Genomic DNA, 57,671 nt, shown 5'->3' with positions numbered 1-57,671 from the left:
TCGTAACTTACTCAAAGTCAGTGAGTCCCAATACAGTGCTGGAAAAGGCAATCAATCCGATGTATTACAGGTACAAGTTGAATTATCTCGCCTGGCTAATCAAGCATTGCAAATCGAACAACAAATTGATTTATTACGAGCTCAGTTGGGGCGCTTCATTGGACAAGAACAAGCGCAACGCAATTTATCGGAATCGTTACCTTCCTGGCTAAAACCGCCTTCACGCTTTGTTTTACAACAGCGTTTAAAAAAACATCCTTTAATATTGATTGATGGGGCAACTATTGATGCTGCACGTCAAGAGGTTGCTTTAGCCAAAGAGCAATATAAGCCAAGCTGGTTATTAGGTGCTAGCTATGGTTATCGTCAGGGGCAGATGTCCGATGGTATGCCGCGCTCAGATATGTTAACTGCCCAGGTTACAGTAGATTTGCCTCTTTTTCCTGGTAAACGCCAAGACAGGCAATACCAGGCAAGTGTTTATAAATTACATGCTTCTCATATGGATCGCGTGATTCATTATCGAGATTTACTAAAAGAGCTTCAAGCGCAGTATGCTATTTGGGAAAAATTGTCACAAAGAGAGCGTATTTATCAGCGGCAATTAATCCCTGAAGCAAAGCAAAATGCAAAGGCTTCCTTGCTGGCTTATCAAAATGCCAGTGTTGAGATGAACACTGTATTGCGTGCTTACAGTAATGAATTGGATATTCGGCAAGAGCAATTACAAGTGATGATTGAGAAAATGAAAGCTCGTGTGATCTTGCTGTATTTAGAAGGATTAACCTCATGAATACAAATAAATTGCTTATTGCTGGATTCATTTTAATTTCACTAATCCTTGGAGTATTTATCGGGCGATATTTACTCGTACCTGGTATAGCTCAAAAACAACCTTTGTATTGGATTGATCCTATGGAGCCGCAAGTTCACTATTCAAGGCCAGGTAAATCGCATATGGGAATGGATCTTGTACCTGTCTTTAGCGATGAAAGTAAAGATATAAAGGAAACAGGAATTAGTATTTCGCCAACAGTGGTCAACAATTTAGGAGTCAGGACTGCTCTGGTTGTGGAGGGTCCATTTAGCAGGCACATTGAAACTGTGGGCTACGTGACACCTAATGAGAATGAAATCAGTCACATTCACACTTACGCCAATGGGTGGATTAAAAAATTGTTTGTTAAAGCCGTTGGGGATGTGGTTAATGATCACCAAGTCGTGATGCAATTATACTCTCCTCAAATGATTAATGCTCAGGAAGAATTTTTAATCGCTTTAGACAGTGGCAATAAGTCTCTTATTGATGCTTCTTATAAAAAATTACAGACCTATCATATTCCTGAAGAGCAAATTCAACAATTAAAAGTCAAGCATAAGGCCAATCAATTGATTAATATCTATTCGCATCAAGGAGGTGTGGTTGTAGACCTGAATGTCAGAGAAGGCATGTATGTGACCCCTGATACGGAGATGATGAATATAGTTGATCTGTCTAATGTGTGGATTATTGCGGAGGTTTTTGAGGAGGAAGCTGATAGTGTGCAGATAGGAGGAAGTGCAGTAGCAAAACTGCCAGCATTTCCAGGAACATCATGGAAAGGTCAAGTACAATACATTTATCCTCAAGTTGACCCAACAACTCGAACGCTTAAAGTACGCTTTCTTTTTGCTAATCCAAACACCCAATTAAAGCCTAATATGTACGCTACTGTATCAATACATGTTAATTCAAAACCTAAAGTTATTAGTATTCCTATTGAAGCACTAATTCGCAGCTCTAAAGAGGATCGCGTAATTGTTTCTTTAGGGCAAGGACGATTTCAGGTTCGTCAGGTAAGGGTGGGAATCGAATCAGATGGACGTATTGAAGTGTTATCTGGACTTAAAGTAGGTGAGCGTGTTGTTACCTCAGGACAATTTTTACTTGATTCAGAAAGTAATTTGCGAGCAGATTTGGAACGTCTTAACAGTAAAAATGAGGCAAAATCTCAACAAGAAAATATAATTCAAGGACGAGGGGAGATTCAATCTATAGAACTTACCAAAGGAGTGATTACCTTGAGTCACGAAGCCATCGCTGAATTGGGGTGGCCTGCGATGAGTATGGATTTTATAGTCAGTAAAGAAATTCATCTACAACACTTTAAAGTTAAGGATAAAGTGCTCTTTTCTCTTAAAAAAGAGGGACAACAATTTGTCATTGTTAACATGAGCAAAATGAACTAGGGAAATGAGATGATCGCAGGAATTATTCGTTGGTCCATCAATAATAGATTTTTGGTTCTTTTAACTACTGGACTGATTCTTTTGTTCAGCTCATATATTATTAAAAATACACCTGTGGACGCTATTCCAGATTTGTCTGATGTGCAAGTGATTATTAAAACAGATTATCTAGGTCAGGCACCGCAGGTGGTCGAAGATCAAGTAACCTATCCTTTAACAACGGCCATGCTTGCTGTTCCTGGCGCGCTCACGGTGCGTGGGGAGTCTGGTTTTGGGGTTTCTTATGTGTACGTTATCTTTAAAGACGGGACTGATTTATATTGGGCACGTTCTCGCGTTTTGGAATATTTAAGCCAAATTTCTAACCGCTTGCCTACCGGTGCACAAACAGCCTTGGGGCCAGACGCTACCGGGGTTGGTTGGGTATACGAATATGCATTGGTGGATAAAACAGGTCAACACGATTTAGCACAATTAACCAGTTTGCAAAACTGGTTTTTAAAATATGAATTACAAAAAGTGCCTGGTGTTTCTGAAGTCGCAACGGCTGGTGGGATGGTAAAACAGTATCAAATCATATTAGACCCTAATCGGTTGCGCGCTTTTGGATTAACTCTAGAACAAGTAAAAAAGGCAATTCAACAAGGTAATAGGGAATCGGGTGGTTCTGCAATTGAAATGGGCGAAGCTGAATACATGATTAGATCTAAAGGATACATTCAATCAATAAAAGACATTGAAGCAATACCTGTTGGTTTAGGAAAAAAAGGTATTCCCATTTTATTAAAAGATGTTGCTTTTGTGCAGTTAGGGCCACAAATGCGTCGAGGATTGACCGAATTAAATGGTGAAGGAGAGGTGGTCGGTGGCATTATTGTGATGCGCCAGGGGCAAAATGCCATGAATACTATTGCAGAGGTGAAGAAGAAACTTGCGCAATTGAAATCGAGTTTGCCCAAAGGGGTTGAGTTTGTTACGACTTATGATCGCTCAAGCCTTATCATGCGGGCTATCCACACGCTCTACGATAAATTAATTGAAGAATTTATCGTTGTTTCACTTATTTGCATTGTATTTTTATTTCATTTTCGCTCCTCTCTTATCATCATTGTGAGTTTGCCTATTGGTATTTTGATTGCCTTTTCTGTGATGTATTTACAAGGGATTAATGCCAATATCATGTCCTTAGGAGGAATTGCCATTGCAATTGGTGCAATGGTTGATGCGGCCATTGTCATGATCGAGAATGCCCATAAGCATTTAGAGCAACAAAGTAATACGGACAATCAAACACGTTGGCAGATTATTGAAAAAGCCGCGCTGGAAGTAGGGCCCCCTTTATTTTTCTCTTTACTGATTATCACTTTTAGTTTCTTACCGGTATTTACTTTGCAAGCACAAGAAGGGCGTTTATTTACTCCCCTTGCCTACACAAAAACATATGCCATGGCCGCATCTGCTCTCTTATCCATAACTTTAGTTCCTGTTTTAATGGGATATTTGATTCGTGGCAAGATCAAAAAAGAAGAAGAAAACCCCTTAAATAGGCTTTTAGCTGCAGTGTATCGTCCTGCGATTCATGCAGTTCTTGAACGGCCTAAAACTATTTTAGCAATCGCTTTTTTGGTGCTACTCGTAGGATTCTGGCCGATTAACCGTTTAGGCGGGGAGTTTATGCCGGATTTAGATGAAGGCGATTTGTTGTATATGCCGACAACCTTTCCAGGTATTTCTATTGGTAAGGCACAAGAATTATTGCAGCAAACCGATAAACTAATACGCAGCGTCCCTGAAGTGGATACTGTACTTGGTAAAATAGGGCGAGCAGAGACCGCAACTGACCCTGCTCCTTTGTCTATGGTTGAAACCATCATTCAATTTAAACCAAAAACGGCATGGCGAGCGGGTATGACCCTTGAAAAAATTAAGGAGGAGTTAAAGAATCGCTTGGAATTGCCAGGATTATCTAATGCTTGGGTGATGCCGATTAGAACACGTATTGATATGTTAGCCACTGGTATTAAAACCCCTGTGGGAATAAAGATTGCAGGGCCTGATTTAAATACCATTCAGAAGTTGGGAGAGCAAGTAGAGTATATTCTAAAAACAATTCCAGGTACGGCCTCAGTATTTGCTGAGCGAGTTTCCTCCAGTCGATATGTGACTATTGATATTAATCGACTAAAAGCAGCGCGATATGGATTAAATATTGCCGACGTGCAAGAACTTATAGAAACTGCGGTAGGGGGGCTCAACGTGTCGCAAACAGTGGAAGGGCGTGAACGGTATCCCATTAATTTACGTTATCCAAGAGATATTCGCGATTCATTACAAAAATTACGCATGCTACCTATTGTGACTGCTACCGGAGCAACGATACCGCTCAGTGAGATTGCACGTGTAGATGTTACAGAAGGGCCTGACATGATACGCAGCGAAAATGCCCGTTTAAATGGTTGGATTTATGTTGATATCACTGGAACAGATTTAACTTCCTATGTGAATGAGGCACAAGTAGTTTTAGCAAATAAACTTAAATTACCGGCAGGTTATTCATTAAGTTTCGCAGGGCAGTATGAATATTTGGAAAGAGCCAAGGAGCGCTTGCAACTGGTTGCACCAGTGACCCTGTTTATCATTGCTTTGTTACTTTATTTAAATTTTAGACGTATGGCCGAGGTCCTGATAATCCTTGCAACTTTGCCTTTTGCCCTAATTGGTGGGGTGTGGTTGCTGTACTTGTTGGGGTACCACTTATCTGTGGCTGTAGGTGTTGGATTTATTGCTCTTGCGGGGGTTGCAGCAGAAACAGCCGTAGTGATGCTTGTTTTTCTTAATCAAGCTTTAAGGCGTCATGAGGAGTTAGCAGCTCAGGAACAACGACAATTCAGTATCAAAGATCTGCATGAAGCAGTGATTGAAGGAGCGTTATTACGATTGCGCCCCAAACTGATGACTGTTGCTGCAATTATCGGTGGGTTATTACCAATTATGATGTTTGGAGGAACGGGATCTGAAGTCATGCGCCGGATTGCTGCGCCAATGATTGGAGGTATGGTTAGTGCGACCATACTGACTTTAATTCTTATTCCTGCTGTTTATTTATTATGGCAAGGATATCGATTTTCAAAAATCATTGACTAGATGAAACATTATTGATGCATGGTTGAGAATTATCTAAATAAAAAAATAGTCTATATAACTAAGGCAAATTAAGCTTGCCAAAAGCTGCCCCCTTAAATGGGAAAGAACCCCATTTTGAGGAATTTTCTATACGATGCAGAAACTTGCACTTGGATGGCCATGAATGGTTTCGTAATAGACAATCTGAAGCAGAGGACCAATAGCCCGTTAACTCAAAAGTAAATAATTGATTTTATTATAATTTTAATATCAGAAAACCACTACAACTGTCGTAGGAAGTATAACAGAGTCCTACTCAAATACGCAAATTCGCCACAATGGGTTTTTGCGGAGTTATTTTAATATTGAAACCCATTTGACGTTATTGGGTTTTGATATTAAAATTATAAGTATGAAACTAAATAATGAAATGACATTGAAAGATCTGTTTGCAAGACCAGTCTTTTACGCCGCAGAGGCACGTGAAGCAGGTATCCATCCTAGCCGGCTCAGCTATTATGTAAAAACTAATAGGATTGAACGTATTGGTCACGGTGTTTATCGAGGTGTAGAATCCTCTATTGATGCGGATTTTCAATGGGAAGATCTGATTATCATTGCCAAAAGTATTCCACAAGGTGTGGTCTGTTTAGTCTCCGCTTTGGCTTTGTATGGGTTGACGGATGAAATGCCACGAGAGCATTGGATAGCCGTTCCTCATTCTACGACGGCACCAAAACGAGATCATACTCGTATTGTTAGAATGCGTGATATAGAAACAGGTAAAATACTGTACCCAATAGGGCAGGAAACAGTTGTCATTTTTGACAGAGAAAGAACGATAATCGACGCTTTTCGCTATCTCAGTAAAGAAATTGCCATTAAAGCGCTTAAAGCAGCTGCGAGTGGTAGAGCGACAAAAAAATTGGATATTAAAAAGCTTCAGCAGTATGCGAGACAATTTGGACTTAATCTTGAGCCTTATATTTTGACGGTGACAACATGAATGAACAAGCCTTAAAAGCACGCTTAAAACATATTGGTAAAGAAAAAGGTAAGAGTTTTAATGAAGTCTGGAAGCTATTAGTTCTAGAGCGATTTTTAGCAAGACTTTCTCGTTCAAAATATTCTGATAAATTCATATTCAAAGGCGGTTTGCTATTATCCTATTACTTGACTATTGGCAGAGAAACCATTGATATTGATCTATTAGCTAGGCGGCTAAATGCAGAAAAATCCAATGTAGAATTAATCATGCAAGAAATCTGTGTACTCAATCTGGATGATGGGTTTCGGATGCAATTCATCAATCTTGATGATTTAGATCACCAACATATGAATTACCCTGGGTTTCAAATAGGAATTGCCGTTCAATTTGGAGTGATGAGCGATAAATTTTTTGTGGACATTGGTGTGGGTGATGTTGTTGATCCAGTATTACTAGAGTGGCCATCCTTTAATTACAAAGAAAAACCATTGTTTGAAGATCCTATCTCGCTGGAAGTATATCCAGTTGAAACTATTTTTGCCGAAAAACTGGAAACTCTCATTTCTCGTGGGGCAGCCAACAGCCGTATGAAAGACTACCATGATTTACTATTATTATGTCGAGAGAGTAAGCTCATTGATAAAGTCCGATTAAAAGATAATATCATCGAAACATTTCAAAATCGGGGAACATTATTTTCTCTTCCAGTGCAATTTCAGCCCGATGAATTGGAACGGATGCAGCTTCTTTGGTCTGGGCATTTACGTGTTTAGGGGCTCATAGAGTTCAGATGCTTGGTTTGCCAGAGGGGATAGTATCAATCATTGATGAACTCAATAATTGGTTATCAGTAATTTGACAGCATTTTATAAAAAAAGATTGTCGTGCCTTGAATTTCGAGTTTGGTTTCAATTCAAATTTAAGATCTCCTATAGTTTGTTATGATAATTGATGTGAAGATTTACCACGCACTGCGTGATGAATTTCAATGTTAGGATAAACAAGATAGAACAATATGATCCACTTAGTTCAGTATCTCCTCCTGCACAACACATTGATTAATTTTGATACTAATTCAAAAGGTAATCCAGATTTATTTAATCTAATAATTATTTAGTATTTGGGAGAGACGGATTGATTGACCGTAATAAAAAGAATAATACCTCTACGTTATCAGAAATTTTCTTGATTTTTTTAAAACTGGGATGTATCAGCTTTGGTGGGCCTATTGCTCATCTCGGTTATTTCCGTGAGGAGTTTGTCAATCGGCTTAAATGGTTAAGCGATCAAGCATATGCTGACTTAGTCGCATTGTGTCAGTTTTTGCCTGGGCCTGTTAGCAGTCAAGTTGGAATGGCTCTTGGTTTGTCACGTGGAGGGATTAGCGGTGCAATAGTAGCGTGGCTTGGATTTACCCTACCTTCCGCGTTGATAATGATATTATTTGGACTTATCCTTCTCAATGCAGGGGTTCATGATAACCTGCCCTGGCTACATGGATTGAAAGTTGTTGCAGTGGCTGTTGTTGCCCAAGCCCTATGGGGAATGAGTAGTACCTTATGCCCAGATAAAACAAGAGCAAGTCTTGCAGTGTTAGCTTGTATTGGAGCGAGTTTAATACCTAACGCAGCGAGTCAGATTTTGATCATATTGTTAGGCGGTATTTTTGGCCTGTTCTTTCTTTCATCAGACAAAGCGCTCCCTACCAGTGAATTAACTTTTCAGCTTAAAAAACGCTCAGGCATTAGTGTTTTACTTTTATTTTTTATCTTATTGACGCTATTACCTCTACTGTCTCTTTATACTAGGAGTTATCCGTTACAGCTATTTGATGCCTTCTATCGCGTTGGTGCTTTGGTTTTTGGTGGTGGTCATGTCGTTTTGCCTTTACTTCAGGCAAAAGTAGTTCCGACTGGATGGGTTGATAATTCTCTTTTTCTTGCTGGATATGGAGCCGCACAAACGCTTCCTGGGCCATTATTTACTTTTGCAGCATTTCTTGGTGCAGTATCAACGAATACCCCGAATGAATGGCTTGGAGGAATCATTGCATTATTTGCAATTTTTCTACCTTCATTTTTATTAATTATAGGAGTATTGCCGTTGTGGGAAAATCTACGGCAGCACCCATCGATGCAGCGGGCTATATTGGGGGTTAATGCATCAGTTGTTGGCTTATTATTGGCGGCGTTTTATCAACCGGTTTGGACAAGCGCCATTTTTTCATTAAATGATTATTTACTAGCGATGATGGCGTTTTTATTGTTGCAATTTTGGCGTGTTCAAACATGGATCGTTGTATTCTTATGCGCTTTAGTCACTGGGTTGGGATGGCATTAAGGATTTAAGGCCTCAGTTGCGGGTCTGAACGTTTATATTTAAGATTGAAGCATATCCAGCCATGCCTCAACGATCATAACCATGGCTAATGTATCTAATTCGCAGTATCTCAATAAAGCATTTCTAAGTTCATCTCGTTCAAAATCACTCATATTTGTAAACTGTAATTTTGCATAAGCTATTGTTGCGGCACCACCTTCTTTTAAGTCTTCAATATCAAATAAAAGTTGAGCATCTTCATCAGAGATATCCTTATTAATTGGTGGTAACAAATGATAGGGGTCTTTTATTCGATTATTTTCTTTAACTATCCAGCATTGATTTATAAAGTTATGGCTTTGAATTTCATTTACAGCTCCATAGATTGGTTGGCTATATTTTTCTTGTAGAAAATCTGATCGATTTAAAATAGCAGGAAATACTTGTTTAATTGAATTAGAACCATTGGTTAGAGGATCATAATAAAAACGTTTAACTAATTCCAAAATATCAACCATACAACGCGGTCCTTCCCATTTTACCTTGCTATCAGATGGTGACTTTGTGATGGAGCGTATAAAAGAGCATAAATCTTCTTTATCATTAGGAGGTTCAATCATTTGTTCTAGTCGTTCAAGAATAGAGTTGAGATAGGTGTTTTCATGGTTACTATATCGAAATATTGTCCCATCATCATTTTCTAATTCCTTTTTTAGATGGCGAGCAAATTCGATGCTTGGATCAACTCCAGGCTCAGAATTCAGATACTGACCAACATGAGAAACTTGACCATTTTCATTAAGTGTATGATGTGAGAATTGAAAGGCGATACCTTGATAAGGGTGCGAACCCTTATTAAAAGGAATTGGCAGCATAGCTGTTTCAAAGTCTATAAAGTGGAAGGGATATCGCCATGAGTCCATCTCCGTTTTTAGGTTTTCTTTATCAATCCAGACACTATTATCTTGAGTTTTAACTTTTTCTATCTGAAGCCATTGCCTTTCTGTCCTGGAAATACCAGGTTTATCTGATTCGGTAATTTTGAATTCTGTTTTGTCAATGTCTTTTAGCTTGATCAGCCCTTGCTGAAAGTATTTCGGTTTGTCTCGGCAATCCCATAAAGTGAGAATGGTCGGCTCATTAAAATCCGCTTCTTTGTACCCTAATGACTCACTCCAACATTCTTTAAAACCAGATGAAAGTTTGTCTGATTCATTTGTATTAAACTGGCAATCACCACATTCGCCTTTTGCTTTAGGTGGGAACTTCTGTCCACTGGAATAGATTTTGCAGAAATGTTGAAACTGGTCTTTTACTGTTTGTCCTTCGTCATTTTTTTCTTGCCAAAATAATTCGATATGATGGTCAACATTTACTTCTTTTAGGATTTTTATCGATAAATCTTCGTCAGATAATTGTGATGTTAATGCGACAATAGCTTTACCATTGCTATCCCTTTGAACTAGAAACTTTTGATTTAAGCCGTCAGTCGGACAAATAGCATCGGAATCGACAAGCATTAAATAACTACTTATGCTGAAGGATGGATATAACTGCTCAAGCACCCATTTTTGAAAAGCGATATCAGCAATATATGGACGCCATTTCTTAGTTGTCATTTTGGCTTCTTTTTCTTTGCTGATTGATTTTGCTTTAACTTCGATTATTTTGATATGCCCTGGTCTTTTCTGCAGGATATCAGCACGCATGTAATAATTTTGATATTGAAAGGAGGCTTCAAATATAGTTATTGAATCCCTTTGAATTAACTCTTGAGTTTTGTCTAGTGCCTCCTTTGTACTGGAGGCCTCAATTGATATACCTTCTGGAAAATAACATTTTGCCAAGGCTTCTACTTGGGCTCCTCCTTCAGCCAATGCTTTTAGGAATGAGTCTTCATCCTGTTTGTTTATATATTCATCAGGTCGATCATAATACCAGAGCTTTGTTGGGCATTCTAAAGCCATCTTAAACTTTGATTTAGTTAGTAGCATTGCCATCCCTGTCTCTACAAGTATCAGTTTAAAATATCTATGCTATTAATTTTAGTTGATAAAAATAAGAAGCCCCAATCTGGGGCTTAATAACAGAAGAAGCTCATTTACAAAACAATATGAGAATCATACAAGAGGCAGCAAACAATGTGGCTGAAGATACCAATGCAAATCGACTGAATTTATATGTCTTTTGTGTGAAGGAGTGAGCCTCAATCAATGAATCAGAGATCAATTTCTGCATAGCTTGAACCGATTCTTTAGTAGATTCATGCAGCAATCTGGTTATAGCTTCTTTACTACTAGCTAATGCCGCATTGAGAACCTTTTCAGCTTTTTCTTTGGCATCATCTTTCCATTGTGAGGAAATGCTTTCTATTTCCTCTCGGAACTGTACTAGCAAATCCTGTTGGGCTTTTCGATTTTCCTCAATCAGTTGTTCATTCATAGTCTGAAGCATGAGGATGGGATCGTCTTTACCCAAAAGAACACCATGTTTGACGGTGATGTTTTGAACGATTTTATCGAGTTTCTCCGACATTAGATCACCCTGGCGCTATCCAGCTGTCCAAACAATTGATCGCGAACGATTTTTAAGCGTTGGCGGGTCATAATGCTTTTCTCTGGTGTACCCAAAACTTCATCGAAGGTCAGTTTCTGTTGAAGCATCTCGGTTAGATCCCGGCCATAGGTTTCTTTTTTCAGATCGGGGATATGAATTAAGGCTGATATTCTGTCTTTGTTATCTCGATAGGCTTTCAGTTGCTCAAATGCTTTGCCTTCATGTTCAATGGCTCCCCAATAGGGATTGAGCCAGACTACAAACTGAGCTTCATTTGCAAACTGGTCAATCAGCTGTGCAAAGCCATTAATGGTATCGAATAAGGCCTGCCCACCGGTGATGACAGTATGAATCACCATTTCATGGCCTAGTTCCTTTAACAACGCGGGAACTTGGTTGCTGATGAGGTAATGAGATAGCGGTACAAAAGAACTGGCACCGTTGTCAATGACTACATCATTGGTTGTGGAGGCAATTTTTTCAATGAGGGCATCAAAAAGACGGGGGTTAATTTCATCACCACTCATAACTTGAATATGATCGACGTTTAGAGCCTTAAAGCCATGAAAGGTCGAATTGATGGGGTCGGTGTCAATACACAGCGGAGTGTGGCCTTTGTGTTGTTTGTATTGAGCTGTGGTTGCTGAAATAAATGATTTGCCGACACCGCCTTTTCCCTGCAGTGTGATATGTATTTTTGCCATTACAAGAGTTCCTCCAAGTTGGGTTTGGGATTAAAAGTAAAGCCGCGAATTTCAGTTTTTGCCTTACTTTTAGCCTTTTCATCATCCTTGGTGTTTTCCTGCATAGATGGCTTTTTTTCTGCAGCAATCAAACGTGCTACATAGCCACAAAAAGTTTTATATGAAAATGAAATTTTGCCTTCCTCAACTAAGGTTTCCCAGACAAGCTTTATAGACCAGCCGTCAGCTAGCGCTGAAGCGATATCATTTTTTAATGCAAGAAATGCGGCTTTATTTACAGATTTAGCAGAGGCTTTTCTTAACATTTGCTTTGCTGCGATTCGTTCGCTGAGGGAGTTTCCCATGTCATACCATCAACTTATTATTGTTCTCTTTCTGATGGTACAAACTATTTTGTTGCTGTGCAATGAGTTGAGTTATTTTATTTCCTTTTGGCGTAATTAAACCTTCTCTAAAACGCATAAATATGTAATTTATCGTAATTATTGGTAATTATTAGAAATTAATTTGGTTTCAAAACAAATAGCCTTGAAATTACATAAAATTACCTGATAGTATGCTATTAGATGAACTTAAAACGCAGGGCAAGATAGGTGAAGTTAGCTAACCAGCAAGCTGGCTACCAAACCTCACAAGTCTTATTCGCACCTTCGGTACTCAACGAAAAACCAGTGTTTTGAGATCAACTTAATACCCAAAGGATTGCATAACCACTTAATTAAGAGGTCAGCATCCTTATGGACGATAAGCTTAAAGCACTCACCAGAAAAAATGGTCGCCACCTTCGCGTTCCCGTTTTGCCTTCCGAAGAAATTCAGATTAAATCGAATGCAGCCACAGCTGGGCTTTCAATTGCCGAGTATTTAAGAAGGATTAGTCTCGGTTATCAAATTCAAAGTAATGTTGATAAGGATCAGATACTGCAGTTAGTCAAGATTAATGGAGACTTAGGACGGCTTGGTGGACTGTTAAAACTATGGTTGACTCAGGATAAACGTGTTGCACACTTTGACCTCCAAACAATAAAATCATTGTTAGCTCGTATTCAAACTACTCAGGATGCGATGTTTGAAGTGGTGAAAAAACTATGATTATTCGCCATATTCCTATGAAGAAAACAAGGCTCAGTAGTTTTTCAGGTCTTGTTCAATATCTATGTAATCAACAAAACAAACAGGAGCGAGTGGGTAAGATCAGATTATCAAACTGTAATAGTCTCGATCCCATTTGGGCTGTTCAGGAAGTATTGGCAACACAAGCTAAAAATCAAAGAGCAACAGGCGATAAAACTTACCACATGCTTATTTCTTTTGCTCCAGGAGAAAACCCTTCAGCTCAAGTTTTACAGGAAATTGAAGATACGGTGGCATTATCGATTGGATTTAAAGAGCACCAAAGAATCTCAGTTGTTCATCATGATACAGACAATCTTCATATTCATGTTGCGATTAATAAAATTCATCCTCAATCCTTTAATATGATTGAACCTTTCAGAGCGTATAAGACTTTTGCCGAGGTCGCATCCAAGCTAGAAATTGAATTAGGTCTTCAAATAACTAATCATCAAACCCGTAAAAACCATTCAGAGAATCTTGCTGACGATATGGAACATCATTCTGGTATTGAAAGCTTAATTAATTGGACGAAGCGTTATTGTAAAGAAAAAATCGAGGCTGCCAGTAGCTGGAAGGAGATTCATAGTATTTTGGCAGAACATGGGTTGATAATTCGTATTAAAGCTAATGGTTTTGTGTTCTGCAATGGCCAAGGGCTTACTGTTAAAGCAAGTTCAATTTCCAGAACTTTTTCTAAAAAAAATTTCGAATCCAAGCTAGGTTCATTCGTACCATCTTACCCAGAAGACGATAGACCTGCATCAAATGTTTATCATTATGAGCCATTAAATAAAAAGATACTTGGTTCCGCGCTCTATGCTAAATATCAGCACGATAAATCACACAATAAATGTTTTGTTTCAGACAAACTTAAAAAGTTGCGTGAGGCCAGAATAAAACTTATTGAAAAGGCGAAAAAACGAGGACGAATTAAACGAGCGGCTTTGAAGTTAATGAGCCTTTCTAAAGCACAGAAAAAGTACCTCTATCAGCACATAAACAAAACGCTGCTTAATGAGATTGAGAACATAAGGAAAAGTTATGTAAAAGAACGTAGTCAGTTATTAGATTCTCATCAAAACAAAACCTGGGCTGATTGGCTGAAACAAAAAGCACAAGGCGGTGACCAGGATGCTTTAATGGCAATGAGGTATCGTAATCGTAAAAATAAGTATGACTACACCATATCAGGATCAGGTTCTTCTTCATTAAATTTTGGGCAAATCGACTCTGTTACTAAAGAAGGTACGGAGATTTATAAAAAAGATAACAGTGTTATTAGGGACAATGGAAAGGAAATTATCATTTCTAAAGGCGGGTCTATTTCTGCGCTTAAAAGAGCCTTGGAAATGGCAAGCCAGCGCTATGGTGACTGTATTTGTGTGAATGGGTCTCCATTATTTAAAAAGATTATCTTGCAGATTGTTATTCAATATCAAATGCCAATCACTTTTGCTGATTTGGATTTAGAAAATCAACGTCAAAAACTAAATTTTGAACAGGAGAAATCCCATGATCAATCAAGAGCAAACCGACAAATCCATCGAGGAAGAGCTTCAGGAGGCTATGAGGCTGCTGGAGCAGCCACTGGAAAGAGAAGGGGAAGTACAAAGCCCAACTCTTTCAGCATTAGACAAGGCTCGCCAGCCAAAGATCACGACAGCTTGCGAAACTTGTCCAAATGCGATTTGGTTCAGCTCACCGGAGGAGGTCAAATGCTATTGCCGGATAATGCACATGATCACGTGGAGCGGGAAGGATTCAAACCTAATCACCATGTGCGACGGAAAATTTCTCGATTAGAGAAGAAGGGGAAGGGTTATAAGAATTGAAATCCTTACCGAGAATTTGGTACCAGCAACTCCCTCTATTGCGACGATCATTTCCTGCATAAATAAGTATTCCTATTTTGCCGAGATGGTTAAAATATTCCCTCAGTGTTTTCCATGATGAGGGAATATTTATTGAAATTTCAGTGGGAACAAGTTTGGGAAAGCGCCTGCCGTATTTCCCTACAATTTGAGCACAGAGAGGAACTTTACACTTAGCTGTATTTTGAAGCCAATCATCAACCTGTTTAATAGAGAAATAATTTCTGTTGTTCTTATTGTGAATGATGAAATTATAATAAACAGCTGATTGCCATATACGTTTATCGCAACCGAAAATCCAATCTCCGTCAGGGACATCTACATTAAGATAATTCGGTAGTTCACTAGCTGAAAGCTGAAGATATTTGATATAAAAATTCCATGCAGGATGCATTTCCGCTTCCTGTTCAAGCTGCTCTCCATATTTCTTAGTACGAATTATCTTTAACTCTTCAAGAGCCTTTTCCAGCACTGGCTTTGCTTCTTGCTCCTGTTTTAATTTCTTAATTTCTTCCTGCTTATACTTTTCTTCTATTTCCTGAACCTTTTCGCTCAATTGTTTTTCAAGTTCTACACTCTCATAAGGCGCTCTGGCGTTATAAAGCCATTGAGCACGATTTGGATCGTTGATACAGAGCCAAAAAGTTTCCCAGTCCTTCACATCGTCCGGTGTAAGGTCAGAGAGATCAATTTCAATAGTAGATATATTAGCTGTCTTAATTTTCTCAATTTTTCGATCATCTACTTTATGACGATAAAGTATCTCTATTATTAGTTTCTGGTTGTTTGCTATAGCGAGAATATCGGCTCGCATTTCATTAATCTCTTGCTCTTCTTGCACAGAGTCAAAGGAAATAGTCCTTCCTTTCTCGACAAGAGTTTTTGATTTGAAGTGCATTTTTTCTTTCGAATCTGATATTGTTTTGTTGATGGTATATTCAGGAGGCTTAATTTGTTTTCGCTCCTTTATAATCTGCTTGGCGGCCATATGGATGGCGCTTTCCAATCCTCCTTCACATTCAATGGTAGTGGCATGCTTAAAGTGGTGCTGATTTTTTGTACCTTTGGCTGCGATTAGGGGAGAGCGACAAGACGGGCAAATACAATTGCAACTCTTACCACTTTCAACATTAGCAATGTGAACAATGATGTTATTTTCATTTAATCCGAAAGGAAGTTTTATTTTTAAAGATTTCACTATGTCTCCTAATTTAAAGAACTGGCTGACTAGAAATATCAAATTAAGGAGATTTCTGGTTTTGCATAACCAAAATGGCCAGCAATACGCTGCAGTTTGATTGTTAGGACAACATCGATAGGTTGAAAATTTACATGGCTTGAACCGTAGTATCTGTTAGATACTGTTATTTTTACACCGTTATCAGTAGTTTCTATACTAGGATTAAAGTCATATAGTGGTTTGTTAAAAATATTTCGTGCCTTTTCAAAAGGACCAAAATTTCTTGGTAATATTAAATGGCCATTCTTTTGCAAATATTCTTTGGTGAGTGATTCAGAAAGATGTATCCATGACGGAAACGAATTAGCTACAAGCATTTTTTGAGCTACTAGGAAAGTAAACATTTCCTCGCCTAATATATAGGTGTCTGGAAGGTCAGATGGTAAATCCACAAGACATTTCCGACGCTCTTCTATAAAAGCGGATGGAATTAGAACAAAAGTTTGTGCTTGCCCAATATTCTCTATGGATGCGAGGGTATCTGATAACAAGGCAGCTTTTGATTTATACCCAAAAAATGCAGCGACAAGCTCATGAGCATGGCTTGATTTTAGTTTAACACCATAATTATTGGAAATAACACGAAGTTGATCTGCACATAGTTTTGCAATGGACATTTATAGTTTCCTTATTAAATACGCTGGGCTTAATTTTGTTTTCATGAGTGTTTAAGGAAAACTGCCAGCAGTTAATAAAGATTAACTACAATAACAGATTACGTTTTTTTGAAAATCGTTTTTTGGCCACTCATAACCAGGGATGTCGAGAAACCTGATAGGAGTATATAGTACGTAATTTAGAAATAGAAGTTGGGAACAAGAAAGTAAAAATTTTTTGAGGTTCAGGTCATTGTTATTCTAGATTCTTCTGCATTGTTTACTTTCCGAAAAATACTCTTCGAGCAACATCTTCATGCAAATCAAATTTGGCTATATGGTAGCTTGAATTTTCAACAGATTCAGAGAACAGCTTAAATGGCAGTTCATCAATGCATATTTCAGCAATAACCGCTGAAAAATCCTTTTCATAACAATCTTGTAGAATTTTCAGGTTAGTAGATGGAAAGCTATTTTTAAATTCTTTATTAAATTGTGGAGAAAAATACCTAATGAGTGCTGCCTCATATAAAGATACTCGCTCTTGTTCAGTAGTTTCATATAATTTATCAATACCTGATTTAATTCGATACTGACCCTCTTCTTTATTTTTCGCATGTGGATTAAATAACGTAAATAGTAAATTATTTGGCTGAACCTCAAGTAAAAGAAGCGTTAACTAATATCCATCTGGAAGGCCTTGTAGGGAAATTTTTTGTAACGTTTCATGCCTTAGTAGTCTATCCAGAACATTCCTTGAACCATCTTTACCAAATGCTTGGCCAATATATTTAACCTCAAAATTGACGGCATTTGACTCACGAGATAAATGATTCTGAATTGCTGAACTATCTAAGTAATACTTTTTGCCTTGCTCGTCAGTAAGATATAACTCTTTGTCTTGATTAATCTTCATTCCTTCCGGCACATTATTTTCTATTGTATATTCATTTCCAAGTATGGAAAATGTAAGGGATATTTTAGTGAAATGTTGTTTTGCCCCCAAAAAATCTATTTTTGGCTGAAATCCAATGATGTAAATATGGCATTTATCAATAACCCTCATTAAAGGTTTCAATGCTTCTTTGTTATATAAAAACTCAGCAGGCATTGTACTATAGCTAGTTGCGTACATGCCAAGTGCGTGTTCTACATCGAACAAACCATTTTCAAATAAATTTGGTGGGTTCATCCTTAATCTCAGTTAGCTTGCTCTATTTTGCTTATCGACACTCACAATTTTTCCTGTAGTTTTCTCGGCCATTAAAAATGTACCTCATGGCCGAGTGGTTTTAAGCAATGTATGTAACTTTATTGCGTATGGTTTGATAGCTTAGGTTGTTTATTTTTGCAATTTTTTCTAGCTGGGGCTTTAGTTGGCGTTTTACACCATTCATACCTAGTTTGCTATGATTTGCCAGGTCGTTAAAATCACTAAATTTTTTAGGGTTTAATAATTGCTCTTTTGGCGCAAAAGTAGGGAATAAAACAATGCCATTAACTACATTTGCAGCTTCAATCGCTTTTTCCTTGCCAGGATTTATACCTTGCGTTAACTCAAGGTGCTTGTCATCATCAGAGGCCATAGCAATGAGTTTATGCGGGTATTTCTCATGTAACGCTAGAGCGACTGCTTTGAGATTACCAGAGTCAAGTGCAGAAACGACAGCTGGTAATTCAATGGCTTCTTTTATTGTTGCAGCTGTAGCATAACCTTCAGCAATTATAATTACAGGTGTATCAGCAAGCTTTTCCAACCCACCCAAAACATGAAAACAACCTTCCTTTCTGGAATCTTTAGCAAATCGCTTAGTTCCATCTTCGGCAATGTACTGAACAGTCCAAAGTGTTCCTTCGCAATCTGTTGCTGGAATACAGGTTAGTTTTCTTTCTTCATCAGTATATACGCCAGAATGAACCTCAATACCCTTGGCCTGCATATAAGGTGTGGGTTCCACAATCTCTGCCATCATAGATAATTTTTGTTTGAGTCTTAATGCAGTACTTTTTTGTTTGGCTTCAAGCTCAAGTTGGCGAGTCTGTTGATGCTCAAGTGCCTCTGCTTTGAGTGTTGCCTTTTGTTCATCAGTTAAAATGTAACCCTTACATTTCCAATTAAGCTCAGCACCAGTTCGATTATTTTTCATATATCCAGCCGGAATACCATCTAAATGGGCTACATAAAATCCTGCCTTTTCACCGTTTTTATCACCCTCTGTAGCTATGCGATGAGGTTTACCATCCATAATTGGATGCCCACCTGAAACAATAGCACCAAGGTTTATCAATGCTGCTTTAAATTCATCGGCAGGTATAAGCGCTTTATCCTGAGACATTTCTTGATTTTCAGGAAGCCAGGCTTTGATTTTCTCAACAGGAACACCAGGATTTGCATACCAACATTTTTGAACTTTATCCCAGGCAATACCTGGTGTTCCATCAGGGAGTTTTCCTATTGTGGATTTGGCTATCTCTTTTTGTTTGAAGGGGATGCTTAACCAGACCTTTTCAGAAGTGATGTTTTCAGACGTCATAACGGCTACCTCTTTAAGTTTCTCATCCTTGATTTTAATAGGTTCTGCTAGTTGAATGTCTTGGGTTTGCTCTAAAGCACACAGGTGATTAACTATTTTTTCTGCATCTGCAGATGCTCTGAATATTTCTAACGGCTCATCTTCCAGAACTTGAATCCAAGATTTGATATATGCGGTGTGTTGAGAGGGGTCATGACCAATACCAAGCTCAGCACCTAAAAGCATACTTGCAATTTCTGCTCTCAATTCTTCTTTGGCGTAGGCATCTGAACCAAAGGGATGACCTAAATCTCTATCCAGTCTTGAAGGATGACCGCTCCAATGTCCAAGCTCATGCAGGGCAGTGGCATAATAGTTTGCTGCAGATTTAAATTGCTCTTTTGGTGGAAGATGAATGCTATCAGTCGATAATCTGTAAAATGCTCTGTCCGCTTCAGAATGAGTAATGGTGGCGCCAGAGTTAAGCAGTAGTTTTTCTGCTCTTTCAATTAAGGACCAGTCCGGCTCTTTTGTAATGAGTTCGGGCATATTATCAATTTGTGATGCATGAAATACTGTTGCATAAAACACCTTGGGTCGTTCAAGATTCACCTGCACTTTTAATGGATTACCTTGCTCATCAAGCACAGGTTTACCAGCAGCATCTTGTTTGATTTGTTCTTCATGAAACTTCCAATACTGAATCGTCGTGCCTTTTTCTCCCTTGCGCACTTGCGCATCCATGCTTTGTGCTTGTTTGTAAGTTAACCAGCGATTGTCATCACTTTGGTTCAGCATTAAATACAATGCATTAATCCCGCGATAACGTTTTCCTGTTATCGGATTATAAGGAACTTGACCATTACCTGTACCTGGCTCCCATGGTTTTAGCCAGGGTGCTGTTCCTGCTTTCAAGCTTTCAATAATTTGGTTGGCGACGACCTGATGATAAGGCATTTTAGTCATAAATAGCCTCCATCGCATCTTCTTCATTGAGTGCATCTTCAAAAAATGCGCCCATGATGTCTGCCTCTATCGGACTGACTTCGACAAGAAAGCCGGGGATTACCAAATCCTCGAACTTTTCTGAAATCACATCCATTAACTCGGTTTCATGACTCATGCGGTTTTCTCCCGTTTATTAATTACCCATATGGGTGTGATCATTCCCTTGATTTGTCTTGTATGAACAAGACCATAATATCGACCATCGAATGACCATTCGCTCTGATTGGTCATCGTCATGATTTCATTTACTTTAAGTTGATAATTCATTATCTGCCATTGAGGTAACGCGCGATTCATCCCATCCTGTAATTTTGGTTTTGAATAGGGGATTATCACTTGATTCACAAAAACCCCTTCATTTGTCACTGAGAGGATATCGCCAGAAACAGCCACCACTTTTTTCATTAAATATCCATATCCATTACAATAAAGACCATGGTCTATATAACCTCTGTTCTTGGCTAATCTGAAAGTTTGCCTATCATCTGGGCAAAAAATCACATAAGCATTTTTTAGCGGCTCTGCACCGGTGATGCGATATAAGCCTACAGGAATGGATTCAGTAAGATTTATTCTAAAGCCCATAGAATGGAATAATGAGCCTGCAGCAATAGTACTTATCAAAACAATAGCGATGATGATGGACAGTTTTTTCATAACCGGATCACCTCATCTTCACTTAAACGAACACGTAAAATATCTGAGTGAATAGGTGCCTCTACAGAGGCTCTAGCCATGAAGACTGGATCTTTAAAATAAAGTGGTTGTTTACCATAAATTGCAGGAAAGCCCGCTGCATAAACAACCATGTCGCCTGCTTCAACAATTAAACCATTTGAATCCTTTTTAGGCCCAGGCATACGTAGACACTCATCAACGGTTAAAAGTGGTCTCGATATTTCCTGAATGGTTTTTGATATTTGATTTAAGAACGTAGAAAAACGTTTACCGCTGGTGGTGATGTGTTCTTTAACAATCGTCGTTTGACCTGTCAGCTTGGAAAGATGTTCTGCCGTTTCAACTCGGTTGGGTGGATAAGCATTTTGGATGTGGCAATTAGAAGTAATGGTCTCATCAGGGCCATAGCCACGTTCACGACTTTTAAGCTGATTAATGTCCTGGCAAATTAAGTAAAACTTTAAACCATAACCTGCAACAAAGGCTAATGACTCTTGTAGAATATCGAGTTTTCCAAGGCTAGGAAATTCATCAATCATGCAAAGCAGTCGATGTTTATACGTTTTTTTAGCGCTCACATAAGATAATCCTTTGTCATCGGATACACGCTCAAATTCCATTTTGTCTGCCAATAGTCTCACTATCATATTAATCATTACTCTAACCAGAGGTTGAAGCCTGGCCTTGTCATTAGGTTGAGTAACAATATAGAGACTCACAGGATTTTCATGGTTCATCAAATCTCGAATACAAAAATCGGAAGACGAGACGTTATGTGCTACCACCGGATCTCGGTATAACGCCAAATAAGATTTTAAAGTAGATAATACAGAGCCTGCTTCTTCTTCGGGTCGGTCTATCATGTCACGCGCAGAGGCTGAAATAACAGGATGGGTTTTGCCTTCAATATGCGGGTATTGCGTCATTTCAATGAGCAGGTCGGCAATATTAATATTGGGATCAACCAGCATACGGTCAATATTGGGAAATGTGGCTGGTTCTCCCTGGTTGTTCAGTTTATAAATCGCATGCAGAATAAAACCAACCAAAAGGGCTTGAGAGGTCTTCTGCCAATGCGTTTCCAATCCTTTACCATCGGGATCAACTACAAGTGTTGCCAAATTTTGCACGTCACCGACCTCTGATTCCGTCCCTACTCTGATTTCATTTAGTGGGTTCCAGCGTGCACTTCCTTTTAATGTTGCCGGCTCAAATCGAATGACTTTGTTGTTAGCATGTTTCTGACGCCATCCAGCAGTCATTGCCCAAAGCTCACCTTTTAAATCGGTAATGACGCAAGATTGTTTCCAGGATAGAAGGGAAGGGATCACTAGACCAACTCCCTTCCCTGAGCGTGTTGGTGCATAGGTTAAAACATGCTCAGGCCCATTGTGGCGCAAATAATGAATCTCTCCTTGGTCATCTTCAAATGCCCCAACATAAACTCCTTCATCATTTCCAATGAGGCTCGCATTGTTTAAATCCTCCCAATTAGCCCATCTGGCTGAACCATGGAGGTAATCACTCACATTGTTCTTTTTAAAATATTTGGAAGACAACACGATCATCATTAAAAAGAGACAGCTAATCATGACAATCAGACCAAAGGCGGCATTAAAAGAATCTGGGTAATAGGATTGATATTTAATAGCCCAAATAAAAATCTGCCAAGGCATATAAATATGAGCGAATGAAGTCCCTAAGACATCAGCATAGTGAAATTGATGTGCGAAAAACTGCGTGCCAATTTGCATGCTGATTAAAAATGAAGAAATCACTAACCAGACTATGGTTTTATTTATCTTGCCAGGATTTTTTTCTCTGACTTGAGGGCCTATGGCTTTATTAAGTTTGTTTAGGCTCATTTGCTCTCTCCAGATGCCTTCTGGTTCACAAACTGACTGACTTCATCTGATGTCTCAGTAGCTGAACTAAAGCTACCTCCAGGAGTACCCATAGACAGAATATTTTTTGCGTTGGATTCTTGCGATTCAGAAGCAGATGAATCTACCTTGTTCTGAATTGCCTCAGCAATTTTTCCACCTGTTGTGTCAGCAATTTTTTCAGCAATGGCCTCTTTAACCGAGTTTGCTTTTTCACGAGCCACATCCATAGTACCTGATGCTAAATGGGAACCAAAAGAACCTGCAAATTTGGCAGCTGTTCCCATGGCTTCGGCTAAACCACCGGTTTTAGAGCCTTTATCCATTCCTGACAGAGAACTTGTATCGCCAGAGTTGGTTGATTGGCTGGCTGCTTTAAATGCCGCATTGAGTGCGGATACTCCACCACCGCTTTGGGCAAGTACACTACCTGCAGCCCCCGCCATGGCAGCCCCAGCTATTCCAGCAGCTCCCATAGCACCACCCAGACCGAGCCCACCGCCACCACCAGAACCACCTCCTGATACAATGCCTGCTAAAGCAGGTGGAATTTTATCAATAAGAACCAGTAACAGTACGGCAACTACCAGCATGACAAACATTTCTTTAAGCATGATGTTTTCAGACATTGCAGCGTAATATTGATCTACAAAGGATTTACCAATACCAATAATTAAAATCATGGCAAAAGCTTGTAATGCAATCCCCAACACAGTTTTGTAGTAGTTAATTGCAATGTCCTGAGTCCAACGGCCACCGCCAAACCCTAATAAAACAATGCCACCATAGGTTAAAATCCATGCGGTGATTAAGATAATGAGCATATTGATACTGACTAAAGCCAATATAATCAGAATAACGCCTGCAACGAGCAATCCTACTGTAGTTGCTGCAGGAGACCAGATGGATGAGCTGTCAATCGCTTTTGAGACAATATCAAACCCAACATCTACAATATCAGAAGGAGAGACATGCTCATTAATCCCAGAAGCCTTGGCTGCAAGTTGCCGCATGGAATCTATTATCGCTTTTGCAATTGCAGGTCCATTGTCTAAAATCCAATAGAAAAAACCGATAACCACAAAAAACCGTACTGTTTCAGCTAAGAATTCTTGAATGTCTGCTCTTCGCAATGCCATCAAGCCGTAAGTCCACACCATACTGATTGAGGCCAAAGACCAGAACAAATATCTTGCGTAACTCAACATGGTTTTGCTCCATAGCGCGGATGTGCTGGCAAACCGTTGTAAAATATTATCCAGTAAGTCACGACTATCCATGCCATGCCCCTGAGCATGGCAGCAAGCAGAAAACCCAAGTAAACAGAAAAGGATAAAATAAGGAGTTATTTTTTTATTCATACTATCACCACTTCTTACCAGAGCTTTTGGAATAACTACCTCCTCGGAAGCACGCATCACTAATCACTTGGAGTTCTTCTTTAGTTCGACCTTCTCTTGAACTGTCGCATCTTAGCGAAGCCAAATGTTCAGCCTTTTTTTGAGCTGCGGTTTCAGCGCTGTCGCAACCTGACAGGACACAAGTAAGAACCAAAATTGATAAACATATAACTTTCATTTCCTCTCCTTTTTATGATGGATTACCATTTTTTTCCTGAGCTTTTATGGTATGCCCCTGATCTGAAATGCTCATCTCCCGCAGTCTGTATTGCTTCTTTGTTGGCATTCGCCGCATCTTTGACTGCCTGGGCATTCTGTTGCGCCAATAACACGCCTCTGATTTGAAGCAATTGATGGGATTGATTACTTGCTAATTGAGAAGCGGCTTGGAGAGCCTGTTTTTGGCCTGCAGCACTTTGTGCTTGAGATTGCAACGTACGCAGCTTTGCAGAATCATTTTTTAAGCTCTGTTGTTGTTTATCAATCCCTTTGAGCATGGCATCATTGGAGCGTTTTTCAGCAACAGAAGCCGCTAATCTGCTTTGTTTGATTTTTCTAAGTTCTTCAGCAGAACATTGACCCGTGCCATTAAAACACGGGGTCTTTTGGTAGTATTCCTGACTTTGGAATCGGTCAAGATACCCTTGGAGGCTGCCAGCTTCCTGCTTGTAGTAATCAATGGTATCAGTCGACTCAAGCAAATTATTAATAACCGAGTTGGCATTATCCCATTCAAAGGAAGTCAGTGATTTGGTGTTGTCTAACATGTTTTGATATTGATCCATCTGATTTTTGTATTGATCGACTTGCGTTTTATACTCGCTAAGCTGAGTTGCAATCATTTTTCCATTTTGAATCCAGTTCGCAATGTCAAACACAGGCGCACCACCCGCAAAGACTGGTAAAGCAAAGCAATAAATAATCATGGATTTAAATTTCATAATGCTCTCCTTCATTGATAAGCAAATTGCCTATAAGGCTGTTTAAACGTTAAATCTTTCACTACGATGATATTGAAACGATAACCTGGACGGACATTGATGGTCGGAGACACATTCAGGTTTTTTGAAACCAGTTGCGAAGTAACCTCGCCCAACTGTTGCCCTAAAGCCTGACTCATGACACTGCCTGCTGTGGGTTGAGCGTAACCGAATTGGTTAGACTGGTTGGTATTTTGGCTATAAGTAATACCCGCAATAATGCCTGACATTAAAAGCGCTGAACCATAAATTCTTGCATAATGATGATCTACCTGATCGCGAAAACCACCATATCCAGCACTATCAGCACCGGGCATAGAGCCTATATCCAGAGCTTTACTGTCTGGAAACACCAGGCGTTGCCAAGCCACTAATACGGAAGACTGACCAAAAGGGACATCACTGGAATAAAGCCCCAATATTTTGGTGCCTTGGGGTATCAAAAGATATTTTCCGGTAGCGGTGTCATATACGTTTTGTGATACTTGAGCGATAATTTGACCTGGTAATTCTGAAGAAATACCACTAATCATTACCCCTGGAATCACGCTGCCAGCTCTTAGTTCGTATCGACTGTTTGGATTTTGCAGCGTTGAATTTAAATGCCAGCGCATTTCATTTTCTTCACCACCTAATGTTTGTGGCATAGGTTTGGCCTGTCTTACTTGTAATAATGCGAGCTGCTCTTTAAACGTTGATGAAGGGTCGATGTTTAATGTCATCTCATTGCTATTCATGGACGTTTTGGTAGTGTCGCGATTATTCAATCGTGGGTTATCTACCATTACGGATGACTTAGCTTTTACAGCCTCTTCAAATTCTTGAGTTTTTTCCTGACGAATACGTTCGATTTCAGCTTCAGATACCTCTTGTGTCAGAGTATCTTCTTGATGAGGAAGTTGTTCAGGAATGGGCAAAGGAGCTGCTTCATTATTAGCTATCGTGCCACTCTGGGGCGGAATTACTGCCGTTTTATGATTTCCTACCACATCATTGGCAAGGCTCATGGTATTTTTCTTAGGATTTTTAACCTTTACTATTTCTGGTGGCTGGTTTTGCGCATTAGCTCGTTTATTGGCAACCAATGCGATAAGCACCACAAAAAGAGTTAAAATACCAACTGCAATCATGAGTGGCACATTATTTACACGTTTTACACCTGTGGTTTGAAGCTTTTGCGGTGAATTGTCTGGTGACAAATAATCATTATTTTTATTCATCGTTCTTATTCCTTATGAGTCCATGCGCTGACAGGAAAGATATTTTCGTGGCTTTTTGAATACAGACGGCTCAATGTTTGCGTTCCTACAAAAAGGCTTACTCTGTAACTTTGAGGTTTAAGTTCATCAAGGACGTAGAAAAAATTAGCTTTATTCTTAGGGCATTGATTTTCATTGATGCCATAACCCTTTTTTCTCAAGTTTTGAATAAGACTTAAGCCAAAGCCATCGTTGACTGCCTGACCAATACAAAATGTATTTTGAGCAGGTGGATATACTCGCGTTAATTGAGTAGCTGCATCTGCCGCCAGAAAAGCATCTTTGCCCTGAGGCATTTGGGTGAAATTGCCATAACGCATGCTGGCACAGCTTGATAACAAGACGGCAGCCAATAAAACACTTAATTCTTTCATCTTCAGCACCTTGTAATCGTAATTTTTTCTTGAGAGGAACCGCTGCCGATAACCAATATGGCTTTATCAAAAATCCCGTCCACGATGTAACGACAACCCTGAAGACGATAATTGACCATGACCGACTCTGATTTTTTAAATAGTCCTCGACTTCTTAAAACCAGCAGCGCAGGCGCTTCACTTTGAGCCATGGTTCTTGGCATCTCAATAATCGTTTTGACGCCATTGTTATAAACTCTAACTGGTTTAAATCGGGCATTGCCTTGAATTCGATAATTGAAGTTAAGATCGCCTAGATATTCATTGGTTTCTGGTAAGGTATCTACTTTTCGTCTTTCAGCCTGGATGCTTTGCAGTAACTGCCATTTGGCTTTTGCCTCATCAGGATAAGTAAATGAAATGTAAGGCATAAATTCGGTTCTATCTGACTTTAATCTAAAGTGATACGTTCTTCTGTCCGTGGTGACTACCAAAGAAGAATCAAGCCCTACATCTTTAGGTTTTATGAGCAGATGGATTTGTTGCATAGCCCCAGAGCCTGTGATGGATGGTTCAACGACAAAGCGTGGGTCACCAACGTTCATGTCATTAAATTGCTCTCCTGGTTGGAGGGCAATATCACACACTTGTAAAGGCGCACAAACAACCCTGATTTGATCTGATCCATAAATAAAACTGACTGAACCATCGCTTGATGCAAAGGGTATACTTGTTTTTTCTCCTTGTTGTGTACGCTCTGCAATATCTAAACCTTGTTTTTCCTGACTCGATAGCTTGGGTACAGTATCCGAAAAATAATGCTCGGCTAGAATAGTGTTATCCAATGCAAAGCTTGTGATCGGTGTTAATAAACAAAATAGCTGCATTATTCTTTTCATTGTTGTTCTCCATGCTTTAATTCATAGGACCAGTTAAAATCTCGTACATAAATCAGGTGGGGATTTTTTAAAATGGACTCACTGGTGACATCATTGATTTCATTCTCCTGATACATCGTAACCATTGCTTTCATCATGCGAGGCTTTTCTTTAAGCGATCCATCACGATTTCTCACCGTTTCAATCCAGTCTACTTGCCAAGTCTCATCCGACTCTTGAAGTACTGAGCGAATGTCTATGCTCACAATCTCAAACGCAGCTCTTTCAAAGGGATTAGATTGTTGTTTGTCACTGTAGAACTCTTGAATCTTAGCTAAAGCCGCATCATTGGCATTTAAATAGGAATACACTTGAAAAACTGCTTTCTTTTGCAGTTCCGTATCAAGGCTTACCATGCGAACGTTTTCAATAAAATGGGCAGCTGCAGCACGATAATCATCAATGCTTGCGTCACCAACCTTATCAGCACGGGTAACCGATAAGGTATTGCCATTGGCATCTTGTTGAAACACCAAAGGGATAAATTTGGATTGGCTACCTATCACGATAAGTCCACCAACCGCCGCCAATGCGATTAACAGGCTACCTAATCCCACCAATTGCCAAACTTGTAGTGATTTCATAAGACCTGCGGTATGAACATTCCAGGCGCGCCTGGCGTTGAGGTAGGGATTATTCGTTATACTTTTTTTCATGCTGCTTCTCCGTACTGAGCCAAAGGAATACCTTTTTCTGAAAGCCATTGAGAGACCCACTCATCTTCATACTTCGATTCTAATTGCTTCATACGCGCAATCGAATCGGGATCTGTTGCACCCACAAACGCTAAGGCATAAGGACCTAATGCCAATTGATAAAGTCGCTGTCCTTTTTCACTGACATAGTAGTAATCACGTTTGGGAACGGCTGCGGCTATGATGTCTATCTGACGTGGATTTAAGCCCATGCGCTCATAAATGAGGCGGGTTTCAGGATCTCTTGCATACAGATTGGGTAAAAAGATTTTGGTGGCAGTTGATTCAACAATAATATCTAAAATCCCCGAGTTGGCTGCATGAGATAAATGTTGTGTTGCCATAAACACCACACAGTTTTTCTTAGCCATGGAATCAAGCCATTCAGCAATCTTGTTTTTAAACACAGGATGCGCCAGCATTAACCAGGCTTCATCAAGCAAGATTAAGGTGGGGCGACCATCTAATGAGGTTTCAATTCGCCTAAAGAGATAAAGCAATACAGGCAATGCAAATTTTTCACCCAAGCCCATTAAATGCTCGATTTCAAAGGTCATAAAGGAAGACAGACCAAGCCCATCACTTTCTGCATCTAATAAATGCCCCATCAAACCATCTATGGTGTACTGCTTTAACGTTTCTCTAATGGGTTCATCCTGAATCGTCATCACAAATTCAGATAAGGTTTTAGAGCCACTTTGGTGCATGCTTAGAATGGCATGGCCGATTTCATTGCGCTGAGCTGGTGTGGTATTCAAACCATTCAAAGCTAGAATGGTATCAATCCACTCCATAGCCCAAGCCCGATCTGCTTTAGATTCTAAAAACTGCAATGGCGCAAAGGCAAGGCGTGAGTCTTTACCTGCGATGGTGAAATGCTCCCCACCTGTTGCCTTACAGGTTGGATACATAGACATGCCTTTATCAAAAGAATAAATACGCGCATCTTTATATCGACGCCAGGACAATGCCAATAAACCAAGATGGGTTGATTTACCAGAGCGCGTTGGACCAAACATAATGCCATGGCCTAAGTCTCTGACATGAAGATTCAAACGAAATGGTGCATTACCGCTAGTGACACAGTGCAGCAAAGGCGGTGATTGAGGGGGAAACAGTGGGCAAGGCGCTTTATTTTCACCTGTCCAAATGCTGGATGTTGGCAACAAGTCAGCCAGATTCATGGTATTCATCAGAGGCCGTCTGATATTTTCAATACCATGACCAGGCAGGCTACCCATAAAGGCATCCATGGTATTAATGGTTTCTGTCCGTGCGCTAAAGCCTAAGGCATTGATATTCTTTTCGATAAATAGGGCTGCTTTCTCAACGTTCGCTCTATCCTCGTCCATTAACACCACAACCGAGGTATAATAGCCCTGACCCACCATTCCTGAATTGGTTTCGGCAATAGCTGCCTGCGCGTCATTAACCATGCTGAGTGCATCTTCATCAACGATACCGGAGCTGGTATTAAACATTTGGTCAAAAAATCCTCTGACCTTTTGTTTCCACTTTTTACGGAATTTCGTGAAATGAGCTACAGCTTCATGAGGATCCATGAATATGAAGCGAGAGTTCCAGCGATATTCCACAGGTAATTGAGTCAACAGCGTTAAAATACCTGGGTAAGACTCCATGGGGAATCCTTCAATAGCAACACACTGAATGAACTTTCGGCCAATTTTGGGTGTTATACCTGGAATTAATTCCTGACCGCCTATGAGTGCATCCAGATAAATTGGATTTTTAGGCAGATTAACGGGATGGTTAATTCCCGTGACACAATATTGGATGTGTCTTAAAAAGTTATCTTGAGTAACTTTATGGTTTTCATTGATGAGTATTTCTGAGCCTAGCCTTTCCAGGTGAAGTGCAGCACTCATACGAGACTCAAAGTTTCTGCATGATTGCTTGAATGTTTCAATCAATTGATGCGTTTTTTCTTTGTGGTTTAATTTCTCACCTGAATCATCAAACATCAATTCGACAAAACGCTTTTGGGCCAATACAGGTGGATACCAGGTTAGGGTGATAACAAAATAACCTTCATACAAAGCACCAATACTTTCAAAGTATTGTCTTCTTTCTTCGTCAACAGCCTTCGACACATGATCGGGAAAGTATGAAGCACTGCACTCACTGTAACTTGGAGCAGCACGTCTAATGGCATCTACATGAATCATCCAGCCATTACCCATAGAGGACATTGCCTGATTGATTCGAAAAGCCATCATTTCACGCGCTTCATCGGTAGTATTGGCTATATCTTCACCTTGATAAAGCCAGGCTGCCATAAACGATCCATTTTTACCGATAATTACGCCATCATCGACAACTGCCGCATAATTTAGTAAATCAACCAATCCTGCAGTATGACTTCGATGTTTTTTGACATGGTGTTTACGACTTTTCATTTGAGCTGCGCTAAACAAAATACCTAATAGCAACAACCCAGTAATACTGATCAAAAAGGTAATGAACTCAATCATAAATACCCCCCTTTATTATTACGAAAAGGGGTTGAACGTGCTGGATAATAGGCCTGATAGCCTCTTTGTCTCAGATAAACTGCTCTCATATAAGGATCAGCCTTTGCCATAAGCCTTAGACCTTTTAAAGATAAAAACCAAAGGGCAAAACCAAAAATAGCGGCAAGCCAATCCTGAGCTGCGAATACCAAGATTGCTGAGAGTAAACCTGAGAACATAACCAGCTCGCGGTCACCACCCATAAAAAGGCTTGGGCGGTTACCACATCTGCGTATAGGAATGGTGCGAAGACTCATGGCTGCGACTCCATAGCGCTCGTTAAAACTGAGGGTTTAGCAATTTCAGCTCCCTTGCCTGTAATCGCTGTCATGGTATTTTGTGCAGCAACCAGGAATGAAAGCACCAACACAATAAAGAGAAGGGTTCGCAAAAAACCATTCATTTCACCACCAAAAATCAGCGTGGCTCCTGCGCCAACTAAACCAATAATCGCAGCAGTAAAGGCAAATGGGCCGGTAATGGATTTTTGTATTTTGGTTAGATAGGAGTCAAAAGGTAAACCTCCACCTGCACTAGAAGCACATGCGGGATCTGTTATAAACAGAAGCAATAAAACAATCGCTCCCATCATCCATAGACTTCGATAATTTATATTGACTGCTTGGTTCATTCATATTCTCCTTAAATAAGTTGTTCGATGTTGTAATGACCGTTTTCATATCCTTTAACCGATATGATTTCTTCAACTCTGCGTCCTTGAGGGGTTCTTGCGATATGCACGACACAATGAACCGTCTCACCAATCAAAGGTTCAATTTCAGTAGGCGCTGCGGGGTTACGGGTAATAAGTGATTTCAAACGATGAAGTCCTGCAAGGCAGTTATTGGCATGCAAAGTAGCAGCACCACCCTCATGACCCGTATTCCAGGCATCAAGTAAATCCAGTGCTTCACTGCCTCTAACTTCACCAACCAGGATTCGGTCTGGCCTCATCCTAAGCGTGGTTTTCAAAAGCTGGGTCATATTGACATCAATGGTGGTGTGATATTGAACGCAGTTCTCAGCAGCACATTGAATTTCACCAGTATCTTCAATGATGAAGACACGCTCGGTTGGTGAGCTACAAACCATTTCATTGATAATGGCGTTTACTAAAGTAGTTTTACCAGAACCTGTGCCGCCAATGACTAGAATGTTTCGATGTGCAATAACAGCCTTCTTAATCACCGCACATTGTGCTTCTGTCATAATTCCTGATTTTACATAGTCATCCAGTGTAAAAACCGAAATTGCTTTTTTACGAATCGCAAAGGTTGGTTTTGATACCACTGGTGGCAGCTGCCCTGCAAAACGCGAACCATCCAATGGCAGCTCACCTTCTAATATTGGATTAAAACGTGTTACCTCCTTACCATGAAAGCCGGCAATAGTTTTAATAATGGATTCAGCACGCGCGTCATTGATACTGCCTATACAACGCATGGTTTCTCCAAGTCTTTCCTGCCAAAGTTTGCCGTCTGCATTGAGCATGATTTCAACGGTTTTTTGATCGTATAACGCATTTTCAATCAAATCGCCTAAATCGCGCCTTAGCTTTTCAATGGCTCGGTCTTTCACAGTTAAGTTTTGTTCTTTTTCTTCTCTCATGCTATTGGTCCGTAAATAGTTCATTAGCTATTGATGATTTTTAAAAGGTTTTATTCCATGTTTGAATTTGCTGATTAACCGATCAACAACGCATCCTTTGTTTTCTCTTTTTCCACTAAACCAACTATCATTTTGGCGCTCACGATTGATACGACGTTGAATTTCATCGCGGTGAACCGGGATTGATTGAGGGGCATCGAAAGCAAGGCGAACTTCACCATCACGATAACCCACTACAGTGCAGTAAACTTCCTCACTGATAACAACTGATTCCCCAATTTTTCTAGTTAAAACCAACATAATTCGTCTCCTTCTGTTATTTAAATAAATAGGCCTTGCACTGCCTGATATTCTCTTCAACCACTTCTTTACTGGCTGGTTGATATTTTTCTGATGTGACATAAAAAGCACTTCGTCTTTTGATATCACGACAAAAGCCAATCAATTGCGGCAGGGTCGGAGGCATTTCGCAATGATCGCGGCAATCAATAATGACCTGATTCAAAATCTCATCACTGAATTGGCTTAAGCCCTCCAACCACTCCTTCTTGGCAAATTCCAAAAAACCATCACTCTTGAACTGACTGCGCCACAAATGCCCGTAGTAAACTGCAAAGCGGGTAAACAAGTTTTCAATACACTTTTTTCTACTGTCGGTAACATTGCAGGTTGATGACGTTTGACTGCTTGTATTCGTCTTCATCGGTGATTGCTGCGTCTCCTGATTCCGGGTTCCAGAATGGATCAATGGCTCCGCTCTTAGTATTTGTGCCGCACTTCTCATTCCTTTTCTCCTGCGTTAATTCGACTTTGACTTCATCTTCCCAACATTTTTGAGACAACCAGTTAGCTGGAAATTTCCATGCTGGAACCCATTCCCCATGGGCTTCTTTTGCTATACGGGTTTTGATTTGTTGATCGAGGGATTGCAGCATGCTTTGCAGCAAAGGCTCATCTGGATTGATTTGTTTAAAGATTTCAAAGGCACGTTCACGTGACTTTTTCTCGGGGTACATACGCCAGAAATGGTCAAAACGTTGTAATAAATAAATATAATTATTTTCTTTTATTAGAGGTGTGTCGGCTTTTAGGGTTTCATCTGTGTCTGCTTTTGCTCCTATACCCTCAGAATATCCTGTATTTATAGGGAGTTTTGCATGCGACTTTGTGTCGGCTTGCTGTGTCGGGTTTGTGCCGGGTTTATTTTGGACACAATAACTGATATCCGCCAATAGACATTTTAAAATAAGATGTTTATCGAAAGACTGAATGATAATAAGACCTGAGCGTTCAAGCCCTTTAACGGCTCTTCGAATTTGCTGACGGCTAGGACTTCCAGATTCTGTAATGCCTTGATGGGGTTCAATATAAAGTACCTCAGCCAGCGATTGGTAACTGATACGACGCTTAATCCCTACTATGAAAGTATTGCGATCCATGTAGGGTCGAATCCCTCTTAAGTAAGTAATTTGCTGGATATATGAAAGCCCGCAGAGCGCATCCAATTCCTTGTCATTCACTGTAAAGTACATAAATAATCCGTTATTCCTTAACTAAAAGTCTTAGCGCCCTAGGAAACTTGTGGTACCATTTTGAGAACTTAAGGCGTTAAATAGCTCTAAATGTGCTTAAATACTCAAAACGAGTAGTTAATAAATCTCAAAATAACACAAATTGAGTTATAGTCAATATATAAATGGATTAATTTATTAACCAAACACCGTGGAATAGGTATGAACATCAAAGAGAAAATCGGCCAAAGAATCATGAATGAAAGAAAGGCCAAGGGATTGACGAGAAAAGCATTGGCTGAGTTGACAAGTGAGCTGAAAATTTCTCGTATTAATAATTATGAAAGAGGGGACCGCACTCCTGGTCCAACAGAAATTAAATTGCTGGCTAATGCACTTGAAGTTTCAGCTTCTTATTTGATGTGCTTAACCGATAACCGCGAAGGGAAGATGACAAAATCTCTTGGCATGGGGGCATTAATTCCTGTCTTAGATTACAAACAAGCAATTGATCCAGCTGCTTTCATCCAGAAAATCAAAGAGGAAGTTGATAATAAAGTCGAATTTATCCCTGTCAGTTCAACGGTCAGTGACAATATTGGAAAAACTCCTTTTGCTCTGCGAATTAAGGATGAAAGCATGATGCCTGAGTTTCGGATTAATGATGTTGTCATCGTAGATCCTGATACAAACGCTAAGCCTGGTGATTTTGTGGTTGCCCTGATTGAAGATGAGCAAGAAGTGATTATCCGGAAATATAAGCAATTATCGGCATCTAAAGCTACTCAGCAGTATGAATTAATAGCACTTAATGAGGACTGGGCTAGCATACAGATTAATTCAGATTCAAATGGTTCTATAATTGGAACTGCCGTTAACATGATGAGACATTTGAAAACTTAAAATGTGTTTTTTATTAATTTACATGGCACAATGACACTCCATTGAAATCATTTTGAATAGAAATAGAGTCAATATTCTTTAATAAAAAGCTCCTCAATTTTGGTAATTGATACGATATGAAAAAGAACAATAATGAAATAGGAAAACCTAGAATTATTTCTTTGTTTTCTGGTTGTGGTGGACTTGATTTAGGTTTTCATCAAGTCGGGTACCAAACTTTATGGGCAAATGATATTGATTTATGGGCTGCAAAAACTTTTACACATAATTTTGGTGATGTAATGTATCAGGGCGATATTGAAGAAATTGACCCTTATAATGATAAGATCATACCTGATTGTGATTTAATTTTAGGAGGTTTTCCTTGCCAAGATTTTTCAATGATTTGGAAAAGGCCGGGTCTCAATGGTGAAAGAGGAAATCTTTATAAGAGTTTTCTCAGATTTGTAGATGCCAAGAAACCTAAGGCCTTTGTGGCTGAAAATGTAAAAGGTCTTTTAAGCGCAAATAAAAATAAAGCGATCGAGACTATTATTAAAGACTTTGAAAATATTTCTCCCGGATATTTAGTCAAAATCCAGCTATATAATTTTGCAGAATATGGTGTACCTCAGTTTAGGGAAAGAGTACTAATTGTTGGCATCCGTAAAGATACTGGATTTGATTTTTGTCATCCAGAACCAACACATGGAATAGGAAGGATTCCTTACGTAACCGCGGGTAAGGCACTTAAAGATGTTGAGAAGGTTAGAGACAATAACGAGATAATGAACTCTAAATCCAAAACAATTGAAATGCTTAAACTTATTCCTGAAGGGGGAAATTTTACAGATATACCTAAAAACCATCCGTTATATGTAAAAGGAATGATTAGTCATGTATATCGAAGAATACATAGAAGTGAGCCTTCTAAAACTATAATTGCTGCAGGAGGTGGTGGTACTTGGGGATATCATTATCCTGAGCCCCGGCCACTTACAAATCGTGAGAGAGCTAGACTGCAGTCTTTTCCTGATGACTTTCACTTTATTGGCAGCATTGCTGAAGTTAGGCGCCAGATAGGGAATGCTGTTCCTCCAGTAGGAGTACATGCTGTAGCTAAAGCTTTGAAGCCTTTATTTACCCAAAACTATTCTAGAACTGACTTGTTTGAGTTGGGTGATTATCTTACTAAATTGAATATAAAAGATAGGCTTAAGTATGATCAGAACCTTAATGCAATTCAAAGAGTTGAAGTTGACTAAAGTGATATTATGGAATTATTAGCATCAAATTTTCCCCCTATTAAAACTACACATAAACGTTTTAACGATACATTTCATCAGCTAATAGGTGAGGCAAAACAGCTGAATATTGCAGTTGGGTATATATCGGAATCAGCTCTTGTTGAACTAATGGATATAGTTACAAAAAATGGAGGCCCATATTGTAACTTAGTAATTGGAATGCATTATTTTGACAACTTTACTTATTCACAATTTGCTGCAGCAAAAGATATTGAAAAATTTTTGAAAGAAAATTCTTTAGGCTCTGTCAAATTACTCACTAGTTTTCCTTATCATGGAAAAGTATACTCTTTTTTAAATTCAAATGGTGTTAAAAAGACTATAATAGGTTCTTCAAACTTAAACAACATTCTTAAACATCAAATTATTAGACAATATGAGCTTGATTTGCTTGTTGATGATATAAAGATTAATGATGATTTAAGTCAATTTATAAATACATTAATTAATATATCTCCAGAATTATCATCACCAGATTTGGAAATTAAGACATTTAAAAAAACCAATAATTTGATGGAGGACATGACAGGTGTAATAAAAATAGAAGAACAAAATCATTTAAAAAAAATTCAATCAAATCTTGATTATGGAAAATCCATTAATATTCCTCTCAAAACAGCTGAGGATAAGGCTTCAAAAAGCAATCTAAATGCATACTTCGGTAAAGGAAGAGAAAATTCCTCTACAAGGATTATTCGGAGAAGGCCATGGTATGAGGTCGAATTAATAGTACCAAAAAAAATAACTGATTTAGATTGGTATCCTAAAGCAGGTTATCCAGACTCCGTAAGTGTTATTGATGTGATTACTGATGATGGATACCAGTTTTGTTGTAAAATAAGTGGTACTAACAGCAAAAATTTAAGATCGGATGGAGATCTTAAGATTCTTGGAAAATGGATAAAAGGTAGATTGGAAAATGCTGGTGTACTTAACATTGGTCAGCTTTTAACAAACAAAGTTTTGGAAGAATATGGTAGAAACTTTATTTCTATGACGCCAACAAAGGATTTACGCCTTTGGTACCTTGATTTTGAACCCAACAGAGAATAGATGTGCATTTTAAAGAATACATTAAACTAATTGAGTCGAGATCTTCTGCTAAAATTGCTCAATCAATTGCTGAGACAGTTGATAAATTAATAACTGAGCAGGTTGAAACTTTTGACTTCCTAAATCATAAATTTGGTCTATTGCTTGGAAATGTACAAAGTGGCAAAACAGGGCAGATGTTAGGAGTTATTGCTGCTGCTGCGGATCATGACTTTGAGTTATTTATTATTTTAACGTCAGATAATGTGCAGTTGCAAAAGCAAACATTCACAAGAACATTAGATTTTTTAGATACTTTTTGTGTATGTGATGAATCAGATGACATACGGTATTTAACAAATGCTTTAAGAAAGCCTACAGTCATAGTCTTGAAAAAAAATACACGTGTTCTTGAGACATGGAAAAATTTAATTTCTTCTTCTAAATTCGCTCGAGGACGACCTATTTTTATTGTTGACGATGAAGCAGATGCAGCTAGTTTGAATACTAAAATTAATCAAGAAGATCAAAGTACTATAAACAAAAGAATAAACGAAATTGTTGATTTATCTAATAGCAGTTTCTATTTACAAGTCACAGCCACACCCCAATCAATCTTACTTCAATCAAATAACTCTACTCATAAGCCTGATTTTATTCAATATTTTCAACCAGGAGAAGGTTATCTTGGAGGGGACTTTTTTTACAATTTAAGCGAGCCATATGCTGAAAGGCAAATTCCTTATTCAATTAGGTTTACGGAAGAGGATGAGCTAGCAGTTTTAAAAGAAGAGGAAAATCATATACCCGAGGGGATGCAAAATGCCATTTCGAGTTTTTTAATTGTTGCCGCTCATTTTGAAATTTCAGGATTTAGGGATTCATCAAACTTTTTGATACATCCGAGCGTTAGTATTGCAGATCATGAAACTATCGCGGATCGCATTGGTGAAACGCTTAACTTATTACTTTATGATCTCAGAAATGACCATAATTTTAAATCAAGCCTGAAAAACGCTTGGCTTGACTTATATAAAACAAAACCCGATATAACAGATTTTGAAAAATGTTATAAGTATATTCATAGTATTTTAGAACAAAATAAAATAAACATTGTTACTATGAACTCTCGATCCAACGTTACAGTAGACCTTAATAAAGGTATTAATATTGTTATTGGTGGAAACACATTAGGAAGAGGCGTCACATTTCCAAACTTACACACAACTTATTATTGTAGAAAATCAAAAACACCTCAGGCAGATACATTTTGGCAGCACTGTCGAGCATTTGGTTACGATAGGGATCCTGGTTTAGTACGAGTTTTTATTCCGCCAAGCTTGTTTAAAATGTTTTCAGAGCTAAATCAAGCTAATAATGCAATGATTGAGTATATAGAAAACCATAATTCTAGTGATTTGCAATTAATTTATCCAAAAAACATTAAGCCAACGCGGGCGAATGTAATTGAAAAAGATAGTTTGAATATTATAGCTGGAGGGGTTAACCATTTTCCTAGTTATCCAACATCAAATAACTTATTGATGATTGATAATTTATTAACTTGTTTTGATGAAAAAGAAGAATTTCATAAGGTAGATATTGCTCTTCTAAAAGATATTATTAAGTTATTAGAATCCGAGATTGGCGAAGATTGGCCTAAAGACACTTACATTAATTGTATCGATTCTCTATTGGAAAAAGACAAAGTAGATCCAATTCTAATAGTACGAAGAAATCGTGATATTGGTAAAAATACTGGTACCCTACTATCCCCCACAGATCGGAAAATTGGAGATACTTTTAATTCTACCCTTGTTTTAACAGTCTATAGAGTCAATGGTACGATAAATAAGGGATGGAATGGAACTCCATTATGGAGAGTTATAGTCGAAAGTGGTGTATGACAAAATAAATTAGGTGGCGTATTCTGTTGCTTGTTCTTGTCGGAACACAAATCAACAAAGGAGATACGCCATGAAGGATTGTAATCTAAAGCAGTCATCGACACCAGCGGTAGCCAAGGGCTTTGAAGACCCGTTAACGGAGGTGTTGAGACAAGGAGCAAAAGAGTTGATAAGGAAAGCGGTTGAGGCCGAACTATCAGAGATGCTCTCAGCGTACTCAGACGTGCGTTTACTGGATGGTCGTCCAGCAGTAGTCAGGAATGGTTATCTCCCCGCGAGACAGCTTCAGACGGGGATAGGAGAAGTAGAGGTTCAAGTCCCGAAGGTACGAGATCGTAGCGGTTCAGGTATTCATTTTAGCAGTCAGTTGTTGCCGCCCTACTTGAGACGGACGAAGAGCATGGAAGAACTCATTCCTTGGCTGTATTTAAAAGGGTTATCAACAGGAGATTATACAGAAGCCTTATCCGCGTTAGTTGGCGAGAGTGCGCGCGGACTGTCAGCCAATACAGTGTCGCGATTAAAAGAAAAATGGCTTGATGAACACAAAGAGTGGCAACGCCAGGATTTAAGCGACAAACGCTATGTTTATTGGTGGGCTGATGGTATTTACAGCAAGGTTCGCATGGATGACAAGGTGTGCCTTCTAGTCATCATTGGTGTTACTGAGAGCGGGGTAAAAGAGCTTGTAGCGGTTAATGATGGGTATCGAGAGTCCGCAGCGAGCTGGAGTGAGGTGCTTACTGACCTGCGCCAACGAGGCCTTCCAACGGCTCCGAAGTTAGCCGTGGGGGATGGGGCATTGGGATTCTGGAGTGCCCTTGGAGCCATTTACCCTGAAACACGGCAACAGCGGTGCTGGGTGCACAAAACAGCGAATGTATTAAACAAGCTACCCAAATCGATGCAGCCAAAGGTAAAGGCCGCTTTGCATGAGATTTGGATGGCATCGACCAAAGAAGAGGCCTATAAGGCGTTTGATAATACGGTGGAGCTTTACAGCGCTAAGTACCCAAAAGCGATGGAGTGCCTGGCCAAGGACAAAGAGGAACTGTTGGCCTTCTACGATTTTCCGGCCGAACACTGGATTCACATACGGACAACCAATCCCATTGAATCTGCCTTCGCTACAGTGCGTCTGAGGACTAATAAGTCCAGAAACTGTGGCTCCAGAGACACCACCCTGGCAATGGTCTTTAAGCTCATGGAAGTGGCTCAAAAACGATGGATTAAAATTAGAGGGTTTAACCTATTAACATTAGTTGTTAATAATGTGAAATTTGTAAACGGAGTGCAAGTTAATGAGCAGTCAAACAGAGTGGCCGCCTAATGGGCATACACCAGATTTGACAATAACTCTATTAAATTTCCTAAAAATAAATTTTTTTACAGCATGGATAATTTAAATTGAAGATATGTATTTAAATAAAGGGGAGCTCATTGTATCTTTCATTTGATTTTATCCACTTGTAAACTTGCTGAGCTAGGTCATTTATAGCAGTTTTTCCTTTACCACGATGGGTACAGCCCCAGATTACAAGTACACGAAAATTTAGATCTAATAACTTTTGAATGTTCTCTTGATCCCGCAATTTATTCTTTGAGATTTTATCATACCAGTATTTCTTATTTGTTTTAGGTATATGTGATTGTTTACAATAATGCCCATGCCAAAAACATCCATTATAGAAAATAACGGCGTTATACTTCTTGAAAAATATATCGGGTTTTCCTGGTAATTTTTTAACATGCAATCTATATCTTAGGCCCATATTATGTAAAATATGGCGGATAAAAATCTCAGGAGCAGTATTTTTGGATCTAATTCTGCTCATTATTTTACTTCTTATTTCTTTACTAAATTGATCCATATGGAATTCAATATAAAAAAACTAAACATAATCTGTATAAAAAAATATACTCATTATATTATAGTTAAGTTAGCTATGTTCTGGTTAAGTAGTTTTACCCTAATACCTTCAGGACAAGCTCGAGGAAAAAGAAAGACTATAAACTAAACTCCAATCATTATAGTGAAATATTGAAATAAATTGCGCGCATTTTCTGTTCTTAAGAATTTTTTTCCAGCAAGTACTTGGCTTAGCACCAAGGGACTAGATTCAAGTATTTGAGCAAGCTCTTTGCAGTCCAATTTACTATAAGACAGAATATAATCAATTATATATTTCTGACTATCTTTTTTTAATTGAAACTTAACATCAATAACAGGTTCAGCAACTTCGAAAAAACATTCCATGTAACATCCTCGCTTTCATATTATTACGGCATAGTCCAGTTGAAAATCAGTAAACCATAGCTGTGATATCGATAAAATTAGTTTTTTTACCTGGAAAAGATCAGAGGAAAAATGCAATTCTGATCTATTTGTTATCAATTATTGTCGTTTGATACTCCTTCTTTATGCAGCTGTTATCGCTTCCGATAACCCTGAATCTGTTTTTTGTTCAATAACAGATTTAATTCTTTTGGCGATTAAGTAAAGGAAAACAGCCCCTAATAGTGCCCAGATACCCAGCTGATTAAACACATGTTGGTAATCTCCATTGGATAGCAATGGATTCGTGGATTCACCTTTTGTCATGGCATTAGAAAAGTAATGTGATAAAGATGCAGATACGCCTGATACCATCATCCAGGTGCCCATGAGCACGCCTTGTAATTGTGGAGGGGAAATTCTGCCGATCATGGCGTATCCTACTGGTCCTATCAGTAACTCTGCAATTGCCTGAGTGGTAAAATGGAGCATCACCCAATAAACACTGACATATCCATTCTTATCGGCAGAAAGGATGCCGCTGGATAGCAAGAAGAAGGAGCCTGCTAGTATCAGAAAGGCCCAGATAAATTGTTTAGTTACTGATACATTATATCCTTTCGCCTGCAGCCGCGTTAATAACGTTGATAATAATGGGGCGCCTATAATGATTACGATGGCATTGATATTCAAAATCCATTGAGTCGCCATTTCATAATTGAACAGGTGTTTATCGACATTGTTTTTAATGAATAAGGTGACGCCCATTGGGCCAGTGAAGTAGATCATCCAGAACAGGATTGATGTTACAGTTAGGATTAGAAAAGTCATAATCTTTTGCTTATCCAAAATCGATTTTTGTTGGTAGCCAAGGTATAAAATGACAAAAAACATGATAATGCTTAGGCCTACTACAACTCCATTACTGAATTGAGCTTTATAAAAACAAAGCAGGGTAAATGGAATAAGAGCTAATATAATTCCCCAGCCAATAGACTTTTTGATATTTAGTGAAGCCTTACTTGTAACTTTAATTAAAGGAGTATCGCGATCATTCAAGTTCGACCAGTACCCCCACATAAGCAAAAGTGTGATTACATTTGGAATTATGCTGGCATAGAGCAGTGTTTGATATTGATTGGAGTAATCAAAGAAGCCACTTATGACATAGCCAGCACAAAAGCCTACATTCATGTAGGAATAGCTCAAGAAAAAGGCTTTATCTCTGCGGTTATCATCCGGTGCAAAACGTTGTGTCAGTATGCTGTTGTATGCGGTGGTGTTTAAGCCACATCCTACCAGAAATAAACTCAGGCCAAGATAAAGCAACGACTTAACTGAAAGTGCCAAAAATAAAATACCAATCGTTTGTATGGCTGTGGTAATTAAAAATAAAGCTCGGTTACTTAAATATCGTCCACCAACCACTCCACCGAGTAAATGCAGAACATAGTTAAATGCGAGAAATAAACCAACAATGCTATTTGAAAGAGCGTTAGACAACCATAACTGTTTAGTGAGAAACAGAGATAATGAGGAATATAGAATTGCATAAGAGAAGGTTGAAAATGCCTGTATTAAATACAGGGGCATGATTCCTTTTGGCATTTTTTCTGATAACAGCATATTTTTTCCCTAAAACTATTTGGAAGGTGACTCTACCATTAAAAATGGATAAACTTAATCCCTTTCTGCAATTATCCTGATTTTTAAGGGATGATAATTGAAATTTAATTGCTGTATGGGTGTTTAGGAATGAACAAAATTACTAGAGTTTCATGGGATGAAGTCAAGCATCAAGTAAAGCAAGTTAACGAATCAATATATCGTGTCATTGAAGATATTACGCCTGGTAAAGAAATACCATTCTACCTGGCTCGTTATAAATTTGGTGAGCATTTCGGTATTAAAAATCATGCTTATCTGCCAACCAGCAGTGGTCAAATGGAAAAAATTGACAGCAAGCACACAGATAATGAGTTATTCAATCATCTTGGCTATGGAAAAAATAGTTTACCCTTAGGCTTAATATTGGATAAGTTTTGCGAGTGGCATTATTTTGGTGAAGATGAGCGCATCTTTCCAGACTGTGTTCAGGGACCTGGTGCAATTTTTAATATGCAGGTTATTTTTGATGAAGATCAGACTGTAGATAACAATGTGCTCTCTGTCTCATCTGGAGCGCTTTCATCCTTTTTATTACCGAATATCGGTTGTAAAAGAAAGCATGCAAGAATTCAAAAATATTTTAATGTGGCTGTTCCTGCTCCTAAATCTCCTTATGAGCATTACCTTGTATTTAAAGAAATATTGAATGATAAAAATACTATAGATAACTGGTATAGCGAGATTCTTTATTTCTCAGAGCAGTTTATCAATGAAGTTAAACATAATGATAAATGGCTTAAGCTGAAACTGTATTTCTCGGAGTCGTTAAGGAAAAAGCTGACGCAAAATACTTACGATGCTTCTTGTAATGATCTATTTCTCAGTGCCAAGAGCATTAATCGTTTCAGACCTACGCCATTTATCATGGATACAGCAAAATACATTTTTAATATTTGTATGGGCTCAGGTATTGGCGTTAAACCGGCAGTTGATGAACAGTATTTTCCAGTTAAGACAATTCAGAAAATTTATAATGAATGTTATGACTTGGAATACACAGCGACAGTTATGGTTCCGTCAGCTTTGAATGGGCAAGCTGATAGTGTTTATTATCCCTTACAGTGTCCCTTTGCCAAGATTAATACGTTTAAAACCAATCAAAGCAATAGTGCTTATAGTGAACTGGAAATGCTAAAAAATGTGCTATTGGCTTATCAGTCGGAGTTTACTGCGGATAACAGTTCCGCTTTTGGAAGCCTTCTTTATCATGTAAGCAAACAAACGGAGTTTTCTTTTTACCACTATAAATCCTCTAGTAATAAAAGCATTAATAGTTCTGAAGAACTAGAGGGAACAGATAACAGATTTGCTTTTTCTTATTGCAGCGATAAAACGCAATTTGCCAGCGATGCGAAGTTATTTAGAGGTTGCGTTAGATTAAGAAAACAATAAGGTTATATAGATGAGAATATTAGAAACAAAACGATTATTTCTACGGACTTTTCAAGAAAAGGATGTGGAATCATTAATTGCCATTAACCAGGACCCAAAAGTAATGCAGTTTTTCCCAGCCATACCCACGCGGGAAGAAACCATTGCATTCATAGATAAAATCATTTCTCATCAAGAAGAAAAAAACTTTTCCCTATATGCTGCTGAAATTAAAAATACTGGTGAAATGATTGGTTTTGTAGGTTTATTTACTGCAACATTTCAAGCTCATTTTACTCCTGCTGTTGAAATTGGTTGGCGATTATCCTCAAAACACTGGAACCAAGGCTATGCAACAGAGGCTGCCAAAGCTGTACTTGATTATGCTTTTAGGAAATTAGATTTGAATGAAGTAGTCTCGTTTACATCGGAATTAAATAAACCATCTATTCGAGTAATGCAAAAGATTGGCTTGCATACTACTTCAGAAGATGATTTTGACAATCCAAAGGTACCGTTAGGGAGCCCGCTTATTAGACACGTGTTGTATAGATTAAAACGAGCGGAGTATTTATCAACTTAGTGTTAAATCGTCAACTGTCAGATCGAGCAGCTTCAGGTATTCGTTGCTAATAGTCTTTTTTTCGATTGGTGGGATGTATACTGTTGTTATTGAAGAAATAATTGATAACTCAAGGTTACAAAGTTGAATCCATTCAATTCGGGGGGAACAAGTAGGCAGGGAAGGGGCTTCATAAAGACATATAGAGTAATTCGCTTGATAGTAGCCACTTAGATAATCTTTTAAAATTGCTAGATAGTTAGTTTTTTTCCCATCAGTTCTACCAAAGTTTGCAACTTGCCAAAGTATTAAATGCGCATGAACATCAATGAACCGTTCAAATAATACCAGCTCTGTAGCTTCAATTGAAAAACATCCCTGATCACCTGGGTCAATTTCAAGATCACTAAATAAGCAGTCTTGGGTAGATACTGCTGGCAGAATGATGGCGTCACCACCATCTTTCTTAATTTGTCTCACGGCATTAAGTGCTGAGTCTGCAAAAACGGTAGGGTGGCCGTAAAAAACAACACATAAAATTGAAACTTTCTTATATTCTTCAATAATATGATTTGTTAATGCTTGATAAGCTTCAATCCGTTTTTCGCTGCTAAAGTAGATAGAATCCAACGATTCAGAATTTTTTGCTTCTCGTTGAATCCATTGTTTTAGGTTATCTTCATTGAGAAGGTAGAGTACCTTATCAGCGTTTTGAATAACTCGTTTAGTTTCTTCGGTCAGATGGGAAATCGATTTAATTCCCGACCCTACTACTATAAGCTTATGCATTAAATTGTTATATGCTCACTATTTTATTGCTATCAGGCTGGTACTGTTTTTGTATTGAAACAATTTTATTAGAATTAGCCTGGCTCTGTTTGTTTTGATTTGTATCTAACAATAAATCTTTGTGGCTGATCAAATACTCATTCCCTACAGCATATTCAAGTTTGTCCATTAAACTCATTTTGATGTCACCTTATATTAAATTCTGATAGCCATTGTACAAATAAAATTCTTATAGGTATAGCCTAAAAAAATATTTGCAGTAATGTACTCGATATGCTCTAATAAATGCTCGAAACGAGCATTTTGGTTTATGAGTTACAGGAGTTGAGAAATCATGAGCAATATTCACCTAATCCCTCGATTAATTCGTTTAAGAGATGCTCCGACCTATGTAGGTATGGATCGTCATCGATTTAATAAAGATGTAAGGCCAAATCTGGTTGAGATTCCAATGGGAACTCAGGGTATTGCTTTTGATCGACTTGATTTAGATGCCTGGGTAGACGATTATATACGGTGTAGTGGTCGTCCCGCGGCAGTTAAACGTAGGAGTTTGGAGTTATGGGACGAAAAAGAACGCCAGGACTGCAAAAGCGTGGTAGCGTCTGGTGTATTGACAAAAAGGTCTTCGGACGACGACTTTGCGAAAGCACTGGTACTGACAACCTCGAAGAGGCGGAAAAGTATCTCGCAAGGCGTCTCGAAGAGATAAGACTTGCAACAGTCTATGGTGTTCGCCCCAAAAGAACATTCAAAGAAGCCGCTACTAAATTTCTGATGGAAAACCAACACAAACGCAGTATTAGTGATGATGCTGGTCGTTTGCGAGAAGTGGTTAAGTACATCGGGGATTTGCCTATTGAAGCAATTCATATCGGTAGCTTGCAATCCTTTATTGAAGGTCGAAGAAAGGATGAGGTGAGCACGAGAACTATAAATCATGGTTTGATGATTGTTCGGCGTATATTAAATTTAGCGGCTAGTGAATGGATGGATGAATTCGGCTTAACCTGGTTAAACTCAGCGCCAAAGATAAAACTTTTACCTGAGCCAGATTTAAGGAAACCTTATCCATTAAGTTGGGATGAGCAGCACAAGCTGTTTCAGCAGTTACCGGAGCATCTGAAAAATATGGCTTTGTTTGCCGTGAATACAGGGTGTCGGGATCGCGAAATCTGTGAACTGCGCTGGGATTGGGAAATACAAATTCCAGAATTGCCACATATCATCGTTTTTATTGTACCAGGAGAACTGGTCAAAAATGGTGAAGAACGGCTGATTGTTTGTAATGAAACGGTTCGGGAAGTGATAGAAGGGGAGAGGGATAAGCATCCTACTCATGTCTTTAGTTTTAAAGGTCGACCATTAAGTCGTATGTTATCGACTGGTTGGCGACAGGCTAGAGAAAAGGCGAAATTGCCTGAAGTAAGAGTGCATGATTTAAAGCATACCTTTGGCAGACGATTGAGAGCTGCAGGAGTAAGTTTTGAAGACAGGCAAGATTTACTTGGGCATCGTTCAGGTAGGATTACAACTCACTATTCTTCAGCTGAGTTGCAAAGTTTATATCAAGCTGCGAATAAGATTTGTGAAAATCGTAAAAGTGGAGTGATATTAACGTTATTGAGAAACCCAAAGAGTAGACCTGCCAGTCAAAATACTCTAAGGGAAAATCACGTAAGTTTGTAAGTGCGTGATCTAGGTCACGCAAAAGTCACGCAAGGACTTTTGTGTTAAAACAGGTAATCAACGTAACTTATTGATTTTAAAGGTTTAAATTGGTGGGCCCACTAGGACTTGAACCTAGGACCAACGGATTATGAGTCCGCTGCTCTAACCAACTGAGCTATAGGCCCGGAGAGATGGTGTTATTGTAATCTTAAATTTTGTGTAACACCACTTTTTTTTGAACTTTTTCAGGAGCCCTAGGGCTCCTGGGGTTATTCGTCGTCGCCTTCCAGGAAGCTTCTCAGTTTTTCTGAGCGGGAAGGGTGGCGGAGTTTGCGTAGGGCTTTGGCTTCGATCTGGCGGATACGCTCGCGGGTTACGTCGAACTGTTTGCCGACTTCTTCCAATGTGTGGTCGGTGTTCATTTCGATACCGAAGCGCATGCGCAGGACTTTGGCTTCCCTTGGTGTCAATGTTTCCAGTATCTCCAGTGTTGCTTCGCGCAGGCCTTCTGCTGTTGCACGGGCAATTGGGGATTCAATATTGACGTCCTCAATGAAGTCGCCTAAGTGTGAATCATCGTCATCGCCTACTGGGGTTTCCATGGAAATAGGCTCTTTGGCGATTTTTAGCACTTTGCGAATTTTATCTTCACTCAAATCCATTTTGGCTGCCAATTCTTCCGGAGTGGCTTCACGACCGGTTTCTTGCAGGATTTGCCTTGAAATTCGATTCAGTTTATTGATTGTTTCAATCATATGAACCGGGATACGGATTGTTCTGGCCTGATCGGCAATCGAGCGGGTAATCGCCTGACGAATCCACCAGGTGGCATAGGTTGAGAACTTATAGCCGCGGCGGTATTCAAATTTATCGACTGCTTTCATCAGACCGATATTACCTTCCTGAATTAAATCAAGGAACTGCAGGCCTCGGTTGGTGTATTTTTTAGCGATTGAAATAACAAGACGCAAGTTTGCTTCAACCATTTCTTTCTTCGCACGGCGGGCTTTGGCCTCGCCGATAGACATTTTCTTGTTGATGTCTTTAATTTCGCTGATGGTTAAACCGTATTCTTCTTCAAAAGCAGCAAGGCGGCTTTGCAGGCGCTTGATTTCATCGTTGTGCTCTTCAAGACGTCCCATATCCAGTTTTCTGCCGTGGATCTTAATCAGATCGGGTAACCAGTTTAAATCGGTCTCCTGGCCTGGGAATGTTTCGATAAACAGTTTGCGCGGGATCCTTGCTCTTTCAATACACAGGCGCATAATGCTTCTTTCGAATTCACGGATATGATTTCTCAATAATCTGAAATGCCGGGTTAGTTTGTCGACCTGGCGGGAAGTCAGTTTTAATTTCAGGAATGATTCGGCCATGGCGTCAAGCTTTTCAACAGTCAGCTTGTGGGTGCGTCCTTTTTCCCGCATGCCAGTCATGGCTTGCTCGAATTTTTCGCGCAAATCATCAAAATAGACTTTAGCGATTTCCGGGTTAGGGCCATCATCGGCTTCAATGCCGCCACCGCCTTCACCATCTTCATCGTCTTCATCATCAAGACTGACGACTTCCTCTTCAACAATCATCTCGTCCTGCTGATTTTCATCCAGCATAGAACCAATACTTGAGGGTGGTGCTTCTTCTTCGCTGTCAGCAAAGCCGCTGATAATCTCGCTAAGACGCATTTCTTCCAGTTGTACCCGATCGTAATCTTCGAGTACTAGTTGAGCCGTTTCTGGATAGTGCGCCAATGAACGCAGAACCTGATAAATACCTTCTTCGATACGCTTGGCAATGCGGATTTCGCCTTCACGGGTGAGCAGTTCAACTGTCCCCATTTCACGCATGTACATGCGGACTGGATCGGTAGTGCGGCCTGTTTCCTTGTCGACTGAAGCAAGGACTGCGGCAGCTTCCTCCACATCCTCCGGTGCTTCTTCAGTGGTGCCAAGAAGCGCTAACTCATCGTCGCTCGGTGGAAGCTCGAAAACTTTGATATTCATGCTTTCCAGCATACTGATGATTACATCAAAATGTTCAGTATCAACAATATTGGGAAGCAGATCATTAATTTGTGCATAAGTCAGGTAATTTTGATCCTTACCCAGGCTAATGACTTTTGTGATCTGTGAGCGTTGTTGTTCTTGGTCATTCATGTTCATAGGCACTTATCAGGTAATGAAGGGGAATCTGCAAAAATGTTTTTGATTATAACCTTCACGTCAAAAACATGCCAGTAAAAATGTGTTAATTTTTATCACGCCCATTCTGATGGCGTTGTTTTAACAAGTTTTGCAGCTCAATTTGCTCTGAATGAGTTAAGCCCTCTTTGCGGGATTTTTCAAGAAATTGATTAATTTTATTGTCTCTATTTTGTTTTTGCAGAAAGTTGATGATGTCAAGAAACTCTTTAACCAAGGCTTCGTCAGGCACCTGATGGTCCCAGGCCGCCAGTTTATTGAGCGAATCAAAAAATGGACTGTCTCGCCATAACTCAATCAGCGAAGCAGTGGTTACCTCCGGTTTGCTGGCAATTTGCTCGATGAGTTGTTTTAAAAGTTTCTGTTCCTTGCCGTCAAGCAGTTCCAGCTTGATTTGCTGTTGCGTTTCTGAATAAATTTCCGGGTTCTGAATCAGTAATGCAATTGCAAGACGAATAGGGGAGCGGCTAATCCCTTTTTTTGGCTTTGCCGGTGCAGCAGAATTATTTTCAGCAACTACTAATTCAATACGATGATTTTCCAGGCGTGTAAGTTGTGCAAGTTCATTGATGAGTAACTGCTTATAACCCCCTTCCGGCATATTAACCAGATAAGGTTTGGACAGATTAATCAGTTGGCTTTTTCCGCTCAGGCTATGCAAGTCCAGGTTTTCAGACAGCGTAGCAATGAAATATTCATGTAAGGGAATGGCAGATTGCAGGATAGCAATAAATTTTTCCCGGCCTTCCTTTCGCACAAAACTATCGGGATCCTGCCCTTCCGGCAAGAACACAAAACGGACATCCATTCCGCTATTCAGATGCGCCAGGGAGTTTTCCAGTGCCCGCCAGGCAGCCTGGCGTCCGGCATTATCTCCGTCAAAACAGAAGATTAATTGCTTGCAATGTTTACTGAGCAACTGAACATGATAAGCGCTTGTTGCAGTTCCCAGAGCGGCGACGGAGTTATTGATACCATGCTGGGCCAGGGCAATCACATCCAGATAGCCCTCAACGACAATGATTTGTTCGATACGGGATTGTTGTAAAACCTGATACAAACCATAGAGCTCACGGTTTTTCTGAAAGAGTACCGTCTCTGGTGAGTTTAAATATTTGGGTTGCTGATCCGGACTTATTGCCCTTCCTCCGAAGCCAATAATTTTCCCTTGCCTGTCATGGATGGGAAACATAATCCGGTTTCGGTAACGATCATAGGTTTTACCCGTGTCTTTTCGAATCAACATGCCAGTTTCAATCAAGCCTTTTTTATCGGCAGGAAAGGTTTTTTCAAGCTCACTCCAGTCAGAAGGGGCATACCCTATTTGAAACTGCTTGGCAATTTCGCCGGTTAAGCCGCGTTGCTGAAGGTATTTCACTGCTTCAGCCGCTGACGGTGTCTTTAATCGCTTTTGATAATGCTGAGTTACTCTGGCAAGCAATTGATAAAGATTAGGGCCCTGTTTTTTTCCGTGGCTTTCCTGCTCTTTGGGCACTGCCATGCCTAATCGCACTGCAAGCGTTTCCACTGCATCGGTAAAGTTCTGGTTCAGATAGGACATGATGAAGCTTATCGCATTGCCGCTGCTTCCACATCCAAAGCAATGAAAAAACTGTTTCTTGGCAACGACATTAAATGAAGGGGTTTTTTCATTATGAAAAGGACAGCAAGCGATGTAACTATTACCGCGTTTTTTTAAAGGTACGTAATGATCAATGAGTTCGACCAGATCAGTTCGGCTAAGGAGCTCATCTATAAATGGCCGTGGAATTAAGCCAGACATATTAGGACGTGTCCTCATTATTAAATTAGCTAAATTATCACAATTTTCGCCAGGAAACTAAATGAGAACACGCTCCGGAATTAGCTCAGTTTGGCCTTGATGATAGCACTGACTCGAGTCATATCGGCGCGGCCCTGTAACAGGGGTTTTAGATGCGCCATTACTTTGCCCATATCGCTCATTTTTTCGGCGCCGAGTTCTGTAATTGCCTGTGTGACAAGCGTCATGACTTCCTCTTCAGAAAGAGGCTCCGGCAAGTAATTGCCGATGACTTCCAGCTCGTATTCTTCCTGAGCGACTAAATCAGTTCTTCCAGCAGAGGTAAATTGGCTGATGGATTCTTTTCGCTGTTTGGCGAGCTTATCCATAATAACTAACAAACGTGCATCATCAACGTCTATACGCTCATCAACTTCAACCTGCTTGATTGCAGCAGTAATGAGCCGCAGGGTCTCAAGCTTTTGCTTGTCCCTGGCACGCATAGCGTCTTTCAGGTCATTACTAATGCGATCTTTGATACTCATGATGTTTTTTTACGACGGTGTTTGATAGCACGACGGGTAGTTGTATCGCGTGAAATTTTCTTCAGGTGACGTTTTACTGCAGCAGCTTGCTTTCTTTTGCGCTCAGCAGTGGGTTTTTCATAAAATTCACGACGGCGTAACTCAGTCAGGATACCTGCTTTTTCGCAAGAACGCTTGAAACGGCGAAGTGCGTATTCGGGGTTTTCACCTTCTTTCACACGAACGGTGGGCATTAATTAGTCCTCTGATATAATTAAACACAATAGGTTGGCAATTCTAGTGCCAGTTCCTCTTGACGTCAAGTTTATTGATTTAATAATTGTAATCAATTTTTGTGCCAGTTTGAAGCAAGTTTGTTAATATAACCCTTCTTTTTGTAATTTTTGCAATACAGCAACTGATTTTAGAGGTTTTACATGCTGGTTTTAGGTATAGAATCGTCCTGTGATGAAACAGGAGTGGCGCTTTATGATTCGGAGAAAGGTTTATTAGCGCATGCGCTCTATTCACAAATTGCATTGCACCAGCAATATGGCGGTGTCGTTCCCGAACTGGCTTCGCGTGATCATATTAACCATCTTGTGCCCCTGCTTGAGGAAGTGTTGCAGAAAAGCGGTTTGAATAAATCGGCAATTGACGCAATTGCCTACACTGCGGGACCCGGTTTGATTGGCGCATTACTAGTCGGCGCCTGCTTCGCCAAGAGCCTGGCTTTTGCCTTACAGATTCCTGCCCTGGCAGTCCATCATCTGGAAGCCCATATACTGGTAGCTAAAATGCAGGAAAAAACACTTGATTTTCCGTTTCTGGCCTTGCTTGTATCCGGCGGTCATACCCAGTTAATAGAAATTAATGGCTTGGATGATTACCATTTACTCGGCGAGAGTGTCGATGATGCAGTGGGTGAGGCATTTGACAAGACTGCCAAGTTGATGGGGATTCCTTATCCAGGCGGGGCGCAGCTCGCAAAACTTGCGGATAACTGTCCCCCTCATCTACAAAATAGCCTTCCGCCATTTCCTCGGCCAATGACGGATCGGCCCGGTTTGAATTTCAGTTTTAGCGGGCTGAAGACGCATGCCTTAAATGCCTGGAATAATAGTGATAAAAGTGAAGAGAGCAAAATGGCAATTGCCCATGCCTTTCAGAAAGCTGTCATTGATACCCTGCTGATTAAATGCAAGCGGGCAATGGAGTCGACTGCTGCCAATACTCTGGTTGTGGCCGGGGGAGTAGGTGCAAACCGGATGCTCCGCCAACGTTTGCAAACGATGACAGCAAGTGTTGGCGCTGATGTCTTTTTTCCCTCTCTGGAATTTTGCACGGATAACGGTGCGATGATTGCTTATGCAGGCTGTTTGCACTTATTGGCGGGGCATAAGGATATTGATTGTGCGATTGATGTAAAAGCGCGTTGGCCTTTATAGGTGGTTTGCTGGATACTGCGGCCCAGCCGCAGTACGTAGACAATAAGTTAGAAGCTGTCAGCGACAGTAGAGCAGAGCCTTCGAAATGCCGCTAACGCGGCTCCTCAGGCCGAACGGATTAGGTACAGCTGAGGCCGTGACTGTTCAAACTTTGTGAGGTTCTCAGGCGTTGGCCAGGCACCTTCAACCGATTGCATATCAAGGCTGCGGTTGAGTCGGTTTTGGTTTTCTTGTTTTAGCCGGTCTTTGGGGTTTAATTTCAGTCACATTATCAGGAATAGCAGGCCGGGCCTCTTCTTCGCCCTCAGAATCCCGTGATGAAAATTCTGCTGTCTCGGTCAGGATTTCTTCTGTCATATTTTTGAGATTGGAACGCCCAAAATGCAATTTAGGCTCTTCACCATCGATTAAGCGGGTAATGTTATCGCGATGTTTGTAAAGCACAAAAAGGGCAATAAAAAACAGCGGTGGAAACGTATCCAGGTTGCCAAGGCTTAATAAGGCATAGAGCGGCGCGAGTAAAATAGAAATGATTGAGGCGAGCGAAGAGTAGCGGGTAAAATTAGCAACCAGAAGCCAGGTGGCGATGACTACCACGCCCATTACGAAATGCAACCCCAGGAACGCACCAATGGCTGTTGCGACACCCTTACCGCCTTTAAAGCCAAAGAAAATCGGATACATATGTCCCAGTACTGCGGCAAGACAGGTAAAGCTGATTGCTGCGGGGCCGGCATGAAGCAGCTTGGCAATAAGCACTGGAAACAAGCCCTTAAGTACATCACAAAGCAGCACTATGACAGCGTATTTTTTTCCGGCAAGACGGAGAACATTGGTCGCGCCAGGGTTCTGAGAGCCTTCTGTCCGCGGATCCGGGAGGGAGAATAAGCGGCTGACGATAACGGCTGAGCATACAGATCCGGATAAATAACCCAGCACAACCACAAAAACAAACAGCAAAAAGCTTAACATGACCTCTCCTGAGCAGTGGCAATTTAAACCGTCATTATCAGGTATAATCGGCTTACTCGCAATAATGGATAGTTTCTCCGGCTCTAGCCTTTGTTATGCAGCTATACTCACTAAAAAAGTAGTCTGTTTCTACCTCAGGGAATAATAGGAGAATGTTATGCGCTATGACTTTATTATTATTGGCAATGGCAGTGCTGGTTGCGCATTGGTTAATGAGCTGCACAGACGGAACCCGGAAAAATCCATTCTGATTCTTGAAGCCGGGATTGATAATAAGGATGACCGCATTCGTAATTTCAAGCGGGTGAGAGAAACCTACACCGATTTTGTCTGGCCAATCAGTTCTGTTCCACAGGAACAATTTAATAACAGGCAAATGCCTTATATTTCGGGTAAGGTTAATGGCGGAACTGGCTCTATCAATGGAATGGTGTGTGCCAAGCCGCATGCAAAAGATGATGTGATGAGCTATCTCGACAGCGAGAGTATTGAAAAATATTTACAGCATTTTCAACCAACCGATATGTTCAGTAAAGACGAGCTTTCTGAGTGTATCATGCAAAGCTTTCTGCAGAAGGGATTTGTATTTTCTGAAAATTATTTAAATGACAAGGCGCTTTCCGGGAAAATAGCCTATCCTCGGTTGAATGTTTCCCCAAGCGGAGAGCGATTGGATCCCTATTCTGTTTTTGTGCGCAATCTGGTGTTGAGCAGCGATAAGATTACTCATTTGAATCATGCCTGTGTGGATAAAATAATTATCGATAAAGCCAATGCGGCGCAGGGAGTTGTTGTTAAAATTGAGGATAAGGAATTAGAGTTTTTTGCTACCCACGAGGTTATTCTATGCGCCGGAGCCATTTTTACTCCCGAGATTTTGTTTAAATCCGGTATCGGCCCTATGCGTATGCTGCTTGATAATAATATCCATATGGTAAAAGATCTTCCTGTCGGTGAAAATCTTCATGATCAGCTGCTGATATACGCTTCCTGTCCAGTCAAGCCTTCTTTTCGCGACAAGCATATCCCGCATGTGATGACCTTAACCAGTTTCTTTAATGAGGATGATTTTATTTTTGAGCCAGAGTTTCGTTTTGTACCGTCGGATAATAGCCGGCAACCGAAGTTTCAGCTGCAAACCTACTTTATTACTCAATCAGAAAAAATCGAAGCGGACAGCCTTGCAGTCTGTGTCGTACTGCTTCATCCCGAGAGCAGAGGCAAAGTAAGTTTACAAAATAACCAGCTGAAGGTCGATCCACAGTGCTGCTCTCGAAGCGAAGATTGGACTTCTCTACTTGCTGCCTTGAAAATTGCCACAAAAATAACTGACCATTTACCAGATTCATACTATGAGAAACGTGTATTGCCAGCCCCTGACTGTCAATCAGACGCCGACCTAATTGAATATATAAAAAACAGAGCGACCACTAACCATCACCCAGGAGGTACCTGTAAAATGGGTACAGTTACGGATAAAAATAACAGGGTGATTGGAATAAAAAAACTGAGGGTAGCTGATTCATCCATCATATCGAGGCCGGTATCGGGTAATCCCCAGCTTACGGCTTTTGCAGTTGGTTTTCATGCTGCAAAATTAATATCCGCTGATTATCAACCAGGGAGAAAGCGTTCAATGTATCCTTTCGTTAAGCGTGCATTGATGAAAATTGGATCGCCTTATTTCAGGCGTTGAAGTATTCGCTATTGGTAAACCGCTTGTATTAGACTCGTCGGGCTGAGGAGTATAGCTCCTCAGCCCGAACGGATTAATAAAAGCTGATGTTTGGTTGAAGGAGCTTTCGGGTCTGGCTCGTTAAGGTAAAAATAGCTCTTGCAGATTATTGGTGAATTGCCTTCCTAAAGCGCTGACTTGCCAGAACTTCTCTTCAAGCGTAACCAGGTTTAATTCACAGGCTCTTCTTAATTTATTTAACAAAAGATTCGTTGGTAAGCCTGTCCGTTCAGTAAAAAGTTCTAGGGGAATCGCTTGTTCAAGGCGAGTGGTGTTCAGGCAAAACTCGAAAAGCAGTGAGTCTGGATCAATAATTTCCCTGCTAGCGCAAAAAGGTTTATCTTGATTAAGATAGTCAGACGGTTGCCGGTATTTATTACTGCGTATAATAGTTGGCGTTGCTAACTCCCGTGTGAGTTTGCCGTGCGCGCCGGCCCCTATGCCAAAGTAGTCTCCGAATAACCAGTAGTTCAGATTATGTCTAGATGTTTTATTTTCACGGCTGAAAGCGGAAATTTCATAACGCGTGTAAGCGGATTCATGCAGAAGGGCGAAGCCTTGTTCTTCCATAATCGCGATTTCGTCGTCTTCGGGAAGGGTTGGCCGTTGTTTATAGAAGACTGTATTGGGTTCCAGCGTAAGCTGATACCAAGATAAATGCTCGGGTTCATACTGGAGTGCTTGTCGCAGATCCGCAAGCCCCTGTCCGATAGTTTGACCGGGTAAACCGTGCATTAAATCGAGATTGATATTTTCAAATCCGGCCTGGCGGGCTGTTTCGATGGCAAAATGGGCTTGTTTATCATCGTGTATACGGCCCAGTTTTTTTAAGTGCTCTGGATTGAAGCTTTGAATGCCCAGTGACAGGCGATTGATTCCAGCTTTCCGATATCCTCGAAAGCGCTGCTGTTCCACTGTGCCCGGGTTCGCCTCCAGTGTAATCTCAATATCCTTGGCTAGGGGAAGCAGTTTGCCAATCTCTTCAAGGAGATGGGCATAGGCGCTGGCCGAGAGTAAACTGGGGGTTCCTCCACCGATAAATATGGAAATGATTTGCCGTTGGGGGCAATCAATGAGATCCTCTTTAAGATCGTTTATTAAAGCCTGGATGTATTGCTGCTCAGGCAAGTCCTGCGGGCTTTTATGTGAGTTAAAGTCGCAGTAGGGGCATTTACGAATGCACCAGGGGACATGAATATATAGGGATGTAGGAATCATTGTCTTGGATTAGACTGGCTAATTTGGAAGTGTAATAATACCACAAGGGACTGTTGAGCAGCAAAAGAAAGTCGAAGTGAGTAAAGTTTGATCGTTTTAAGTTTGTGATATTCATTAAGGAATAGATAACTGATGCGCGAAAAACCTGTTTGTAAACAAAAAAGCGTGATTGCTAAATCCAATTTGTTTACTATTGAGCAAATGCATTTACAATTTACCAACGGTTCACAGCGAGTTTATGAGCGAATTCGCCCT

At 39.9% G+C, this 57,671-nt stretch carries 55 protein-coding genes and 1 tRNA gene (2 of these 56 running past the window's edge); 19 read left to right on the top strand and 37 right to left on the bottom strand.

The window, feature by feature from the left end:
- The 6 genes from DYH42_RS12780 to chrA form a co-directional block, all read left to right on the top strand.
- On the top strand, positions 1–793 hold the 3' portion of the coding sequence (locus DYH42_RS12780) for a TolC family protein (protein WP_058523481.1). It extends 455 nt beyond the left edge of the window; the window shows 793 of its 1,248 coding nt (coding positions 456–1,248); the start codon falls outside the window, past its left edge; its stop codon occupies positions 791–793.
- Entirely contained in the window at positions 790–2,229 is a 1,440-nt protein-coding gene (locus tag DYH42_RS12775; protein ID WP_058523480.1) for an efflux RND transporter periplasmic adaptor subunit, read from the top strand. Before DYH42_RS12780 ends, DYH42_RS12775 begins: the two co-directional genes overlap by 4 nt.
- 9 nt (positions 2,230–2,238) lie before the next feature.
- Positions 2,239–5,373 (top strand): efflux RND transporter permease subunit, encoded by a 3,135-nt coding sequence (locus tag DYH42_RS12770; protein WP_058523479.1) that lies wholly within the window; start codon positions 2,239–2,241, stop codon positions 5,371–5,373.
- A gap of 355 nt (positions 5,374–5,728) precedes the next feature.
- Positions 5,729–6,358, top strand: coding sequence for a type IV toxin-antitoxin system AbiEi family antitoxin domain-containing protein (locus tag DYH42_RS12765; protein ID WP_237759004.1), 630 nt, complete (start codon positions 5,729–5,731; stop codon positions 6,356–6,358).
- Positions 6,355–7,113 (top strand): nucleotidyl transferase AbiEii/AbiGii toxin family protein, encoded by a 759-nt coding sequence (locus DYH42_RS12760; protein WP_058523478.1) that lies wholly within the window; start codon positions 6,355–6,357, stop codon positions 7,111–7,113. The genes DYH42_RS12765 and DYH42_RS12760 overlap by 4 nt, the downstream gene beginning before the upstream one ends.
- A gap of 361 nt (positions 7,114–7,474) precedes the next feature.
- Positions 7,475–8,680, top strand: coding sequence for a chromate efflux transporter (chrA, locus tag DYH42_RS12755; protein WP_237759003.1), 1,206 nt, complete (start codon positions 7,475–7,477; stop codon positions 8,678–8,680).
- A gap of 38 nt (positions 8,681–8,718) precedes the next feature.
- Here the strand turns inward: chrA and DYH42_RS12750 are convergent, their stop codons facing one another.
- The 4 genes from DYH42_RS12750 to DYH42_RS12735 all read right to left on the bottom strand — a co-directional run bounded on the left by DYH42_RS12750 (position 8,719) and on the right by DYH42_RS12735 (position 12,263).
- Positions 8,719–10,659, bottom strand: a complete 1,941-nt coding sequence (locus DYH42_RS12750; protein ID WP_058523477.1) for a DUF2779 domain-containing protein — start codon at positions 10,657–10,659, stop codon at positions 8,719–8,721.
- Between the two features lie 97 nt (positions 10,660–10,756).
- Positions 10,757–11,194: a conjugal transfer protein TraM gene (locus tag DYH42_RS12745; protein ID WP_058523476.1), complete on the bottom strand. Its 438-nt coding sequence runs from the start codon at positions 11,192–11,194 to the stop codon at positions 10,757–10,759.
- Positions 11,194–11,919: an ArsA-related P-loop ATPase gene (locus DYH42_RS12740; RefSeq protein ID WP_115317071.1), complete on the bottom strand. Its 726-nt coding sequence runs from the start codon at positions 11,917–11,919 to the stop codon at positions 11,194–11,196. Before DYH42_RS12740 ends, DYH42_RS12745 begins: the two co-directional genes overlap by 1 nt.
- Positions 11,919–12,263 carry a TraK family protein gene (locus tag DYH42_RS12735; protein ID WP_028378772.1) on the bottom strand — a complete coding sequence of 115 codons (345 nt, stop codon included), beginning with the start codon at positions 12,261–12,263 and terminating at the stop codon, positions 11,919–11,921. Before DYH42_RS12735 ends, DYH42_RS12740 begins: the two co-directional genes overlap by 1 nt.
- Positions 12,264–12,656: 393 nt before the next feature.
- Between DYH42_RS12735 and traJ the strand changes: the two genes are divergently transcribed.
- Positions 12,657–13,010, top strand: coding sequence for a conjugal transfer transcriptional regulator TraJ (gene traJ, locus DYH42_RS12730; protein ID WP_058523454.1), 354 nt, complete (start codon positions 12,657–12,659; stop codon positions 13,008–13,010).
- Complete coding sequence (gene traI, locus DYH42_RS12725) at positions 13,007–14,866, top strand: TraI/MobA(P) family conjugative relaxase (RefSeq protein WP_058523455.1); 1,860 nt, start codon at positions 13,007–13,009, stop codon at positions 14,864–14,866. The genes traJ and traI overlap by 4 nt, the downstream gene beginning before the upstream one ends.
- Here the strand turns inward: traI and DYH42_RS12720 are convergent.
- From DYH42_RS12720 to DYH42_RS12630, 21 genes are all read right to left on the bottom strand, one after another.
- A complete protein-coding gene (locus DYH42_RS12720; RefSeq protein WP_058523456.1) occupies positions 14,802–16,103 on the bottom strand; it encodes a competence protein CoiA family protein in 1,302 nt (433 codons plus the stop codon). The genes traI and DYH42_RS12720 overlap by 65 nt on opposite strands.
- A 38-nt stretch (positions 16,104–16,141) precedes the next feature.
- Positions 16,142–16,762: a hypothetical protein gene (locus tag DYH42_RS16460; protein ID WP_058523457.1), complete on the bottom strand. Its 621-nt coding sequence runs from the start codon at positions 16,760–16,762 to the stop codon at positions 16,142–16,144.
- Between the two features lie 658 nt (positions 16,763–17,420).
- Positions 17,421–17,933 (bottom strand): hypothetical protein, encoded by a 513-nt coding sequence (locus DYH42_RS16730; RefSeq protein ID WP_202814591.1) that lies wholly within the window; start codon positions 17,931–17,933, stop codon positions 17,421–17,423.
- A gap of 100 nt (positions 17,934–18,033) precedes the next feature.
- A complete protein-coding gene (locus DYH42_RS12710) occupies positions 18,034–20,220 on the bottom strand; it encodes a zincin-like metallopeptidase domain-containing protein (RefSeq protein ID WP_058523458.1) in 2,187 nt (728 codons plus the stop codon).
- A complete protein-coding gene (locus DYH42_RS16635) occupies positions 20,213–20,377 on the bottom strand; it encodes a hypothetical protein (protein WP_019349995.1) in 165 nt (54 codons plus the stop codon). Before DYH42_RS16635 ends, DYH42_RS12710 begins: the two co-directional genes overlap by 8 nt.
- Positions 20,374–20,919 carry a conjugative transfer signal peptidase TraF gene (traF, locus tag DYH42_RS12705; RefSeq protein ID WP_058523459.1) on the bottom strand — a complete coding sequence of 182 codons (546 nt, stop codon included), beginning with the start codon at positions 20,917–20,919 and terminating at the stop codon, positions 20,374–20,376. Before traF ends, DYH42_RS16635 begins: the two co-directional genes overlap by 4 nt.
- Positions 20,916–22,805 carry a type IV secretory system conjugative DNA transfer family protein gene (locus DYH42_RS12700; protein WP_058523460.1) on the bottom strand — a complete coding sequence of 630 codons (1,890 nt, stop codon included), beginning with the start codon at positions 22,803–22,805 and terminating at the stop codon, positions 20,916–20,918. The genes traF and DYH42_RS12700 overlap by 4 nt, the downstream gene beginning before the upstream one ends.
- Positions 22,802–24,184 carry a P-type conjugative transfer protein TrbL gene (gene trbL / locus DYH42_RS12695; protein ID WP_058523474.1) on the bottom strand — a complete coding sequence of 461 codons (1,383 nt, stop codon included), beginning with the start codon at positions 24,182–24,184 and terminating at the stop codon, positions 22,802–22,804. The genes DYH42_RS12700 and trbL overlap by 4 nt, the downstream gene beginning before the upstream one ends.
- A gap of 4 nt (positions 24,185–24,188) precedes the next feature.
- A complete protein-coding gene (locus DYH42_RS16800; protein WP_083503108.1) occupies positions 24,189–24,401 on the bottom strand; it encodes a hypothetical protein in 213 nt (70 codons plus the stop codon).
- A 22-nt stretch (positions 24,402–24,423) separates the two neighbouring features.
- Complete coding sequence (gene trbJ, locus DYH42_RS12685) at positions 24,424–25,164, bottom strand: P-type conjugative transfer protein TrbJ (RefSeq protein ID WP_058523461.1); 741 nt, start codon at positions 25,162–25,164, stop codon at positions 24,424–24,426.
- An 11-nt stretch (positions 25,165–25,175) separates the two neighbouring features.
- On the bottom strand, positions 25,176–26,423 hold the full coding sequence (locus DYH42_RS12680; protein ID WP_058523462.1) for a TrbI/VirB10 family protein: 1,248 nt from the start codon (positions 26,421–26,423) through the stop codon (positions 25,176–25,178).
- Positions 26,424–26,428: 5 nt separating this feature from the next.
- On the bottom strand, positions 26,429–26,836 hold the full coding sequence (locus tag DYH42_RS12675) for a conjugal transfer protein TrbH (RefSeq protein WP_058523463.1): 408 nt from the start codon (positions 26,834–26,836) through the stop codon (positions 26,429–26,431).
- A gap of 2 nt (positions 26,837–26,838) precedes the next feature.
- A complete protein-coding gene (gene trbG, locus DYH42_RS12670) occupies positions 26,839–27,714 on the bottom strand; it encodes a P-type conjugative transfer protein TrbG (RefSeq protein ID WP_058523464.1) in 876 nt (291 codons plus the stop codon).
- Entirely contained in the window at positions 27,711–28,409 is a 699-nt protein-coding gene (locus DYH42_RS12665; protein ID WP_018576438.1) for a conjugal transfer protein TrbF, read from the bottom strand. The genes trbG and DYH42_RS12665 overlap by 4 nt, the downstream gene beginning before the upstream one ends.
- Positions 28,406–30,940, bottom strand: coding sequence for a VirB4 family type IV secretion/conjugal transfer ATPase (locus DYH42_RS12660; RefSeq protein ID WP_058523465.1), 2,535 nt, complete (start codon positions 30,938–30,940; stop codon positions 28,406–28,408). The genes DYH42_RS12665 and DYH42_RS12660 overlap by 4 nt, the downstream gene beginning before the upstream one ends.
- Positions 30,937–31,236 carry a conjugal transfer protein TrbD gene (locus DYH42_RS12655; protein ID WP_038839093.1) on the bottom strand — a complete coding sequence of 100 codons (300 nt, stop codon included), beginning with the start codon at positions 31,234–31,236 and terminating at the stop codon, positions 30,937–30,939. The genes DYH42_RS12660 and DYH42_RS12655 overlap by 4 nt, the downstream gene beginning before the upstream one ends.
- Complete coding sequence (locus DYH42_RS12650; protein WP_058523466.1) at positions 31,233–31,610, bottom strand: TrbC/VirB2 family protein; 378 nt, start codon at positions 31,608–31,610, stop codon at positions 31,233–31,235. Before DYH42_RS12650 ends, DYH42_RS12655 begins: the two co-directional genes overlap by 4 nt.
- Positions 31,611–31,621: 11 nt before the next feature.
- The gene (gene trbB, locus DYH42_RS12645) at positions 31,622–32,587 is read right to left on the bottom strand and encodes a P-type conjugative transfer ATPase TrbB (protein ID WP_058523475.1); all 966 of its coding nucleotides are present in this window, start codon (positions 32,585–32,587) and stop codon (positions 31,622–31,624) included.
- Between the two features lie 27 nt (positions 32,588–32,614).
- On the bottom strand, positions 32,615–32,887 hold the full coding sequence (locus DYH42_RS12640; protein ID WP_058523467.1) for a carbon storage regulator: 273 nt from the start codon (positions 32,885–32,887) through the stop codon (positions 32,615–32,617).
- Positions 32,888–32,903: 16 nt separating this feature from the next.
- The gene (locus DYH42_RS12635) at positions 32,904–33,215 is read right to left on the bottom strand and encodes a hypothetical protein (RefSeq protein WP_058523468.1); all 312 of its coding nucleotides are present in this window, start codon (positions 33,213–33,215) and stop codon (positions 32,904–32,906) included.
- A gap of 19 nt (positions 33,216–33,234) precedes the next feature.
- The gene (locus tag DYH42_RS12630; RefSeq protein WP_058523469.1) at positions 33,235–34,119 is read right to left on the bottom strand and encodes a hypothetical protein; all 885 of its coding nucleotides are present in this window, start codon (positions 34,117–34,119) and stop codon (positions 33,235–33,237) included.
- A gap of 201 nt (positions 34,120–34,320) precedes the next feature.
- On the opposite strand from DYH42_RS12630, the gene DYH42_RS12625 reads away from it, so the two are divergent.
- The 5 genes from DYH42_RS12625 to DYH42_RS12605 all read left to right on the top strand — a co-directional run bounded on the left by DYH42_RS12625 (position 34,321) and on the right by DYH42_RS12605 (position 40,556).
- Positions 34,321–35,001, top strand: a complete 681-nt coding sequence (locus tag DYH42_RS12625) for a helix-turn-helix domain-containing protein (RefSeq protein WP_058523470.1) — start codon at positions 34,321–34,323, stop codon at positions 34,999–35,001.
- Positions 35,002–35,117: 116 nt separating this feature from the next.
- Positions 35,118–36,245, top strand: coding sequence for a DNA cytosine methyltransferase (locus DYH42_RS12620; RefSeq protein ID WP_058523471.1), 1,128 nt, complete (start codon positions 35,118–35,120; stop codon positions 36,243–36,245).
- Positions 36,246–36,254: 9 nt separating this feature from the next.
- Entirely contained in the window at positions 36,255–37,340 is a 1,086-nt protein-coding gene (locus DYH42_RS12615; RefSeq protein WP_058523472.1) for a restriction endonuclease PLD domain-containing protein, read from the top strand.
- Between the two features lie 2 nt (positions 37,341–37,342).
- Complete coding sequence (locus DYH42_RS12610) at positions 37,343–39,226, top strand: Z1 domain-containing protein (RefSeq protein ID WP_058523473.1); 1,884 nt, start codon at positions 37,343–37,345, stop codon at positions 39,224–39,226.
- A gap of 70 nt (positions 39,227–39,296) precedes the next feature.
- Entirely contained in the window at positions 39,297–40,556 is a 1,260-nt protein-coding gene (locus tag DYH42_RS12605; RefSeq protein WP_115316897.1) for an IS256 family transposase, read from the top strand.
- 91 nt (positions 40,557–40,647) lie between these two features.
- On the opposite strand, the gene DYH42_RS12600 is transcribed toward DYH42_RS12605, so the two are convergent.
- The 3 genes from DYH42_RS12600 to DYH42_RS12590 all read right to left on the bottom strand — a co-directional run bounded on the left by DYH42_RS12600 (position 40,648) and on the right by DYH42_RS12590 (position 43,127).
- Positions 40,648–41,097: a very short patch repair endonuclease gene (locus tag DYH42_RS12600; RefSeq protein WP_058522557.1), complete on the bottom strand. Its 450-nt coding sequence runs from the start codon at positions 41,095–41,097 to the stop codon at positions 40,648–40,650.
- A 143-nt stretch (positions 41,098–41,240) separates the two neighbouring features.
- Complete coding sequence (locus DYH42_RS12595; protein ID WP_058522556.1) at positions 41,241–41,483, bottom strand: hypothetical protein; 243 nt, start codon at positions 41,481–41,483, stop codon at positions 41,241–41,243.
- Between the two features lie 162 nt (positions 41,484–41,645).
- Positions 41,646–43,127, bottom strand: coding sequence for a peptide MFS transporter (locus DYH42_RS12590; RefSeq protein WP_058522555.1), 1,482 nt, complete (start codon positions 43,125–43,127; stop codon positions 41,646–41,648).
- Positions 43,128–43,256: 129 nt separating this feature from the next.
- Between DYH42_RS12590 and DYH42_RS12585 the strand changes: the two genes are divergently transcribed.
- Both DYH42_RS12585 and DYH42_RS12580 read left to right on the top strand, forming a co-directional pair.
- Positions 43,257–44,561, top strand: a complete 1,305-nt coding sequence (locus DYH42_RS12585) for a hypothetical protein (protein WP_058522554.1) — start codon at positions 43,257–43,259, stop codon at positions 44,559–44,561.
- Between the two features lie 10 nt (positions 44,562–44,571).
- Complete coding sequence (locus DYH42_RS12580) at positions 44,572–45,123, top strand: GNAT family N-acetyltransferase (RefSeq protein ID WP_058522553.1); 552 nt, start codon at positions 44,572–44,574, stop codon at positions 45,121–45,123.
- On the opposite strand, the gene DYH42_RS12575 is transcribed toward DYH42_RS12580, so the two are convergent.
- Both DYH42_RS12575 and DYH42_RS16630 read right to left on the bottom strand, forming a co-directional pair.
- Positions 45,115–45,891 (bottom strand): SAM-dependent methyltransferase, encoded by a 777-nt coding sequence (locus DYH42_RS12575; RefSeq protein WP_058522552.1) that lies wholly within the window; start codon positions 45,889–45,891, stop codon positions 45,115–45,117. The genes DYH42_RS12580 and DYH42_RS12575 overlap by 9 nt on opposite strands.
- Before the next feature lie 7 nt (positions 45,892–45,898).
- A complete protein-coding gene (locus DYH42_RS16630; protein WP_162263079.1) occupies positions 45,899–46,060 on the bottom strand; it encodes a hypothetical protein in 162 nt (53 codons plus the stop codon).
- A gap of 392 nt (positions 46,061–46,452) precedes the next feature.
- Here DYH42_RS16630 and DYH42_RS12565 point away from each other — a divergent pair, with 392 nt between their 5' ends.
- Positions 46,453–47,580 (top strand): tyrosine-type recombinase/integrase, encoded by a 1,128-nt coding sequence (locus DYH42_RS12565; RefSeq protein ID WP_237758949.1) that lies wholly within the window; start codon positions 46,453–46,455, stop codon positions 47,578–47,580.
- A gap of 90 nt (positions 47,581–47,670) precedes the next feature.
- On the opposite strand, the gene DYH42_RS12560 is transcribed toward DYH42_RS12565, so the two are convergent.
- The 5 genes from DYH42_RS12560 to rpsU all read right to left on the bottom strand — a co-directional run bounded on the left by DYH42_RS12560 (position 47,671) and on the right by rpsU (position 52,297).
- Positions 47,671–47,747: transfer RNA gene (locus DYH42_RS12560), tRNA-Ile, on the bottom strand.
- A gap of 84 nt (positions 47,748–47,831) precedes the next feature.
- Positions 47,832–49,718: an RNA polymerase sigma factor RpoD gene (gene rpoD / locus DYH42_RS12555; RefSeq protein ID WP_058522549.1), complete on the bottom strand. Its 1,887-nt coding sequence runs from the start codon at positions 49,716–49,718 to the stop codon at positions 47,832–47,834.
- An 85-nt stretch (positions 49,719–49,803) separates the two neighbouring features.
- Positions 49,804–51,540 carry a DNA primase gene (dnaG, locus tag DYH42_RS12550; protein WP_058522548.1) on the bottom strand — a complete coding sequence of 579 codons (1,737 nt, stop codon included), beginning with the start codon at positions 51,538–51,540 and terminating at the stop codon, positions 49,804–49,806.
- A gap of 80 nt (positions 51,541–51,620) precedes the next feature.
- Positions 51,621–52,064: a GatB/YqeY domain-containing protein gene (locus DYH42_RS12545; protein WP_058522547.1), complete on the bottom strand. Its 444-nt coding sequence runs from the start codon at positions 52,062–52,064 to the stop codon at positions 51,621–51,623.
- Positions 52,061–52,297 (bottom strand): 30S ribosomal protein S21, encoded by a 237-nt coding sequence (gene rpsU, locus DYH42_RS12540; protein WP_058508433.1) that lies wholly within the window; start codon positions 52,295–52,297, stop codon positions 52,061–52,063. Before rpsU ends, DYH42_RS12545 begins: the two co-directional genes overlap by 4 nt.
- A gap of 183 nt (positions 52,298–52,480) precedes the next feature.
- Between rpsU and tsaD the strand changes: the two genes are divergently transcribed.
- Positions 52,481–53,491, top strand: coding sequence for a tRNA (adenosine(37)-N6)-threonylcarbamoyltransferase complex transferase subunit TsaD (gene tsaD / locus DYH42_RS12535; RefSeq protein ID WP_058522546.1), 1,011 nt, complete (start codon positions 52,481–52,483; stop codon positions 53,489–53,491).
- Between the two features lie 198 nt (positions 53,492–53,689).
- On the opposite strand, the gene plsY is transcribed toward tsaD, so the two are convergent.
- Positions 53,690–54,463, bottom strand: a complete 774-nt coding sequence (gene plsY, locus DYH42_RS12530; RefSeq protein ID WP_083503049.1) for a glycerol-3-phosphate 1-O-acyltransferase PlsY — start codon at positions 54,461–54,463, stop codon at positions 53,690–53,692.
- A gap of 157 nt (positions 54,464–54,620) precedes the next feature.
- Here plsY and DYH42_RS12525 point away from each other — a divergent pair, with 157 nt between their 5' ends.
- Entirely contained in the window at positions 54,621–56,159 is a 1,539-nt protein-coding gene (locus DYH42_RS12525) for a GMC family oxidoreductase (RefSeq protein ID WP_058522545.1), read from the top strand.
- A 120-nt stretch (positions 56,160–56,279) separates the two neighbouring features.
- Here DYH42_RS12525 and hemW read toward each other — a convergent pair whose 3' ends face one another.
- Entirely contained in the window at positions 56,280–57,416 is a 1,137-nt protein-coding gene (hemW, locus tag DYH42_RS12520) for a radical SAM family heme chaperone HemW (protein ID WP_058522544.1), read from the bottom strand.
- 132 nt (positions 57,417–57,548) lie between these two features.
- Between hemW and nudE the strand changes: the two genes are divergently transcribed.
- Positions 57,549–57,671, top strand: the start of a protein-coding gene (gene nudE, locus DYH42_RS12515; protein ID WP_058522543.1) for an ADP compounds hydrolase NudE. It continues 435 nt past the right edge of the window; only the first 123 of its 558 coding nucleotides appear in the window; the start codon lies at positions 57,549–57,551; its stop codon lies off the right edge, out of view.

The organism is Legionella birminghamensis, from assembly GCF_900452515.1.
In the GTDB taxonomy this organism is placed as follows: domain Bacteria; phylum Pseudomonadota; class Gammaproteobacteria; order Legionellales; family Legionellaceae; genus Legionella_C; species Legionella_C birminghamensis.
This window is presented reverse-complemented; position numbering and strand designations above follow the sequence as displayed.

Excerpts from the sequence above, each read along its gene's own strand:
- DYH42_RS12775 (WP_058523480.1), top strand. The coding sequence starts at position 790 with ATGAATACAAATAAATTGCTTATTGCTGGATTCATTTTAATTTCACTA.
- DYH42_RS12770 (WP_058523479.1), top strand. The coding sequence starts at position 2,239 with ATGATCGCAGGAATTATTCGTTGGTCCATCAATAATAGATTTTTGGTT.
- DYH42_RS12760 (WP_058523478.1), top strand. The coding sequence starts at position 6,355 with ATGAATGAACAAGCCTTAAAAGCACGCTTAAAACATATTGGTAAAGAA.
- DYH42_RS12750 (WP_058523477.1), bottom strand. The coding sequence starts at position 10,659 with ATGGCAATGCTACTAACTAAATCAAAGTTTAAGATGGCTTTAGAATGC.
- DYH42_RS12745 (WP_058523476.1), bottom strand. The coding sequence starts at position 11,194 with ATGTCGGAGAAACTCGATAAAATCGTTCAAAACATCACCGTCAAACAT.
- DYH42_RS12740 (WP_115317071.1), bottom strand. The coding sequence starts at position 11,919 with ATGGCAAAAATACATATCACACTGCAGGGAAAAGGCGGTGTCGGCAAA.
- DYH42_RS12735 (WP_028378772.1), bottom strand. The coding sequence starts at position 12,263 with ATGGGAAACTCCCTCAGCGAACGAATCGCAGCAAAGCAAATGTTAAGA.
- traJ (WP_058523454.1), top strand. The coding sequence starts at position 12,657 with ATGGACGATAAGCTTAAAGCACTCACCAGAAAAAATGGTCGCCACCTT.
- traI (WP_058523455.1), top strand. The coding sequence starts at position 13,007 with ATGATTATTCGCCATATTCCTATGAAGAAAACAAGGCTCAGTAGTTTT.
- DYH42_RS16460 (WP_058523457.1), bottom strand. The coding sequence starts at position 16,762 with ATGTCCATTGCAAAACTATGTGCAGATCAACTTCGTGTTATTTCCAAT.
- DYH42_RS16730 (WP_202814591.1), bottom strand. The coding sequence starts at position 17,933 with ATGAACCCACCAAATTTATTTGAAAATGGTTTGTTCGATGTAGAACAC.
- DYH42_RS12710 (WP_058523458.1), bottom strand. The coding sequence starts at position 20,220 with ATGACTAAAATGCCTTATCATCAGGTCGTCGCCAACCAAATTATTGAA.
- DYH42_RS16635 (WP_019349995.1), bottom strand. The coding sequence starts at position 20,377 with ATGAGTCATGAAACCGAGTTAATGGATGTGATTTCAGAAAAGTTCGAG.
- traF (WP_058523459.1), bottom strand. The coding sequence starts at position 20,919 with ATGAAAAAACTGTCCATCATCATCGCTATTGTTTTGATAAGTACTATT.
- DYH42_RS12700 (WP_058523460.1), bottom strand. The coding sequence starts at position 22,805 with ATGAGCCTAAACAAACTTAATAAAGCCATAGGCCCTCAAGTCAGAGAA.
- trbL (WP_058523474.1), bottom strand. The coding sequence starts at position 24,184 with ATGAATAAAAAAATAACTCCTTATTTTATCCTTTTCTGTTTACTTGGG.
- DYH42_RS16800 (WP_083503108.1), bottom strand. The coding sequence starts at position 24,401 with ATGAAAGTTATATGTTTATCAATTTTGGTTCTTACTTGTGTCCTGTCA.
- trbJ (WP_058523461.1), bottom strand. The coding sequence starts at position 25,164 with ATGAAATTTAAATCCATGATTATTTATTGCTTTGCTTTACCAGTCTTT.
- DYH42_RS12680 (WP_058523462.1), bottom strand. The coding sequence starts at position 26,423 with ATGAATAAAAATAATGATTATTTGTCACCAGACAATTCACCGCAAAAG.
- DYH42_RS12675 (WP_058523463.1), bottom strand. The coding sequence starts at position 26,836 with ATGAAAGAATTAAGTGTTTTATTGGCTGCCGTCTTGTTATCAAGCTGT.
- trbG (WP_058523464.1), bottom strand. The coding sequence starts at position 27,714 with ATGAAAAGAATAATGCAGCTATTTTGTTTATTAACACCGATCACAAGC.
- DYH42_RS12665 (WP_018576438.1), bottom strand. The coding sequence starts at position 28,409 with ATGAAAAAAAGTATAACGAATAATCCCTACCTCAACGCCAGGCGCGCC.
- DYH42_RS12660 (WP_058523465.1), bottom strand. The coding sequence starts at position 30,940 with ATGATTGAGTTCATTACCTTTTTGATCAGTATTACTGGGTTGTTGCTA.
- DYH42_RS12655 (WP_038839093.1), bottom strand. The coding sequence starts at position 31,236 with ATGAGTCTTCGCACCATTCCTATACGCAGATGTGGTAACCGCCCAAGC.
- DYH42_RS12650 (WP_058523466.1), bottom strand. The coding sequence starts at position 31,610 with ATGAACCAAGCAGTCAATATAAATTATCGAAGTCTATGGATGATGGGA.
- trbB (WP_058523475.1), bottom strand. The coding sequence starts at position 32,587 with ATGAGAGAAGAAAAAGAACAAAACTTAACTGTGAAAGACCGAGCCATT.
- DYH42_RS12640 (WP_058523467.1), bottom strand. The coding sequence starts at position 32,887 with ATGTTGGTTTTAACTAGAAAAATTGGGGAATCAGTTGTTATCAGTGAG.
- DYH42_RS12630 (WP_058523469.1), bottom strand. The coding sequence starts at position 34,119 with ATGTACTTTACAGTGAATGACAAGGAATTGGATGCGCTCTGCGGGCTT.
- DYH42_RS12625 (WP_058523470.1), top strand. The coding sequence starts at position 34,321 with ATGAACATCAAAGAGAAAATCGGCCAAAGAATCATGAATGAAAGAAAG.
- DYH42_RS12620 (WP_058523471.1), top strand. The coding sequence starts at position 35,118 with ATGAAAAAGAACAATAATGAAATAGGAAAACCTAGAATTATTTCTTTG.
- DYH42_RS12615 (WP_058523472.1), top strand. The coding sequence starts at position 36,255 with ATGGAATTATTAGCATCAAATTTTCCCCCTATTAAAACTACACATAAA.
- DYH42_RS12605 (WP_115316897.1), top strand. The coding sequence starts at position 39,297 with ATGAAGGATTGTAATCTAAAGCAGTCATCGACACCAGCGGTAGCCAAG.
- DYH42_RS12600 (WP_058522557.1), bottom strand. The coding sequence starts at position 41,097 with ATGGATCAATTTAGTAAAGAAATAAGAAGTAAAATAATGAGCAGAATT.
- DYH42_RS12595 (WP_058522556.1), bottom strand. The coding sequence starts at position 41,483 with ATGGAATGTTTTTTCGAAGTTGCTGAACCTGTTATTGATGTTAAGTTT.
- DYH42_RS12590 (WP_058522555.1), bottom strand. The coding sequence starts at position 43,127 with ATGCTGTTATCAGAAAAAATGCCAAAAGGAATCATGCCCCTGTATTTA.
- DYH42_RS12585 (WP_058522554.1), top strand. The coding sequence starts at position 43,257 with ATGAACAAAATTACTAGAGTTTCATGGGATGAAGTCAAGCATCAAGTA.
- DYH42_RS12580 (WP_058522553.1), top strand. The coding sequence starts at position 44,572 with ATGAGAATATTAGAAACAAAACGATTATTTCTACGGACTTTTCAAGAA.
- DYH42_RS12575 (WP_058522552.1), bottom strand. The coding sequence starts at position 45,891 with ATGCATAAGCTTATAGTAGTAGGGTCGGGAATTAAATCGATTTCCCAT.
- DYH42_RS16630 (WP_162263079.1), bottom strand. The coding sequence starts at position 46,060 with ATGGACAAACTTGAATATGCTGTAGGGAATGAGTATTTGATCAGCCAC.
- DYH42_RS12565 (WP_237758949.1), top strand. The coding sequence starts at position 46,453 with ATGGGACGAAAAAGAACGCCAGGACTGCAAAAGCGTGGTAGCGTCTGG.
- rpoD (WP_058522549.1), bottom strand. The coding sequence starts at position 49,718 with ATGAACATGAATGACCAAGAACAACAACGCTCACAGATCACAAAAGTC.
- dnaG (WP_058522548.1), bottom strand. The coding sequence starts at position 51,540 with ATGTCTGGCTTAATTCCACGGCCATTTATAGATGAGCTCCTTAGCCGA.
- DYH42_RS12545 (WP_058522547.1), bottom strand. The coding sequence starts at position 52,064 with ATGAGTATCAAAGATCGCATTAGTAATGACCTGAAAGACGCTATGCGT.
- rpsU (WP_058508433.1), bottom strand. The coding sequence starts at position 52,297 with ATGCCCACCGTTCGTGTGAAAGAAGGTGAAAACCCCGAATACGCACTT.
- tsaD (WP_058522546.1), top strand. The coding sequence starts at position 52,481 with ATGCTGGTTTTAGGTATAGAATCGTCCTGTGATGAAACAGGAGTGGCG.
- plsY (WP_083503049.1), bottom strand. The coding sequence starts at position 54,463 with ATGTTAAGCTTTTTGCTGTTTGTTTTTGTGGTTGTGCTGGGTTATTTA.
- DYH42_RS12525 (WP_058522545.1), top strand. The coding sequence starts at position 54,621 with ATGCGCTATGACTTTATTATTATTGGCAATGGCAGTGCTGGTTGCGCA.
- hemW (WP_058522544.1), bottom strand. The coding sequence starts at position 57,416 with ATGATTCCTACATCCCTATATATTCATGTCCCCTGGTGCATTCGTAAA.